Annotated in this window: 46 protein-coding genes and 1 pseudogene (1 of these 47 cut by a window edge); 30 read left to right on the top strand and 17 right to left on the bottom strand. The window is 70.0% G+C overall.

The genetic code is table 11. The features are described from left to right. The 7 genes and pseudogenes from ASG59_RS21160 to ASG59_RS03465 all read left to right on the top strand — a co-directional run. Positions 1-144, top strand: a pseudogene (locus tag ASG59_RS21160) (sugar transporter); the annotation flags it as partial. A 148-nt stretch (positions 145-292) separates the two neighbouring features. After that, the gene (locus tag ASG59_RS03490) at positions 293-1,387 is read left to right on the top strand and encodes a branched-chain amino acid ABC transporter substrate-binding protein (RefSeq protein ID WP_244475619.1); all 1,095 of its coding nucleotides are present in this window, start codon (positions 293-295) and stop codon (positions 1,385-1,387) included. 153 nt (positions 1,388-1,540) lie between these two features. After that, positions 1,541-2,647 (top strand): ABC transporter substrate-binding protein, encoded by a 1,107-nt coding sequence (locus tag ASG59_RS03485; RefSeq protein ID WP_056407018.1) that lies wholly within the window; start codon positions 1,541-1,543, stop codon positions 2,645-2,647. 526 nt (positions 2,648-3,173) lie between these two features. Beyond that, positions 3,174-4,562, top strand: a complete 1,389-nt coding sequence (locus ASG59_RS03480; protein ID WP_056407016.1) for a deoxyribodipyrimidine photo-lyase — start codon at positions 3,174-3,176, stop codon at positions 4,560-4,562. Between the two features lie 87 nt (positions 4,563-4,649). Next, positions 4,650-4,829, top strand: coding sequence for a DUF1328 family protein (locus tag ASG59_RS03475; RefSeq protein WP_055882123.1), 180 nt, complete (start codon positions 4,650-4,652; stop codon positions 4,827-4,829). Positions 4,830-4,845: 16 nt separating this feature from the next. Further along, positions 4,846-5,688: an SDR family NAD(P)-dependent oxidoreductase gene (locus ASG59_RS03470; protein WP_056407013.1), complete on the top strand. Its 843-nt coding sequence runs from the start codon at positions 4,846-4,848 to the stop codon at positions 5,686-5,688. A 281-nt stretch (positions 5,689-5,969) separates the two neighbouring features. Continuing rightward, complete coding sequence (locus ASG59_RS03465) at positions 5,970-7,064, top strand: GGDEF domain-containing protein (protein WP_156399095.1); 1,095 nt, start codon at positions 5,970-5,972, stop codon at positions 7,062-7,064. A gap of 10 nt (positions 7,065-7,074) precedes the next feature. On the opposite strand, the gene ASG59_RS03460 is transcribed toward ASG59_RS03465, so the two are convergent. Beyond that, entirely contained in the window at positions 7,075-8,748 is a 1,674-nt protein-coding gene (locus ASG59_RS03460; RefSeq protein WP_056407008.1) for a lysine--tRNA ligase, read from the bottom strand. A 154-nt stretch (positions 8,749-8,902) separates the two neighbouring features. Between ASG59_RS03460 and ASG59_RS03455 the strand changes: the two genes are divergently transcribed. Beyond that, entirely contained in the window at positions 8,903-10,264 is a 1,362-nt protein-coding gene (locus tag ASG59_RS03455; protein WP_056407007.1) for a phosphopantothenoylcysteine decarboxylase, read from the top strand. A gap of 204 nt (positions 10,265-10,468) precedes the next feature. Beyond that, on the top strand, positions 10,469-10,690 hold the full coding sequence (locus ASG59_RS03450) for a hypothetical protein (RefSeq protein ID WP_056407005.1): 222 nt from the start codon (positions 10,469-10,471) through the stop codon (positions 10,688-10,690). Positions 10,691-10,696: 6 nt separating this feature from the next. Here ASG59_RS03450 and ASG59_RS03445 read toward each other — a convergent pair whose 3' ends face one another. Next, positions 10,697-11,110, bottom strand: a complete 414-nt coding sequence (locus ASG59_RS03445; protein ID WP_055882151.1) for a VOC family protein — start codon at positions 11,108-11,110, stop codon at positions 10,697-10,699. A 233-nt stretch (positions 11,111-11,343) separates the two neighbouring features. Between ASG59_RS03445 and ASG59_RS21155 the strand changes: the two genes are divergently transcribed. The 9 genes from ASG59_RS21155 to ASG59_RS03400 all read left to right on the top strand — a co-directional run bounded on the left by ASG59_RS21155 (position 11,344) and on the right by ASG59_RS03400 (position 20,671). Further along, positions 11,344-11,883 (top strand): hypothetical protein, encoded by a 540-nt coding sequence (locus ASG59_RS21155; RefSeq protein ID WP_244475615.1) that lies wholly within the window; start codon positions 11,344-11,346, stop codon positions 11,881-11,883. Next, the gene (locus ASG59_RS21150; protein ID WP_056407003.1) at positions 11,880-12,740 is read left to right on the top strand and encodes a TIGR04222 domain-containing membrane protein; all 861 of its coding nucleotides are present in this window, start codon (positions 11,880-11,882) and stop codon (positions 12,738-12,740) included. The genes ASG59_RS21155 and ASG59_RS21150 overlap by 4 nt, the downstream gene beginning before the upstream one ends. Before the next feature lie 195 nt (positions 12,741-12,935). Beyond that, positions 12,936-13,202 carry a 30S ribosomal protein S20 gene (rpsT, locus tag ASG59_RS03430; RefSeq protein WP_055882157.1) on the top strand — a complete coding sequence of 89 codons (267 nt, stop codon included), beginning with the start codon at positions 12,936-12,938 and terminating at the stop codon, positions 13,200-13,202. A 486-nt stretch (positions 13,203-13,688) separates the two neighbouring features. Continuing rightward, positions 13,689-15,206 carry a chromosomal replication initiator protein DnaA gene (gene dnaA / locus ASG59_RS03425; protein WP_055882409.1) on the top strand — a complete coding sequence of 506 codons (1,518 nt, stop codon included), beginning with the start codon at positions 13,689-13,691 and terminating at the stop codon, positions 15,204-15,206. 105 nt (positions 15,207-15,311) lie between these two features. After that, positions 15,312-15,980: an HAD family hydrolase gene (locus ASG59_RS03420; protein WP_055882160.1), complete on the top strand. Its 669-nt coding sequence runs from the start codon at positions 15,312-15,314 to the stop codon at positions 15,978-15,980. Between the two features lie 94 nt (positions 15,981-16,074). Beyond that, the gene (gene glpD / locus ASG59_RS03415) at positions 16,075-17,583 is read left to right on the top strand and encodes a glycerol-3-phosphate dehydrogenase (RefSeq protein WP_277996094.1); all 1,509 of its coding nucleotides are present in this window, start codon (positions 16,075-16,077) and stop codon (positions 17,581-17,583) included. 80 nt (positions 17,584-17,663) lie between these two features. Then, entirely contained in the window at positions 17,664-19,169 is a 1,506-nt protein-coding gene (gene glpK / locus ASG59_RS03410) for a glycerol kinase GlpK (protein WP_056407001.1), read from the top strand. Between the two features lie 123 nt (positions 19,170-19,292). Then, positions 19,293-20,342 carry a low specificity L-threonine aldolase gene (locus ASG59_RS03405; protein ID WP_056407000.1) on the top strand — a complete coding sequence of 350 codons (1,050 nt, stop codon included), beginning with the start codon at positions 19,293-19,295 and terminating at the stop codon, positions 20,340-20,342. A 56-nt stretch (positions 20,343-20,398) separates the two neighbouring features. Continuing rightward, on the top strand, positions 20,399-20,671 hold the full coding sequence (locus ASG59_RS03400) for a DUF2312 domain-containing protein (RefSeq protein ID WP_055882168.1): 273 nt from the start codon (positions 20,399-20,401) through the stop codon (positions 20,669-20,671). Positions 20,672-20,817: 146 nt separating this feature from the next. Here the strand turns inward: ASG59_RS03400 and ASG59_RS03395 are convergent, their stop codons facing one another. Next, positions 20,818-21,510 carry a GntR family transcriptional regulator gene (locus ASG59_RS03395; protein ID WP_056406997.1) on the bottom strand — a complete coding sequence of 231 codons (693 nt, stop codon included), beginning with the start codon at positions 21,508-21,510 and terminating at the stop codon, positions 20,818-20,820. A 578-nt stretch (positions 21,511-22,088) separates the two neighbouring features. Here ASG59_RS03395 and oxc point away from each other — a divergent pair. From oxc to ASG59_RS03380, 3 genes are all read left to right on the top strand, one after another. Continuing rightward, a complete protein-coding gene (gene oxc / locus ASG59_RS03390) occupies positions 22,089-23,792 on the top strand; it encodes an oxalyl-CoA decarboxylase (protein WP_056407031.1) in 1,704 nt (567 codons plus the stop codon). 231 nt (positions 23,793-24,023) lie between these two features. Further along, complete coding sequence (frc, locus tag ASG59_RS03385) at positions 24,024-25,301, top strand: formyl-CoA transferase (protein ID WP_055882175.1); 1,278 nt, start codon at positions 24,024-24,026, stop codon at positions 25,299-25,301. A 259-nt stretch (positions 25,302-25,560) separates the two neighbouring features. Next, on the top strand, positions 25,561-25,785 hold the full coding sequence (locus tag ASG59_RS03380) for a DUF2892 domain-containing protein (RefSeq protein WP_055882178.1): 225 nt from the start codon (positions 25,561-25,563) through the stop codon (positions 25,783-25,785). 123 nt (positions 25,786-25,908) lie between these two features. Here the strand turns inward: ASG59_RS03380 and ASG59_RS03375 are convergent, their stop codons facing one another. Beyond that, positions 25,909-26,175: a GlsB/YeaQ/YmgE family stress response membrane protein gene (locus ASG59_RS03375; protein WP_055882181.1), complete on the bottom strand. Its 267-nt coding sequence runs from the start codon at positions 26,173-26,175 to the stop codon at positions 25,909-25,911. A 245-nt stretch (positions 26,176-26,420) separates the two neighbouring features. Between ASG59_RS03375 and ASG59_RS03370 the strand changes: the two genes are divergently transcribed. Further along, entirely contained in the window at positions 26,421-26,783 is a 363-nt protein-coding gene (locus ASG59_RS03370; RefSeq protein WP_055882184.1) for a RidA family protein, read from the top strand. An 11-nt stretch (positions 26,784-26,794) separates the two neighbouring features. After that, complete coding sequence (locus ASG59_RS03365; RefSeq protein ID WP_244472294.1) at positions 26,795-27,880, top strand: polyamine ABC transporter substrate-binding protein; 1,086 nt, start codon at positions 26,795-26,797, stop codon at positions 27,878-27,880. 42 nt (positions 27,881-27,922) lie between these two features. Here the strand turns inward: ASG59_RS03365 and puhE are convergent, their stop codons facing one another. The 13 genes from puhE to bchF are packed head-to-tail and all read right to left on the bottom strand — an operon-like array spanning position 27,923 to position 42,282. Beyond that, positions 27,923-28,738, bottom strand: coding sequence for a putative photosynthetic complex assembly protein PuhE (gene puhE / locus ASG59_RS03360; protein WP_056406996.1), 816 nt, complete (start codon positions 28,736-28,738; stop codon positions 27,923-27,925). A gap of 1 nt (position 28,739) precedes the next feature. Further along, on the bottom strand, positions 28,740-29,819 hold the full coding sequence (acsF, locus tag ASG59_RS03355; RefSeq protein WP_200945920.1) for a magnesium-protoporphyrin IX monomethyl ester (oxidative) cyclase: 1,080 nt from the start codon (positions 29,817-29,819) through the stop codon (positions 28,740-28,742). Between the two features lie 8 nt (positions 29,820-29,827). Continuing rightward, positions 29,828-30,133 (bottom strand): hypothetical protein, encoded by a 306-nt coding sequence (locus tag ASG59_RS03350; RefSeq protein ID WP_056406992.1) that lies wholly within the window; start codon positions 30,131-30,133, stop codon positions 29,828-29,830. Beyond that, positions 30,133-30,621, bottom strand: coding sequence for a photosynthetic complex assembly protein PuhC (puhC, locus tag ASG59_RS03345; protein WP_055882206.1), 489 nt, complete (start codon positions 30,619-30,621; stop codon positions 30,133-30,135). Before puhC ends, ASG59_RS03350 begins: the two co-directional genes overlap by 1 nt. A gap of 11 nt (positions 30,622-30,632) precedes the next feature. Further along, positions 30,633-31,313 (bottom strand): photosynthetic complex putative assembly protein PuhB, encoded by a 681-nt coding sequence (gene puhB, locus ASG59_RS03340; RefSeq protein WP_056406990.1) that lies wholly within the window; start codon positions 31,311-31,313, stop codon positions 30,633-30,635. Continuing rightward, on the bottom strand, positions 31,310-32,083 hold the full coding sequence (puhA, locus tag ASG59_RS03335) for a photosynthetic reaction center subunit H (protein WP_056281910.1): 774 nt from the start codon (positions 32,081-32,083) through the stop codon (positions 31,310-31,312). The genes puhB and puhA overlap by 4 nt, the downstream gene beginning before the upstream one ends. Positions 32,084-32,102: 19 nt before the next feature. Next, positions 32,103-33,548 (bottom strand): BCD family MFS transporter, encoded by a 1,446-nt coding sequence (locus ASG59_RS03330; protein ID WP_082494393.1) that lies wholly within the window; start codon positions 33,546-33,548, stop codon positions 32,103-32,105. Continuing rightward, positions 33,545-34,243, bottom strand: coding sequence for a magnesium protoporphyrin IX methyltransferase (bchM, locus tag ASG59_RS03325; protein ID WP_055882211.1), 699 nt, complete (start codon positions 34,241-34,243; stop codon positions 33,545-33,547). The genes ASG59_RS03330 and bchM overlap by 4 nt, the downstream gene beginning before the upstream one ends. A gap of 14 nt (positions 34,244-34,257) precedes the next feature. Next, positions 34,258-35,151 carry a ferredoxin:protochlorophyllide reductase (ATP-dependent) iron-sulfur ATP-binding protein gene (bchL, locus tag ASG59_RS03320; RefSeq protein WP_055882215.1) on the bottom strand — a complete coding sequence of 298 codons (894 nt, stop codon included), beginning with the start codon at positions 35,149-35,151 and terminating at the stop codon, positions 34,258-34,260. Next, entirely contained in the window at positions 35,148-38,906 is a 3,759-nt protein-coding gene (locus tag ASG59_RS03315) for a magnesium chelatase subunit H (RefSeq protein ID WP_056406988.1), read from the bottom strand. The genes bchL and ASG59_RS03315 overlap by 4 nt, the downstream gene beginning before the upstream one ends. Beyond that, positions 38,881-40,482, bottom strand: coding sequence for a ferredoxin:protochlorophyllide reductase (ATP-dependent) subunit B (gene bchB / locus ASG59_RS03310; protein WP_056406986.1), 1,602 nt, complete (start codon positions 40,480-40,482; stop codon positions 38,881-38,883). Before bchB ends, ASG59_RS03315 begins: the two co-directional genes overlap by 26 nt. A 4-nt stretch (positions 40,483-40,486) precedes the next feature. Further along, entirely contained in the window at positions 40,487-41,779 is a 1,293-nt protein-coding gene (locus ASG59_RS03305; protein WP_056406983.1) for a ferredoxin:protochlorophyllide reductase (ATP-dependent) subunit N, read from the bottom strand. Beyond that, on the bottom strand, positions 41,776-42,282 hold the full coding sequence (bchF, locus tag ASG59_RS03300; protein WP_200938167.1) for a 2-vinyl bacteriochlorophyllide hydratase: 507 nt from the start codon (positions 42,280-42,282) through the stop codon (positions 41,776-41,778). Before bchF ends, ASG59_RS03305 begins: the two co-directional genes overlap by 4 nt. 483 nt (positions 42,283-42,765) lie before the next feature. On the opposite strand from bchF, the gene ASG59_RS03295 reads away from it, so the two are divergent. The 7 genes from ASG59_RS03295 to ASG59_RS03265 form a co-directional block, all read left to right on the top strand. Beyond that, complete coding sequence (locus tag ASG59_RS03295; RefSeq protein WP_244475614.1) at positions 42,766-43,506, top strand: cobalamin B12-binding domain-containing protein; 741 nt, start codon at positions 42,766-42,768, stop codon at positions 43,504-43,506. 35 nt (positions 43,507-43,541) lie between these two features. Continuing rightward, positions 43,542-44,999, top strand: a complete 1,458-nt coding sequence (ppsR, locus tag ASG59_RS03290) for a transcriptional regulator PpsR (protein WP_082528601.1) — start codon at positions 43,542-43,544, stop codon at positions 44,997-44,999. A gap of 347 nt (positions 45,000-45,346) precedes the next feature. After that, complete coding sequence (locus ASG59_RS03285) at positions 45,347-46,696, top strand: BCD family MFS transporter (RefSeq protein WP_056406981.1); 1,350 nt, start codon at positions 45,347-45,349, stop codon at positions 46,694-46,696. 4 nt (positions 46,697-46,700) lie between these two features. Further along, positions 46,701-47,888: a geranylgeranyl diphosphate reductase gene (locus tag ASG59_RS03280; RefSeq protein ID WP_056406979.1), complete on the top strand. Its 1,188-nt coding sequence runs from the start codon at positions 46,701-46,703 to the stop codon at positions 47,886-47,888. Beyond that, on the top strand, positions 47,889-48,383 hold the full coding sequence (locus tag ASG59_RS03275; protein ID WP_056406977.1) for a TspO/MBR family protein: 495 nt from the start codon (positions 47,889-47,891) through the stop codon (positions 48,381-48,383). It abuts the gene before it with no gap. A gap of 43 nt (positions 48,384-48,426) precedes the next feature. Further along, a complete protein-coding gene (locus tag ASG59_RS03270) occupies positions 48,427-48,783 on the top strand; it encodes a hypothetical protein (RefSeq protein ID WP_056406976.1) in 357 nt (118 codons plus the stop codon). 43 nt (positions 48,784-48,826) lie between these two features. Continuing rightward, positions 48,827-49,286, top strand: partial view of a c-type cytochrome gene (locus ASG59_RS03265; protein WP_056406973.1) — the start only. 1,115 nt of this gene lie beyond the right edge of the window; only the first 460 of its 1,575 coding nucleotides appear in the window; it begins with the start codon at positions 48,827-48,829; its stop codon lies beyond the right edge, outside the window.

Genomic DNA, 49,286 nt, shown 5'->3' with positions numbered 1-49,286 from the left:
ACCCAGGCCTTCCGCATGAGAAACCGCGACCTCATCTACGTCTCCAACGCACCCTTCTCCGAGGTCCAGAAGGTCCTCTCCGTGTTCTCCACCGTCGCGAGCCCCGTGGCGTCTGCCGCGTCGGTCTACTCCGTCTCGCGCTGATCTCGCCTCTTGCGTTCGGGCGTGCGATCCCGCAGGGGTCGCACGGTCCATCGGCAAGCGGCGCGGCCGGCCCGTTTGCCTTGCGTTCTTCGAGAGGTCGGGAGAGGCGGTGAGACGGGGCGTCGTGCTCGGACTGGTGGGACCGCTGCTGGCACTGGCAGGCGTGTCCGTCGCCTCCATCGCCGTCTGCGCGGCCCCGACGACCGACGTCGTGATCGGCGTCGCGGTGCCGCGCTCGGGTGCCTATGTGGCTGTGGGCGAGCAGGTCCTGCGTGGGGTCGAGGCGGCGGCCCGGGATCTCAACGCCAAGGGCGGCGTCGATGGCCGCACCATCCGCCTCGACGTCCAGGACGACGCCTGCGATTCCAACAAGGCCGTGGCGGTGGCCAACCACTACGCCACCAGCGACGTGCGCCTCGTGGTCGGCCACGTCTGCTCCAACGCCTCGATCGCCGCCTCCGACGTCTATGCCGGCAACGGCACCGTGATGATCACGGCCGCCTCCGTGGCCGCCAAGCTCACCGACCGCGGCCTTCCCAATGTGTTCCGGGTCTGCGGGCGGGACGACGATCAGGCCAAGCTCTCGGCCACCGTGCTCGCCGAGCGGTTCCGCGACCGCAAGATCGCAATCCTCAGCGACCAGACGCCCGCGTCCCGCAACCTCGCCGCGGCGACCAAGGAGAACCTCAACCGGATCGGCATCAACGAGGCGGTGAGTACCCAGTTCACCCCCAGCGATGCCGACGCCATGGCGCTGGCCGACCGCCTCCGGGAGGCGGGGATCGCCGTGGTCTACTACGGCGGCGACGCCCGCGAGATGGGCCGCCTCGTGCGGATCTCGGCCGAGCGCGGGTTCAAGCCGCAATGGTTCGGCACCTCCGCCATCGCCACCCAGGAATTCGCCGCCATCGCCGGCCCCGCCAGCAACGGGGTCCTGATGACGTTCTATCTCGACCCCCGCCGCAAGCCCGAGGCGGCCCAGGCGGTGCAGGCCTTCAAGGCCGAGGGCACGGAACCGGAGGGGTCGACCCTCTACGGCTACGCCGCGCTCCAGGCGCTCGCCGCGGCCGGCAACTTCGCCCGGTCGACCGATCCCCGCCGCATCGCCGCGACCCTGCACGCGGAACGCTTCGACCTCGTGCTCGGCGCGGTGGGCTTCGACGCCAAGGGTGACGTCACCGCCCAGGGCTACGTCCTCTACGTCTGGAAGGACGGGGCCTTCACCTACGCCAACGCCAACTGATCCTCGGGCGCGCCCGGATCCCTGCACCATCCGATGGCCGCCGGATGCCCGTCCGGGTTCGGAACCCTGCCGCCGGGATCGTTTCCGGTCCTGTCCCGTTCGTACCGGGCGGCCTGCCCGTGTCCCCGGTCATCTGAGGAAGCGACGAAACCCATGGCCCCCTCCGTTCCGCGCCGTACCGTGATCGGCTTTGCCGGTGCCGGCCTGACCGCCGCCGGTCTCGCCGGCGGTCTGGCCGCGCCCGCTCTCGCCCAGCCCGCGCCGGACGTGCGCTGGCGCCTGGCCTGCACCTATCCCAAGGGGCTCGACATCCTGTTCGGTGCGGCCGAGGCCCTGTCCCGCCGTGTCGCGGAGGCCACCGACGGGCATTTCCAGATCCAGGTCCAGGCCCCGGGCGAGCCGGTGGCCGCGGACGGGATGATCGAGGCGGTCTCGGCGGGCACCGTGGAGATGGGCTACGGCCCGGCCACCCTCGCCAAGGACCCGGTCTTCGCCCTGGCCACCGCTTTGCCGTTCGGCCTCAACGCCCGCGGCCAGAGCGCCTGGTGGCTCCAGGGCGGAGCGGCCGACCTGTTCGGCGAGGTATTCGGCAAGCAGGGGCTCGTCGCCCTGCCGGCGGGCAACACCGGCGCGCAGATGGGAGGCTGGTTCCGGCGCGAGATCAAGGCCGTCTCCGACCTGCAGGGCCTCAAGCTGAGGGTCGGCGGCCTCGGGGCGCAGGTGCTGTCGCGGCTGGGCGTGGTGGCGCAGACCACCCCCGGACCGGAGATCTACGGGGCGCTCGAGGCCAAGACCATCGATGCCGCCGAGTGGATCGGCCCTTACGACGACGAGAAGCTCGGTCTCCAGAAGGTCGCACCGATCTATCACTATCCCGGCTTCTGGGAGGGCGGTTCGCTGCTGTTCGCCTGGATCAACGCCGAGCAGTGGAAGGCCCTGTCGAAGCCCTACAAGGCGGTGCTCCAGGCCGCTGCCGCCCAGGTCCATGCCGAGGTCCAGGCCAAGTACGATGCGCGCAATCCCGGCGCCCTGCGTCGCCTCGTGGCCGGCGGCGCGCAGCTGCGTCCGTTTCCGCAAGAGGTGATGGAAGCCGCGTTGAAGAACGCCAACGAGGTCTACGCCGATCTCTCCGCCAAGAACCCGGACTTCAAGCGGCTCCACGATGCACTCAAGACGTTCCGCAACGAAGAGTATCTCTGGTTCCAGGTAGCGGAATACACCTTCGACAACTTCATGATCCGCGCCCGCGCCCGAGGATGATCGGCGCGCGATTGCGGACAGAAAAAAGGCCGCCCCGAAAGGCGGCCCGAAGTCTAGGGAGGAAACGCCCAAGGAGGGCAGCAGGACCGCGACGCCATCGCAGTCCCGCAATGCACAATCTGATGCAGCCGTAAAAAATTGCAAGGGAGTTAAGGCAGCACCACTGACGCTTTTCCCGCAGGGCTGCCCGTTGCCGCCGGCATGTCTCCAAAATGTCGCAGCCGAAAATCCGCGACGGTTCCAGCGCCGGTCGCCGGTTCGATTGGGCGCGAACGAGATAAACATCTGATCGGAAACGCGTTTCGACGACGCGCCGGGGCGCACCTCTCGATCTGCGCTCGTGCGTCGCAGCGGGTGTCCGACCGCTTGCACTCTGGGGCGCTTCGAGACCTGAGATGCGCGGCGCCTGGGACGTGACGGCGAATCACCCCGCGCTTCGGCCGCCTGCCTCGGGTGCCGAACGATGGAAGACGCCGGGCCTGAACGATTCCGTCCGGCGGCAGGCAATGGAAGGCAGCACGACCCGATGACGATTCCGGCCGCCCGCCTGCGGGTCCTCAACGACGTCCCTCCCCGCGAGACGGGGCGCTACGTCCTCTATCTCATGCAGCAATCGCAGCGGGTGGCCTTCAATCCGGCCCTCGAATTCGCGGTGGAGGAAGCCAACCGCATCGGCTGCCCCGTGGTGGTCTGCTTCGGGCTGCTCGACGGCGCCAGCGGCTTTCCCGAGGCCAACGCGCGCCATTACGCCTTCATGCTGCAGGGGCTGGCCGACGTGAAGGCGGGGCTCGAGGCGCGCGGGATCGCCTTCGTGATGCGCAAGGCCTCGCCCGCCGTCCTCGCGAGCGACCTGGCGGGCAAGGCCGCGCTCCTCGTCCTCGACCGCGGCTACCTGTCGATCCAGAAGCACTGGTACGCCGAGATCGGGGAGGCCGGCGGCACCCGGGTGATCCAGGTGGAGGGCGACGTGGTGGTGCCGGTGGAGACCGCCTCGACCAAGCACGAATTCGCCGCCCGCACCCTGCGCCCGAAGGTCCAGCGCCTGATGGACGATTTCATCGCTCCCCTTGCCGAGCGCGAGGTCGCGCACCGGGCCGAGGGCTTGCGGCTGAAGGGGGAGGTCGATCCGGCCGACCCGGACGGCGTGCTCGCCGGGCTCACCCTCGACCGGTCGGTGGCCCCGGTGAAGCGGTTCAAGGGCGGGCACACGGAAGCCCGGCGCCGGCTCAAGGCCTATCTGGCCGGGCCGTTCGCCCGCTACGGCGCCGAGCGTGGCCGGCCCGAGGCGGGGGCCGCCTCCCACATGAGCCCCTACCTGCACTTCGGACAGATCTCGCCGGTGGAGATCGCCGTGGCGGTCAGGGCCGCCAAGACCGGCGCCCCCGACGACAAGTCCTCGTACCTCGAGGAGCTGATCGTGCGCCGCGAACTCGCGATGAACCACGTTCACTTCACGAAGGACTACGACACCTACGACGGCGCCCTGCCCGACTGGGCGCGCAAGACCCTGGCCGAGCATGCCGACGACCCGCGCCCCTACGCCTATTCGGACGAGGACCTCGCCGAGGGCCGGACGCACGACGTCCACTGGAACGCGGCGCAGGCCGAGATGCGGGTGACGGGCTACATGCACAACCACCTGCGCATGTACTGGGGCAAGAAGATCCTCGAATGGTCGCCCACGCCCCAGGAGGGCTTCGCCCGCACCCTGCGGCTCAACAACCGCTACTTCCTCGACGGGCGCGACGCGAATTCCTTCACCAACGTCGCCTGGGTCTACGGCCTGCACGATCGCCCCTGGGCCCGTCGCAAGGTGTTCGGTACCATCCGCTACCAGAGCGAGAATTCGCTCAGGAAGATCGACGCCAAGGCCTATCTCGCCGACGTGGCGCGGCTGTGCCGCGCGGAAGCATGACGTTCGGGCCGCCACCACGATCAAGCTTGGCGGAACGCTTTCCCGGCCGGGTTGTTGTCGCTCGATCGTCGTACCGGGACCGCAACCATGACCTTGCTGAAATGGGCTCTCATCTGCTTCGTGGTGTCGCTGATCGCCGGCGGCCTCGGGTTCACGGGAATCGCCTCGGGGGCCGGCTCGCTCGCCCGCATCCTGTTCGGGCTGTTCCTGCTGCTGGCCCTCGTGATCGTGGTCGTCGCTTTCGCCATCGGCCAGGCGGTGTTCTAGGCCGATGACGGCCGACATGACCGGCACGGTCTGTCTCGTCACCGGTGCCACGTCCGGCATCGGTTACGAGACGGCGCTGGGGCTCGCCCGAGCCGAAGCCAGGGTCGGCATCGTCGGGCGCGACCGCGCCCGCACCGATCGCTCGGCGCAGGCCATCCGCGCAGACGTGCCGGGGGCGGTGGTGGACGTGTTCGTCGCCGACCTGTCCTCGCAGGCGCAGGTAAGGCATCTCGCGGCGGAGGTCCGCTCCGCCTACGACCGCCTCGACGTGCTCGTGAACAACGCCGGTGCGATCTTCGACAGCCATGCCGTCACCGAGGACGGGATCGAGCGGACCTGGGCCCTCGATCACCTCGCCTATATGCTCCTGACCCTCGAACTGCTCGATCTCCTGAAAGCCAGTGCCCCGGCAAGGATCGTCAGCGTCGCCTCCATGGCGCACAAGCGCGGCCGGATCGGCACCGATTCGGCCACGGGCTACTCGGCGATCAAGGCCTACAGCCAGGCCAAGCTCGGCAACGTGCTGTTCACCGCTGCCCTCGCCCGACGGCTGGCCGGCAGCGGCGTCACCGCCAACAGCCTGCATCCGGGAGTGGTCGCCACCGGCTTTGCCGGCGGCACCGGTGGCTGGTTCGGTCTCGCCTGGAAAGTGATCCGCCCGTTTCTCATCGCCCCGTCCGACGGGGCGGCGACCTCGCTCCATCTGGCGACCTCGCCCGACGTCGAGGGCGTCAGCGGGTTGTATTTCGCGCGCTGCCGGCCGGTGCCGGTTTCGGCCGCGGCCCGCGACGAGGCGCTGCAGGAGCGGGTCTGGGCGTCGAGCCTGCGCCAGATCGGCGAGCCCGGGTCGCTGCCATAGCCCCGGGTCGATCTGCTTTCGGGCATGAAAGACCCGGCCGGGTTACGACTACGACGCGGTCGCAGAGATCGTGCCGATATCCTATCAAACGTCGGTGTTGGCGATCGATGCCTTAACCGACATCATGCCATCGTCGTCCTCGTTGTTTGAGGATCGTCACGGTGTCGGAGCGGGCAGCTCTCCTTCTCGATGAGTCGAGGGGTCACGAAGGACTCGATCGGTGGCTCCGCTTCGAACCGAAGCTGGAGGAGCGATACGAGGCCGAGCATGGGGCGGAGCGCGTGGCGAGCCTGCGCCACGCCATCTACGTCGGCCTCATCCTCTACAACGCCTACAACCTGACCAGCATCGTCCTCCTGCCCGACATCCTGTGGCTCTCCGTGACCGCGCGGGTGTTCCTCGTGACGCCGGTCTCCCTCGGACTCGCCTGGCTCCTCGGCCGCGTGTCCCCGGCGCAGCGCGAATGGCTGGTGCTCAACGGCATCGTCAACGCCTTCGTGCTCCCGGTCTTCCTGTTCTGGCTCACCGCCGCGCCGCTGGGGAACTATACCTTCGGGGAGTTCTCCCTCACCCTGGTCTTCGGGAACATGCTCCTGGCCCTGCGGTTTCGGCATGCGGCGATGTTCACCGTCGCGGCCTTCGCCGTCGTCGTGGTCGCCCTCGCGGCGAAAGCCGATCTCGATCCGGCCCTGCGGGCGGCCTTCGTCGTCCAGATCGCCACGGCGTGCATCTTCAGCCTCTACGCCAATTACCGGATCGAGCGCCGTCGGTGCCTGGACTACCTCAGGACCGTGCGTGCCGTCCTCAAGGCGGAACAGGCGGACGCCAACCGGCAGAAGTTCCAGGACCTGTCGCGCACCGATGCCCTTACCGGGCTCCCCAACCGTCGTTTCCTGGACGAGCGGCTGGGCGAATGGTTCGCCGACCATCGCCCCGCCGCCCTGATGATGATCGACATCGACCACTTCAAGCTCTTCAACGACGCCCTCGGCCATCCGCGGGGCGACGAGTGCCTGTTGAGCGTCGGCACGGTCATTGCCTCGGCGGCGGACGGCCCGGACCGGGTGTGCGCGCGCTACGGCGGGGAGGAGTTCACCCTGGTGGTGCGGGACGTGACGGAGATCGAGGCGCTTCGGATCGCCGACGGCCTCGTGCAGGCGATCGCCGCCCTCGGCATCGCCCATCCCGGCCGTCGCGACGGCGCGAGGTTCGTCACCGCCAGCATCGGGGTCGCGGTCAAGCCGGCCGGCGGGAGCGCCTCGCAGGGCGATGTCATCGCCCAGGCCGACCGGGCGCTCTACGACGCCAAGCGCCAGGGCCGGAACCGCTGCACCCTCGGCGGACGCCGCGGCGACGCGATGCTGCAATCGGCGTGACGCGAGCGCCTCAGGCCGCCGCCGGCTTCGGCAGGAAGTCGCCCGCCAGCGCTGCGGCGATCAGGGCGCGGGTCTCGGCGACGCCGTAGAGGGCGACGAACGACCCGAAGCGCGGCCCCCGCGCCTCCCCGAACAGCACGTTGTAGATGGTGGTGAACCAGGCCTGCGACACGCCCGGCCGCCCGTCCGGGCTCTTGGCCTTGCCCGACAGGTCGGGGAAATGCCGCCGCCCGACCTCGTAGACGATGGCCTGCAGCCCCTCCGGATCCGTGGAGCCTTCGTGCGCGGCCAGCGTCCGCGACAGGTCCTCCAACGCCGCCCGCTCCTCCTGGGTGGCCGCCCGGTAGGTCTTGGCCGGCCGCACCAGGTCGCGGAAATAGGCGAGCGCATGGCCGACCAGCCGGTCGAGGACCGGATGGGTCTGCGGCCCGATCTCCGGATCGTAGCGGCGGATGAAGCCCCACAGCACCGCCGGGTCCTCGGTGTTGGCGACGGTGGCGAGGTTGAGGAGCATGGCGAAGGTGAGCGCGCCGCCCTTGCCCACGGCTTCCGCCGCCGGCGGATGGCCCGCGTGCAGGTGCCAGACCGGGTTGCCGAGACGCTGGGCCGGCTCCTGGCCGGGGAACTTCTCCAGGAAGGTCAGGTAGTCGTCGACCTGCCGCGGGATCATCTCCACGAACAGGCGCTTGGCCTCGCGCGGCTTGTTGTACATGAACAGCGCGAGACTGTCGGCGGTGCCGTAGACCAGCCAGTCGTCGATCGAGAGGCCGTTGCCCTTCGACTTCGAGATCTTCTTGCCGTCCTTGTCGAGGAAGAGCTCGTAGTTGAACCCCTCCGGCGGCTCGCCGCCGAGCGCCCGGGCGATCTCGCCCGACAGCTTCACGGAATCGATCAGGTCCTTGCCGGCCATCTCGTAGTCGATGCCGAGCGCCACCCAGCGCATCGCCCAGTCGGGCTTCCACTGCAGCTTGGCGTGCCCGCCCGTCACCGGGGTCTCGTAGGCCTCGTTCGTCTTGGGGTCGCGCCAGACCAGGGTGCCGGCGCCGACCCGGACCTCGTCGATGGCCACCTGCATCACCTCTCCCGTCACCGGGTGGATCGGCAGGAACGGCGAATAGCTCGCCGACCGCTCCGCCCTGAGCGAGGGCAGCATGATCGCCATCACCGCCTCGTAGCGGTCGAGCACGGTGAGCAGGGCCTCGTCGAACAGCCCGGCCTGGTAGCAGGCGGTGGCCGAGCGGAACTCGTAGTCGAAGCCGAAGGCGTCGAGGAAACGGCGCAGTTCGGCGTTGTTGTGCGCCCCGAAGCTGTCGTGGGTGCCGAACGGGTCGGGCACGCGGGTCAGCGGCTGGTTGAGGGCGCCGATCAGCATGTCCTTGTTGGGCACGTTGTCGGGCACCTTGCGCAGGCCGTCCATGTCGTCCGAGAAGGCGATCAGCCGGGTCGGCACGCTGTCGTTGGTCAGCACCCGGAAGGCGTGGCGCACCATCGAGGTCCGCGCCACTTCGCCGAAGGTGCCGATGTGCGGCAGCCCCGAGGGGCCGTAGCCGGTCTCGAACAGGACCTCGGCCTTCGGCTTGCGCTCGATTCGGGCCACCAGCTTCCTCGCCTCCTCGAAGGGCCAGGCGGTGGCCGTGGCGGCGGCCTCGATGAGGGCGGGGTCGAGGGAAAGCGGCGACGGCATGATGGGAAACGCGCGGTTCGACGGGGGGGGGGAAGCGCGGCACCCTAGGGAGGGGCCAGGCGTGGGTCAACGCGTCGCGAACCCGCGATCCGGGCCGTCCCCGGCCGCCGATGGCGCTCTTGACCGCACCGACGGGACGGTGATTGGTCGGGGAATGTCGACCGGTCGCGCCACGTCACTCCCCCTCCGGAACCGCCGCATCGTCCTCGTCGTCGGGGGCGGCATCGCGGCCTACAAGGCCCTCGACCTGATCCGGCGGCTGCGCGAGCGCGGCGCGATGGTGCGCCCGCTGCTCACTGCCGGGGCCCAGGAGTTCGTGACGCCGCTCGCCGCCGCGGCGCTGGCGGGGGAGCGCGCCCATACCGACCTGTTCGACCGGGCCGACGAGGCCGAGATCGGCCACATCCGACTCGCCCGCGACGCCGACGCCGTCGTCGTGGCCCCGGCCACCGCCAACCTGATGGCGCGCATGGCGAACGGCCACGCCTCGGACCTCGCCACCACGGTCCTGCTCGCCACCACCCTGCCGATCCTGATCGCGCCGGCCATGAACGTGCGGATGTGGCAGCACCCGGCGACCCGGCGCAACCTCGCCACCCTGATCGCCGACGGCGTCCATGTGGTCGGGCCCAACGACGGCGCCATGGCCGAGGCCGAGTTCGGCCCGGGCCGGCTGGCGGAGCCGCACGAGATCGCCGACGCGGTGGAAGCCCTGCTGGCGCCGGCCCGGCCAGAGGGCGGGTTCGGCTTCCTCGCCGGCAGGAACACCGACAGGAACACGGACGAGAACGCCGGCATGACCGGCGGCGGGCCGCTCGCCGGCAGGCATGTCCTCGTCACCTCCGGCCCCACCCACGAGCCGATCGATCCGGTCCGCTATCTCGCCAACCGCTCCTCGGGCCGGCAGGGCCACGCCATCGCCGCCGCCGCCGCCGCCGCCGGTGCCCGGGTCACCCTGGTGTCCGGACCGGTGGGTATCCCCGATCCCGCCGGGGTCGCGGTGGTGCGCGTCGAGACCGCCCGACAGATGCTGGCGGCCGTCGAGGCGGCCCTGCCCGCCGACGTGGCGGTCTTCGCCGCCGCCGTCGGCGACTGGCGTCCGGCCGAATGGCGTCCGGGCAAGATCAAGAAGGACGGCGGCGCGGTCGCTCCCCTCGGCCTCGTCGAGAACCCCGACATCCTCGCCACGATCGCGCGGCGCACCGAGGGGCGCCCGGCCCTCGTGGTCGGCTTCGCCGCCGAGACCGACACGGTCCTCGACCACGCCCGGGCCAAGCTCAACCGCAAGGGCTGCGACCTCCTCGTGGCCAACGACGTCTCGGCCGAAGGCGGCGTGATGGGTGGCTCGCACAACACCGTCCACCTCCTCTCGCCCGACGGCGCGCTGGAGACCTGGCCCACCCTCGACAAGGACGAGGTCGCGCGGCGCCTGGTGGCGCGCTTCCCCGCCCGCCTCGAAGGGCCGACGACGCCGGAAACGAACTCGGCGAGACCCGGCGCGTTAAGCCTTGACTAACCCCTCGCACCGCATCATTCGAGGGCCGCCGTCGGCCTCGATACGATCCGGTCCGGTGGCCCCATAGGAACGACTGAACCCAATGCCCAGCGACAGTAGTCGATGGACCGCGCCGCCTTCGGCCGACCGCGTGCTGCCCGCCTGATCGCTTGATCGGGCTCGCCCGCGACCGGCCTCCGGCGGCCGGTCGAACGAGGTGAGCCCATGACCCTGTTCCCTGCATTCTCCCGTGCCTCGCGCGCGGGTTCTTCCGCCAAGTCGCGCACCAGGTCGCGCGACGCCAACGTGGCCGTCATCATGCTCGTGATGATGTCGCTGGTGTTCGCACCCATCATCGCGATTCATCTCGTGGCGACCTTCGCCCCGGCGAGCCTCGCCTCGACGCTGCTGTCGCGCTCGGCCGATACCACCGTGCCGCCGGGCTGAGGGCCGTCAGGCGTCGGGGACGGCGTCGTCGTTCGGCCGAGCCATGTGCATCAGCTCCCAGACATGGCCGTCGAGGTCCTGGAAGCTGCAGCCGTACATGAAGCCGTAGTCCATGTTGGGCTTCCACGGCTTCGCGCCGGCCGCGAGGGCCTTGGCCAGCATGTCGTCCACCGCCTCGCGCGAGTCCGCCGAGAGGCAGGTGAGCACCTCGTTGGCCTTGGTGGCGTCGCAGATCTCGCCGGTGATGAAGTCCCGGAAGCGGGCTTCGGTGAGCAGCATCACGAATATGGTGTCGGACACCACCATGCAGGCGGCGGTGTCGTCGGTGAAGTCGGGGTTGAAGGCGAAGCCGAGGGCCGAGAAAAAGGTCTTGGAGGCTGGAAGGTCCTTCACCGGCAGGTTTACGAAGATCATCCGCATGCGCTGGTCTCCTGTCTCGCACTTCGAGACTCTGTCGAAGGTCGCACGTGCGTCAAGGTAGCGGTCTGATTGATCGCGCCGGAGCGATCTGGTCGGGACCATCGTCGCGTGCCAGACCATTTCTGGCGCGACGGGCCCGCTGCCGGGCCGGCCGATGGCTTTCGCGGCGCCGTTTCGTTCTGAAGGGGGACGTGATGTCGGATCGGACAGGCACGGGCTGGGATCCCTCGGACGTGGATCTCTGGATCCGCATCGCGGCGCACGACTTCGAGCGGCCCGAGCACCGCCTGACCTTCACCGGGCGCCTCGCCCGGGACCGGGGCTGGCCCCTCGCGACCGCGCGCGTCGCCATCGGCGAATACCGGCGCTTCTGCTTTCTGGCCGTCACCGGCGCCCTGCCCGTCACCCCGAGCGAGGAGGTGGACGAGGTTTGGCACCTGCACCTGACCTATTCGCGGGACTATTGGGACGCCTGGTGTGGCGAGGTCCTGCAACGCCCGCTCCACCACGATCCCACCGAGGGCGGCCCGGCCGAACAGGCCCGCTACCGCGAGCAATACGCCCAGACCCTCGTGCGCTACGAGGCGCGCTTCGGCCCACCCGACCCGCTGTTCTGGCCCGGCACGGCCCAACGGTTCGGGCCCGCCCCGCGCTACCGCTGCGTCGACATGCGCCGGCACCTCGTCCTGCCGCGCCCGCGCCTGCCGCTTTGGGGCCGGCCGTCGTTCCTGCGCCCGGGCGGAGAGCCGGTGGGCGGAGGGCTGCCCCTATGAACGTGGCCGGGCTCGGCTCCTTCGACCCGACCGGCGGACCGTTCCTCGTTCTCTACCTCGGCGCCACCCTGTGCGTGGTCGCAGCCCACCGGGTACTGCATGCGGTCCTGAAGGGTGCGGGCGTCCCCGGCCCCGTCCGCGACCTCGACGCGATGGCGATCGCCTATCTCGCCGGCGGCGCCCCCCGCGTCGCCGATGCCTTCGCCGTGGCGATCCTCGCGGCGGGCGGCGTCCTCACCGAGACCCGGCCCAAGCGGATCGCGACGGCGGGCGTGGCCCACGCCCTTCCCACTGCCTTCGCTCCCTTGGCCGCGATCGCGTCCGCCGGCGGGGGGCGGCAGGCCTACACGCGACAGGAGTTGATCGCCGCGGTGAAGGAGCGCCTGGGTCCGCTCCGGTTCCGGCTCGCCGGGCGCGGCTTCGTGGTCGACGATGCCGCTGCGGGGCGCCTGCGCTGGGCGACCCTCGTCCTGTTCGGCGGGCTCCTCGCCTTCGGCCTCACCACGGTCGCCATCGGCCTGTCGCGTGGCAAGCCGGTGGCGTTCCTCGTCGTCCTGGTCGTGGCCACGGCCGCGCTCGGCGTATTTCACTTCCTGCGTCCGCCCCGGCGAACGCGGGCAGGCGACGCGGCCTTGGCGGACCTCGGCCGGTGCCATGCCCGCGCGGCCCGGGCGCCGATCGCCGCCGAACTGAGCCTCGCCGTCGCCCTGGCCGGCACTGCGGTCCTCGCCGGCACCGCCCACGCCGGTTACCGCGACCTCGTCCGGACCACGTCCGCCGGGAACGGCACCGGCGGCGGATGCGGCAGCGGTGGCAACGGCGGCGGTGGTTGCGGAGGCTGCGGCGGGGGCGACTGACACGGCCGGCGGTGCGACGGGGCCGATCCTCGCGTTGACGGCGCGCCGGCTCCTGTCTATAGAGCGCGCTTCGCCGACATGCCGCGCAACGCGTGGCCCGTCGGCTTCGCCATTGCCCGAACAACCTTCGCGACGACCGACACTTCAGGCCCACGGGCTCGTCGGCATCGCCTCATTCTGAACGAGGATGCCACCATGGCCAACACCGTGTCGGCCAAGAAGATGACCCGCAAGATCGCGAAGCGGACCGCCGTGAACCGCTCGCGCCGCAGCCGCATGCGCACCTTCGTCCGCAAGGTCGAGGAAGCCATCGCCGCTGGCGACCCGTCCATCGCCCTCACCGCGCTGCGCGAGGCCGAGCCCGAGATCATGCGCGCTGCCCAGCACGGCATCGTTCACAAGAACAACGCCTCCCGGAAGGTGTCGCGGCTCGCCGCGCGGGTCAAGGCGCTCGCCGCCTGACACCACCCTCCTCGGAGCGGTCCTGAAAGAAGCCCGGCCATCTGGCCGGGCTTCTTTCGTTTCGGCACCCCCGACCGGCGGCGAGGGACATGCGAACGGACCGGCGGGCGTTAACCCTGGAGTCGAATCCTTGGCGTTGCGGAGTCTTGGGGGGCTGTGTAGATTAATGATCTCTCGCCTGGAGCGATAAAATTCACGCTTTGTTGAGACCTTGTCGAATCGACCGCAAGATCTTCTCTTCCGCTCGACTCCGGCGAGCCGCGCAACTCCCCTTCGATGACTCGCGATGCGGTGCGGCCGGCTCGGTTTGTTAGGAGAACCGTAGCTAATTGTTGATAGCCATCTCATATCGACAAAAGCTCGCGATCCGGGGTTGACTCGCGGGCGACGATCTGAGTTCCGCGAATTGCTGCGGGACCCGTGTGACGGTCTAGTGTGCGTACGCGTCGGCGGCGGTCCTCCGTCCCCTGCGCGAGGAGAGCGATGATGCAGGTCGAGGGCAGCGCGGCGGATGACGGCGAGATCGGCAGGAACGCGACCAGTGCCGCCGATGCCACGGCCGCCTGGGCGCGCGTCAAGCGCCGCCTGAGGGCGGAACTCGGCGAGGACGTGTTCGCGAGCTGGTTCGCCCGCCTCGAACTCGATGCGGTGGTCGCCGGCACGGCCCGTCTCACCGTCCCGACCCGCTTCCTCAAGAGCTGGATCGAATCGCATTACCTCGACCGCGTGCTCAACACCTTCCGCAGCGAAGTCGAGGCGGTCACCCGCATCGAGGTCGGGGTGCGCGGCGCCGCCGCCCCCGTCCGCGTCGCGCCCGCCGCCCAGAAGGTGAACGCCCCGGCGAGCCCGCTGGCCCGGCTCCAGGCCTCACCGGCGTCCGTGGCCTTCCTCCACCAGGGCGAGGCCGCCTCGCCGGTGCCCGAGACCGAGGCGCCCGCCTCCGCCCGGCCCGAGGCCGGCGACCTCAGCGGTGCCCCGCTCGACAACCGCCTCACCTTCACGAGCTTCGTCGTCGGCCGCTCCAACGCCCTGGCCCATGCGGCCGCCGAGCGCGTCGCCCGCCACGACGGCGGCCCTGCCCTCTACAACCCGCTCTACCTCCACGCCGGGGTCGGGCTGGGCAAGACCCACCTCCTGCACGCCATCGGCCACGCCACCCGCGAATCCGGCAAGCGCGTGATCTACCTCACCGCCGACCGCTTCATGTACGGCTTCGTCAACGCCCTGAAGACCCAGAACGCGCTGGCCTTCAAGGAGCGCCTGCGCGCCATCGACCTGCTCATCCTCGACGACGTCCAGTTCATCCAGGGCAAGTCGATCCAGGCCGAGTTCGGCCACACCATCAACGCCCTGATCGACGCCGGCCGCCAGATCGTGGTGGCGTCAGACCGGCCTCCGACCGAGCTCGAAGCCCTCGACGAGCGCGTGCGTTCGCGCCTGGGCGGCGGTCTCGTGGTCGAGATCGGCACCCTCGACGAGACGCTGCGCACCTCGATCCTGTCCGCCCGCCTGGCGGCGGTGCGGGTCACCCATCCCGGCTTCGAGGTCTCGCCGACGGTGGCGAGCTACGTCGCCCGGGCGATCACCGCCAACGGCCGCGACCTCGAGGGCGCCGTCAACCGCCTCCTGGCGCACGCGACCCTCACCGGCACCGCCGTGACCATGGAGACGGCCGAGACCGCGATCCGCGACCTCGTCAAGAACCGCGAGCCCAAGCGCATCAAGATCGAGGACATCCAGAAGCTGGTGGCCTCGCGCTACAACGTCTCGCGCTCCGACATCCTGTCCGAGAGGCGCACCGCCGCCGTGGTCAAGCCGCGCCAGATCGCGATGTATCTCTCGAAGGTGCTGACCCTGCGCTCCCTGCCCGAGATCGGGCGCCGCTTCGGGGGACGCGACCACACCACCGTGCTGCATGCTGTGCGCAAGATCGACAAGCTGATCGGCGAGGACACGGTCCTGTCCGAGGAGGTCGAACTCCTGAAGCGCATGCTGCAGGATTGATCGGCACCGGTCCGCGCGCGCCCGTCGCGGAACAGGGGCCCGCGCCCGATGCTTTCTCCGATGGGGCCGCCCGGTGATGGGCGGCCCCTTCAGGAGCCGTCCCCCATGCCCGAGACCGTGATCTTCGACGTCGACGGCACGCTCATCGATTCGAACGACCAGCACGCCCGCGCCTGGCAGGACGCCTTCGCCGACTTCGGCCACGACATCCCGCTCGCCGACCTGCGCGCCCAGATCGGCAAGGGTGGCGACCAGCTCCTGCCGGTGTTCCTCTCGGACAGCGAGATCGCGGAACGCGGCGAGGCCCTCCAGGCGCATCGCGGCGGCATCCTGCATGGACGCTACCTGGCGACGATCCGTCCCTTCCCGCAGGTCCGCGCGCTGATGCAGCGGCTGATCGTCGACGGCACCCGGATCGCGCTGGCCTCCTCGGCCAAGGGCGACGAGCTCGCAGGCTACAAGAGACTGGCGGACATCGCCGACCTCGTCGACGAGGAGACCTCCTCGGACGATGCCGAGCGGAGCAAGCCCCATCCCGACATCTTCGTCGCCGCCCTCGACCGCCTCGGCGATCTCTCTCCGGAGAAGGCGCTGGTGGTCGGCGACACGCCCTACGATGCCGAGGCGGCCGGCAAGGCGGGCCTGCGCGTCGTCGGCCTGACCTGCGGCGGATGGGCAGAGGCCGACCTGATCGCGGCCGGATGCATCGCGGTCTACCGCGACGCGGCCGATCTCCTGGCCCGCTACGACGACTCGCCGTTGGCGCGCGCCTGAGGCCCTTTGCGCAGAGGACGCGTTTCGCCTCGCGCCGGACGACCACCTGTGAAAGTCTGACGGGGCGACGCCGAGCGCCACGGGAGGGGAACGGGTGCAGCCGAAGACCTACGACATGCTCGTCATCGGCGGCGGCATCAATGGCACCGGGATCGCGCGGGACGCGGCCGGGCGCGGCCTCACGGTGCTCCTGTGCGAGCGCGGTGACCTCGCCGAATTCACCTCGTCGTCCTCGACCAAGCTGATCCACGGCGGCCTTCGCTATCTCGAGTACTACGAGTTCCGCCTGGTGCGCGAGGCCCTGGCCGAGCGTGAGCGCCTGCTCGCCCAGGCTCCGCACGTCATCTGGCCCTTGCGCTTCGTCCTGCCCCACAACGAGGGCCTGCGCCCGGCCTGGATGCTGCGGCTGGGGTTGTTTCTCTACGACCACCTCGCCCGGCTGCGCACCCTCCCCGGCTCGGCCTCGGTGCGGCTGCGCGCCGGCGCCCACGGGGCGCCGCTGCAGCCGCGCCTGACCCGGGGGTTCGCCTATTCCGACTGCTGGGTCGAGGACAGCCGCCTCGTGGTGCTCAACGCCATGGATGCGCGCGAGCGCGGCGCCGACATCCGCACGCGCACGGCGGTGGATGCGGCCAGGCGCGACGACGGGACTTGGATCGCGCACCTGCGCGACATCGCCACCGGCCGCATCGAGACCGTACACGTGAGGATCGTCGTCAATGCCGCCGGCCCCTGGGTCGGCCAGACGCTGGGGAGCACCCTCGGCATCGCCAGCCGCGCGGCGGTGCGGCTCGTCAAGGGCAGCCACATCGTGGTGCCGAAGATGTACGAGGGCGAGCACGCCTACATCCTGCAGCAGCCCGACCGGCGCATCGTGTTCGCGATCCCCTACGAGCGCGACTTCACGCTCGTCGGCACCACCGACGTGCCCCATGCCGGCGAGCCCGGCCCGGTGGCGATCTCGCCCGACGAGACCCGTTACCTGTGCGACTGCATCAACCGTTCGTTCGCGCGGCGCATCGGCCCCGACGACGTGGTCTGGAGCTTTTCCGGCGTGCGCCCGCTGTTCGACGATGCCGCAAAGAACGCCTCCGCGGTGACCCGCGACTACGTCCTCGACCTGTCGGACCGCGACGGGCGGCTGCCGGTGCTCTCGGTGTTCGGCGGCAAGATCACCACCTATCGGCGTCTGGCCGAACACGCCATGGAGAAGCTGGCGCCCTACGCCCCCCATCTCACCCCGGCCTGGACGGCGAGGAGCACCCTGCCCGGCGGCGACATGCCCCACGGCGATTTCGAGCGCTTCCTCGCCGATCTGCGGCTGGGAAAGCCGTTCCTGCCGCCGGCCCTGGCGCGGCGCCTCGCCCGCGCCTACGGCACTCGGGTGGACCGCCTGCTCGGCGCGGCCCACTCTCTCGCCGACCTCGGCGAGCGGTTCGGCGACGATCTCACGGCGGCTGAGGTCGACTACCTGACCACCCACGAATGGGCCCGCTCGGCCGACGACATCCTGTGGCGCCGCTCGAAGCTCGGCCTGCGGATCCCGCCCGAGGGACAGGCCCGGCTCGCCGCCTACCTGAAGGGGCGCGCGGCGGCGGCGTGACGTCCGATCGCAGTACCGGCCAGGACCGGGCCCTCGAAGACGCGTCGGGGCGGGAGAGACGGCCATGAGGAGGGACGATCATGGGCAGTTACGTCGGCGCCATCGACCAGGGCACCACCAGTACGCGCTTCATCGTGTTCGACCGGCGCGGTGACATCGTCGGCTCGGCCCAGCGCGAGCACGAGCAGATCTACCCTAAGCCCGGCCACGTCGAGCACGACCCCCTGGAGATCTGGCGCAACACCCGGATCGTCATGCGCGAGGCCCTGGAGGCGGCCGGGATCGCGCCCACCGACCTCCTTTCCCTCGGCATCACCAACCAGCGCGAGACCACGCTGGTCTGGGACCGCCGCACCGGCCGGCTGCTCCACAACGCCCTGGTCTGGCAGGACACCCGCGTCGACGGCCTCGTCGCCCGCTTCGCGCAAGCCGGCGGGAAAGACCGCTTCCGCGCCGTCACCGGCCTGCCCCTGGCGAGCTACTTTTCGGGCCTGAAGCTCGCCTGGCTGCTGGATGCGGTGCCGGGCACGCGGGAGCGGGCGCAGGCGGGGGACGTCCTGTTCGGCACCATCGACACCTGGCTGGTCTGGAACCTCACCGGCGGAGCCGAGGGCGGCCTTCACCTCACCGACGTCACCAACGCCAGCCGCACGCAACTGATGGCGCTGGACACCCTCGACTGGGACCCCGGCATGCTCGCCGCATTCGACGTTCCGCGCGCGATGCTGCCGGCCATCGTCTCCTCCAGCGCGGTCTACGGCGAGACCCGCACGCCCTTTACCGGCGTCCCCATCGCCGGCATCCTCGGCGACCAGCAGGCGGCCTTGTTCGGGCAGACCTGCTTTGCCGCGGGCGACGCCAAGAACACCTACGGCACCGGCTGCTTCGTGCTCATGAACACCGGGGCCCAGCCGGTGGCTTCCACCTGCGGCCTCGTCACCACGGTGGGGTACAGGCTCGGCGACCGGCCCGCGGTCTATGCCCTGGAGGGCTCCATCGCCATCGCCGGCGCCCTGGTGCAATGGCTGCGCGACAACCTCGGGATCATCGGCCACAGCGACGAGATCGAGCCCCTGGCCCGCACCGTCGCCGACAACGGCGACGTCTACATCGTACCCGCCTTCTCCGGCCTCTACGCGCCGCATTGGCGCGAGAGCGCGCGCGGCGTCATCGCCGGGCTCACGCGCTACGCCAACAAGGGCCACATCGCCCGCGCCGCGCTGGAGGCGACCGCCTACCAGACCCGCGAGGTGCTGGAGGCGATGGCGCAGGATTCCGGGATCGGCATCAGCGAGTTGCGCACCGACGGCGGCATGGTGAGGAACGACCTCCTCATGCAGTTCCAGGCCGACATCCTGAACCTGCCGGTGGTGCGCCCCAAGGTCGTGGAGACCACGGCATTGGGCGCGGCCTACGCCGCCGGCCTCGCCACCGGCTACTGGAACGGCACCGACGACCTCGTCGCCAACTGGGGCGTCGACCGCCGCTGGCACCCGTCCATGGACGAGAGCCTGCGCACGACGCTCGTCAGCGGCTGGACCAAGGCGGTGGAGCGCTCCTTCGACTGGACGACGCCGGGCGCGTGAGCGAAGCCAAAATCCGCATTGCGAAGCAATCGAACGGATTTTGTATGAGGTCCGGCCCGCGCTGTGCGAGACGCGGCCGTTGCACTACCTCGCCGGCACCACCCTCGCTTGACGGACCCCGCGATGACCGACGCCCCGCAGCAATTCGCCAGCGACAATTATTCCGGCGTCTGCCCCGAGGCCTGGGCCGCGATGGCCGAGGCCAATGCCGGCTACGCCCCGGCCTACGGCGACGACGATTGGACGGCGCGGGCCGCCAGCGCCTTCCGGGCGCTGTTCGAGACGGAATGCGAGATGTTCCTCGCCTTCAACGGCACCGCCGCGAACTCGCTGGCCCTGGCGTCGCTCTGCCAGTCCTATCACAGCGTGATCTGTGCCGATTCCGCCCATGTCGAGACCGACGAGTGCGGTGCGCCGGAGTTCTTCTCCAACGGCTCGAAGCTGCTCACCGCCCCGTGCGTCGACGGCAAGCTGACGCCGGCCGCGATCCGGACGCTGGCGACGCGGCGCCAGGACATCCACTTCCCCAAACCCCGCGTCGTCACCATCACCCAGCCCACCGAGACGGGGCAGGTCTATACGCCCGCAGAAATCGCGGCGATCGCCGCCGTGTGCCGGGAGCTGTCCTTGAGCCTGCACATGGACGGGGCGCGCTTCTCCAACGCCTGCGCCAGCCTGGGGTGCGCACCGGCCGACATCACCTGGAAGGCCGGCGTCGACGTCCTGTGCTTCGGGGGCACCAAGAACGGCCTGCCCGCCGGCGAGGCGATCCTGTTCTTCGATCCCGCGCAGGCGGAGGATTTCGGCTATCGCTGCAAGCAGGCCGGCCAACTCGCCTCGAAGATGCGGTACCTCTCCGCCCCCTGGGTCGGGCTCCTGCAGGGCGGCACCTGGCTGCGCAACGCCGCCCACGCCAACGCCTGCGCCCGCCGTTTCGCGCAGGGATTGGCGGGCCTGCCCGGCCTCGCACCCTTGTTTCCCGTCGAGGCCAACGCCGTCTTCCTCGCCTTGCCCGATGCCGTCGCCGAGGCCCTGCGCGACAAGGGCTGGCGCTTCTACACCTTCATCGGCGGGGCGGCCCGGTTCATGTTCTCCTGGGACGCCGACCCGGCCCGGATCGACCACCTCGTCGCCGACCTGCGCGCCCTCGTGACGGCGGCCGGCCATCCTTAACCTCCCGCTTACCCGATTGATCGAGGTTGCCGCTCCTCAGGCATCAGGGAGTCACCATGTCCGACACGGTAGGGATCGCGGGCGATCGCATTCGGTCGATCATCGAGCGCATCGAGCAACTCGACGAGGAGATCAAGGGGCTGATGGAGGGCAAGAAGGAGGTGTTCGCCGAGGCCAAGGGCGAAGGCCTCGACGTCAAGATCCTCAAGGAGATCCTCAAGCTGCGCAAGCTCGACCAGGACGAGCGCGACGAGCACGAGACCCTGCTCGACGTCTACCTGCGTGCGATGGACGCCCCCTCCCCCGCCCCGATCGCGCAGGCCGCGTGAGGGACGGACGACAGACGACGAGGGGCTGACCGCGACGGTCCGGTGCGGCGCCCGCACGATGGCGCGTCGTCCCGGCCTCCCGGGGGCAGGGACGACGCGCCTCCCGGGATCGTGAGGCTCCCAAGGACCGTCGGAGAGGGCGCCGATCAGGCGAGATAGTCGCCGTATTGTTCGACGTGACGCGCCAGGCCGAGGCCGTGTTCGCGCACCAGGCGCTCGGCGAGGTCGGCGTCCCGGGCCTCGAGGGCGTCGATGATCTTGACGTGCTCCTTGATGGAGTCGGCCGCCCGGTCGCCCTGGCGCAGGGCGGTGTTGCGGATGCCGCGGACGTGCATCAGCAGGTTGCTGGTGATGTCCTCGATCACCTCGCATTGGCCGAGCGCGATGATCGTCTGGTGGAAGCGCATGTTGGCCTCCGAGTACTCGTAGAGGTGGTCCGACGGCTGGCCCTCGAAGAACTCGGGAAACTGGTGGCGCAGGCTGCGCAGCTTCTCGTCGGAAGCCCGCTCGCAGGCCAGTCGCGCCGCCATGCTCTCCAGGGCCGACCAGGCCTGGATCATGCTCACGATCTCCCGCTTGGTCTTCTTGATGACGAACACGCCGCGGCGCGCCTCGAACCGCACGAACCCTTCCTGTTCGAGCACCGTGAGCGCCTCGCGCACCGGCGTGCGGCTCACGCCGAGGTCCAGGGACAGCTTTCGCTCGTCGAGGCGGACCTCCTCGCGCTGTCCGTAAATATTCATGTTCGTGATCGCTTCCTTCAGGGAAGCATAGGCGAGGGCGCGCAGGCTCGAAGTCGCAGCGATGGACTTGACTCGAAAGGTGTCCGACGTCGTCATTTTTTCACCAGATACGAAGCTACACGACGCTCGGCACGGAACGCGTTTGGTGCCACGCATGCCAAATTCGGTCTTAAAACACAAGAAAACCGACCGGTGATCGCCCGGCCGATACCCAGCTCATCGCTCGATGTCCTCGCATGGCGAACACAGCGGCACCGCCATCGTCGCCCGGATCTGCATCGCCGGTCCCGCCAGGCCGTCATCGGGCCGCCTCCCCCGTTTTCCCGAAACCCGCCGCTTGAGGCCAACCGACGCAGGTTTGACACCTGGTATTTGGTATGCCACCATTCTGAAACTGGCAAATCGAAAAGCGCACACGAGTCGGGCCACCCGTCCTCGTTGCAGGATCGAAGCGGTCCCGCGCCTTCAGCGCAGGCCCCACCAGTGCCCGACCGATGCGGGACGTCACGCCGTCGGACACGATCAAGAAACGGCGCCGCACTCAAACGATGCGCCACGACCCGGAGGGAACGATCATGGATAGAAGCACGGTCACCGACAACGGTCTTTCCGCGTCCGACGTCACCACGAGCACGTCGCCCGACAACCCGACGACCCCCGCCAACGGCCCCGTCATGACGCCGGAGCCCGAGCTGACCGATGGCTTCCACCTCGTCATCGACGCGCTCAAGCTCAACGACATCACCACCATCTACGGCGTGCCCGGCATCCCGATCACCGACCTCGGCCGCCTCGCGCAGGCCGCCGGCATGCGCGTCATCTCCTTTCGCCACGAGCAGCACGCCGGCAATGCCGCGGCCATCGCCGGCTACCTCACCAAGAAGCCGGGCATCTGCCTGACCGTCTCGGCGCCGGGCTTCCTCAACGGCCTCACCGCTCTGGCGAACGCCACCACCAACTGCTTCCCGATGATCCTGATCTCGGGCTCCTCCGAGCGCGAGATCGTCGACCTGCAGCAGGGCGACTACGAGGAGATGGACCAGCTCGCCATCGCCAAACCCCTGTGCAAGGCCGCCTTCCGCGTGCTGCATGCCGCCGACATCGGCATCGCCGTGGCGCGGGCCATCCGCGCCGCCGTCTCGGGCCGTCCGGGCGGCGTCTACCTCGACCTGCCGGCCAAGCTGTTCAGCCAGGTGATGGAGGCCGAGGCCGGCGCGAAGTCGCTGGTCAAGGTGATCGACGCGGCGCCGGCGCAGCTGCCCGCCCCCTCCGCCATCGCCCGCGCCCTCGACGTGCTCAAGGGCGCCAAGCGGCCGCTGATCGTGCTCGGCAAGGGCGCCGCCTACGCCCAGGCCGACGAGGCGATCCGCACGCTGGTCGAGACCAGCGGCATCCCCTACGTGCCCATGAGCATGGCCAAGGGCCTGTTGCCCGACACCCATGCCCAGTCGGCCGGCGCCGCCCGCTCCCTCGTCCTCAAGGACGCCGACGTGGTCCTGCTGATCGGCGCCCGCCTCAACTGGCTTCTGTCGCACGGCAAGGGCAAGACCTGGGGTGCGCCCGGCTCGAAGAAGTTCATTCAGATCGACATCGAGCCCAAGGAGATGGACTCGAACGTCGAGATCGTCGCCCCGGTCGTCGGCGACATCGAGTCCTGCGTCGAGGCCCTCCTCAAGGGCATGGGCAAGGACTGGGCGGCACCGCCCGCGGCCTGGACCGATGCGATCACCGCCAAGAAGGAGGAGAACCTCTCCAAGATGGCGGGCAAGCTGCGCAAGAACGCGGCGCCCATGGACTTCCACGGCGCGCTCGGGGCCCTGCGCACCGTCATCAAGGAGCGGCCGGACGCGATCCTCGTGAACGAGGGCGCCAACACCCTCGATCTCGCCCGCGGCATCATCGACATGTACCAGCCGCGCAAGCGCCTCGACGTCGGCACCTGGGGCATCATGGGCATCGGCATGGGCTTTGCCGTCGCCGCGGCCGTGGAGACCGGCAAGCCGGTGCTGGCGGTGGAGGGCGACTCGGCCTTCGGCTTCTCCGGCATGGAGGTGGAGACCATCTGCCGCTACGACCTGCCGGTCTGCATCGTGGTGTTCAACAACAACGGCATCTACCGCGGCACCGACACCGACCCGACCGGTCGCGATCCGGCCACGACGGTGTTCGTCAAGGACTCCCGCTACGACAAGATGATGGAAGCCTTCGGCGGCGTCGGCGTCAACGTCACCACGCCCGACGAGCTGCTCCGGGCCGTGAACACGGCGATGGATTCCGGCAAGCCGACCCTCATCAACGCGGTAATCGACCCCCAGGCCGGCACCGAGAGCGGCAACATCGGCAGCCTCAACCCGCAGAGCGTGGTGAAGAAGAAGTAGGGGCACGAAGGGGTCGGATGTCCCGTGGCATCCGACCCCCCCGCGTCCTCATCCTGAGGTGTCCGCCCCGGCGGGCCTCGAGGGAGACCTCCGGACATCACCGCGCGAACGGGCGGGCTCCTTCGAGGCCTCCGCTTCGCTCCGGCGCCTCAGGATGAGGAAACCGGCTGGGGTCGGCCTTCGGGGCCGTTCCCCGTCCTGCGCCGATCGCTATCCATCTGGGAGCGTCCCATGAGCAAGGCTCTCGACGGCGTGAAGATCCTCGACTTCACGCATGTGCAATCCGGCCCGACCTGCACCCAGCTTCTGGCCTGGTTCGGCGCGGACGTCATCAAGGTCGAGCGGCCGGGCATCGGCGATGCGACCCGAGAGCAGCTGCAGGACATCCCCGATGTGGACAGCCTGTATTTCACGATGCTCAACCACAACAAGCGCTCGATCACCCTCGACACCAAGACGCCCACCGGCATCGAGGTGATGTGGCGCCTCGTGAAGGAATGCGACGTCCTCGTCGAGAATTTCGCGCCCGGCGCCCTCGACCGCATGGGGCTGACCTGGGAGGCGATCCAGGCGGCCAACCCGCGCATGATCCTCGCCTCGGTGAAGGGGTTCGGGCCGGGGGCCTACGAGGACTGCAAGGTCTACGAGAACGTCGCCCAATGCGTCGGCGGCGCCGCCTCGACCACCGGTTTCCGCACCGGCCTGCCGATGGTGAGCGGCGCGCAGATCGGCGATTCCGGCACCGGGCTGCATCTGGCGCTGGGCATCGTCACCGCCCTGTTCCACCGCACCCATTCGGGCCTCGGCCAGCGGGTCGATTGCGCGATGCAGGACAGCGTCCTCAACCTCTGCCGGGTCAAGCTGCGCGACCAGCAGCGCCTCGAGCGTGGTCCCTTGCGCGAATACAGCCAGTTCGGCGAGGGCATCCCGTTCGGGGATTCGGTGCCGCGGGCCGGCAACGACTCCGGCGGCGGCCAGCCCGGGCGCATCCTCAAGTGCAAGGGCTGGGAGACCGACCCGAACGCCTACCTCTATTTCATCACGCAGGGGCCGGTCTGGGCCAAGATCTGCGACGTCATCGGCGAGCCGACCTGGAAGACCCATCCGGACTACGCCACGCCCAAGGCACGGCTGCCGCACCTCAACGAGATCTTCACCCGCATCGAGGCCTGGACGATGTCCAAGACCAAGTTCGAGGCGATGGAGGTCCTCAACGAGCTCCATATCCCGTGCGGACCCATCCTTTCGATGAAGGAGATCGCCGAGGACGAGGCGCTTCGGGCCTCGGGCACCCTGGTGGAGGTGGATCACCCCACCCGCGGGCCGTATCTGACGGTGGGCAACCCCATCAAGCTGTCGGCGAGCCCGTGCGAGGTGACTCGCTCGCCGCTCCTGGGCGAGCACACGGCCGAGATCCTGCGCGACGTCCTCGGCTATTCCGACGGCGAATGCGCGGCCATCGCCCGATCCGGTGCCACCGGGGCGGTTCCCGGCCTCGCCGCGGAGTAGCCCGCCCCCTTCACTGTCTTTCCCTTTCCCGGTCGCGGTCATGGCGATCCGGGTTCCTCCCCTCCCACCTTGCGCGGCTTCGACCAACGTCGGGGCCGCGCACTTTTTTTGGCCGAGACCGGTACGCCGTCCGGACGGCACGCTCGGGAGTTGCGATCGACCCGGACGGCGCCCGTAGGGTCGCAGAGTATCGCTTCGTTCGGAACGCGGCCGCGCTTGCGGCGTTCGCCCCGCGATCCCTCGAAAACGGAGATACCCCATGGCCAACGACATGATCCCCGACATCTTCAACGGCGAGCGCAACCTCACCACCACCGAGCGGGCCGTGTCCGTCGTGCTCGGCCTGGGCATCGCCGCCGCCGCGGCGCAGCCCCGCCCGAACAAGTGGTTGAGCCTGGCGGCCCTGATCGTCGGCGCGGGCCTCGCCATGCGCGGCGCCACCGGTCACTGCGCCATCAAGTCGGTGACCCGGCAGGCCGCCTGACCCCACCACCATGGAGCGGGCCGGACCACGACGTCCGGCCCGGACACGAAAAAGGGGTGCCGCGAGGCACCCCTTTTTCGTCGGGCGGCGCGCTGGGTGCGCGCCGCGATGGTTCAGCCGTTATCAGTACGTGGTGGTGGTGCGGCGGCTGGCGATGAAGCCGTAGATGGCCAGCACCACGATGGCGCCGACGATGGCGCCGATGAAGCCAGCACCCTGGTTGGGGCCGTACCAGCCCACGGCCTGGCCGATGAAGGTGGCCACGAAGGCGCCGACGATGCCGAGGATGGTGGTCATGATGAAGCCCGACGGCTCGTTGGGGCCGGGCATGATGAACTTGGCGATGATACCGGCGATGAAGCCGATGATGATGGTGCCGATGATACCCATGGTGCGATCCTCGTAGCCGCGGTCGAAGCGACTTGGCCATTCCGTGCAGAGCAAACGCCGCACCCCTGGAACGGTTGCGCGGTCGCCCTCGACTTTGTCGCACCGCCATACGATCGCCGCCTGCGATCTGCCAGTGCGATTCGCCCATGACGAACCGCCCCTTTACGCCGGCGCCCTTCGCGCGGCACAAACGCTGCCGTGGAGCGGCGCGCGACGGGCGGGCCGCGATGAACGGGACCCGACGGATGACGGCGATCACGCGTTTCGAATCAGGCCCCCGGATGTCCCAGGCGGTCACCCACGGCGACCTCGTCTTCCTCGCCGGCCAGACCGCGGCCGAGCCGGAGGGGACCGGCGTCACCGAACAGACCGCCCAGATCCTGGGCCAGATCGACCGCCTGCTGGCGCTGGCCGGCAGCGACAAGGGTCGCATCCTCTCGGCGACGGTCTACCTTTCCGACATCGCCACCTTCGCGCAGATGAACGAGGCCTGGGAGGCCTGGGTCGACCGCGGCAACCCGCCGGCCCGGGCCACCGTCGAGGCCAGGCTGTGCGAGGCGCATTACCTCGTCGAGATCGTCGTCGTCGCCGCGCGGGCCGCCCGGTGAAGCGCCGGGCCCTGCTCGCGGCGTTCGCCCTCGCCCTGTGCGGGGCCGGCCCGGCCGCCGCGCAGGCGCCCGAGCGCGTCGTCACGATTTACAACTGGTCGGACTACATCGACCCCGTGATGCTGGAGGCCTTCACCAAGGAGACCGGCATCAAGGTCGTCTACGACACCTACGACAACAACGAGATCCTGGAGACCAAGCTGCTCGCCGGCAAATCCGGCTACGACGTGGTGGTGCCCTCCGGGCCGTTCCTGCAGCGGCTGATCAGGGCGGGGGTGTTCCAGCCCCTCGACAAGGGCAAGCTCCCCAACCTCAAGAACGCCTGGCCGGAGATCGCCCAGCGCCTGTCCGTCTACGATCCGGGCAACCTCCATGCCGTCGACTACATGTGGGGCACCACCGGCATCGGCGTGAACGTGACGGCGGTGCGCGAGCGCCTCGGGGCGAGCCAGCCGCTCAACACCTGGAGCCTCGTGCTCAACCCCGCCCTGCTCGCCAAGCTGAAGGACTGCGGGGTGATGATGCTCGATTCCCCCGAGGACCTGATCCCGAGCATGCTGCCGGCCTATGGCCTCAAGCCCGACAGCAAGCGCTGGGACGACATCACCCAGGTCACCGACGCCCTCTACAAGGTGCGCGGCTCGGTGCGGAAATTCCACTCCTCGGAATACATCAACGGGCTGGCCAACGGCGATATCTGCCTCGCGGTCGGCTACTCCGGCGACGTCATGCAGGCCAGGAAGCGCGCCGAGGAAGCCAAGAACGGCGTCGAGATCGCCTATCTTGTCCCCAAGGAAGGCGCCCTGATGTGGTTCGACGCCTTCGCCATTCCCAAGGACGCGCCGCACCCGGCGGAGGCCTATGCCTTCCTCGACTACATGCTGCGACCCGAGGTGGCCGCCGCCAACGCGAACTTCGTCTCCTACGCCAGCGGCAACCTCGCGGCGAAATCCTTCGTGAAGCCCGAGATCCTGGCCAATCCCGGCATCTACCCGGACGAGGCGACCATGGCCCGGCTGTTCACCAACACGGCCTGGGACGACCGCACGCAACGTTTCGTGACGCGGGCCTGGACGCGGGTGCGCACGGGGCGGTGACCGGGCGGGCGGCGCCGCTGCCGCCCTCCGGGTTGCGCGATCCTAATGGATATCGCCCGAGGCCGCGGGCCCGGCCTCGGCGCCGTCGAGCGCCGATCCCTTGGCCCCCGACAGGCTCCAGTTCCACAGGGCCGCCGCAGGCAGAGGCAGCATCAGGAACCAATGCTCCAGGGTGGCGAGCGCCATCATGGTGGTGAGGATCGTGAGGCCGACCACCTCGTGAGGGAGAGCCGCACCGTCGAAGGCCGCCATGCCGAGCATCACCGTGAGCGCCGTCCCGAGGCTCACGGAGACGGGAAACAGCAGGTTCATCGGCTTGTTGGTGAGGAAGCACGACAGGTAGCTCAGGTGGGCGGGCAGGAACTCCGCGTTGAGGTTGCGCACGCCCAGGAACATGTTGAGGCGGGCCGAGAGGTTCATCCCCCACAGGATCAGGTAGGTCCACAGGGCGAACCGGTTGAGCTCGTTCCAGGTCATGGCGAGGATGGCGAGCGCGCCGGCCACGATCGCCGCCTCGTGCCACAGGCTGGTGGCGGCCGCGGCCCGGAAGCGGGCGAAGCCCCGCGTGCCGGGCGCGCAGCCGGTGGTGCGCGGGCCGGAGATGAAGCCCATGTAGTAGCTCATCTCCTGCCAGCCCCAGACCAGCAGCGCGCCGGTGAAGGCGGTGTAGACCCCCGCCTCGCTGGCGTCGCCGGCGCTGGTGCCGATCGCGAAGAGCGCGCCGGCGAGCACCAGGGTGCCCGCCGCCATGCTCCAGCCATGGGTATGCCGCGGCCGCAGGTCGAGGAACAGGATCACGCCGGTGGAGAACCACCACACCACGATCGCGTAGAGGGCGGGGACGGCATAGGCGGCCATGCTACCAGACCGGCTCGAGCCGGATCTCGGCCGGCATCGGGTTGTCGATGGTCGGCAGGGCGTAGAGTCGGGCGAAGTTGACCGCCGAGGCCACGATCCAGGCCCCGTGCTTGAGCTTGCCGATCAGGCCGCCCTGAGCCTTCGCGTCCGCGATCCCGTTCGAACAGGTCAGGAGCCGATCCAGCGCCTGCTTGAACTTCGGATTGTCGAGGTCGAGGGTGAGCGGGAAGGTCTGCTTGGAGATCTCCGAGGTGATGCGGAACACCTGGAAGTCGTACTCGGTCGGATCGACCCCGAGCGCCTTGTGGAAATGCGGGCGGCAATGGTCGCGCACGTACATCGTGGCGAAGACCGCGAGCAGGAAGAACTTGATCCAGTAGCGGTTGAGCCCGGTCGTCAGCTTCGGGTTGGCGCGCATGAGCAGGGCGAAGGCCTCGCCGTGCCGGAACTCGTCGTTGCACCACTTCTCGAACCACTTGAAGATCGGGTGGAAGCGCTTCTCAGGGTTCTTCTCGAGTTCGCGGAAGATAGTGATGTAGCGGGCGTAGCCGATCTTCTCGGAGAGGTAAGTGGCATAGAAGATGAACTTCGGCCGGAAGAAGGTGTACTTCTTCGACTTGGTCAGGAACCCGAGGTCGACGCCGATCCCGAAGTCCTTGAGCACGTCGTTGATGAAGCCGGCATGGCGCGCCTCGTCGCGGCTCATGAGGCCGAACAATTCGCGGATGTCGGGATTCTTGGCGCGCTTGCGCATCTCGGCGTAGAGCACGCAGCCCGAGAACTCGGCGGTGATCGACGAGACTAGGAAGTCCATGAACTCCTTGCGCAGGTCCGGATCGAGGCCCGACATGTCGATGTCGAACTCCTCGTTGCGGACGAAGTGGCGCTTGTTCGGGTCGGCCTTCAGCTCCGCGATGAGGATGTCCCACTGCCGGCGCACCGGCTCCACGTCGGTGCGGTCGAGCTCGACGAAGTCCGTGGTGTAGAAGCGCGGGCTGAGGAAGGTCGTCTCCTGCGCCGCCTTGGTGCCCTCGTTGAGGGGGTACTTCGGCTGATGGCCCTTGGGAGCCTGATGCTGGATCGACACGTTCACAGGCGCCTCCTCTCGGAAAAGCTGACTTCGTAGAGTTCGGTGAGTTCGAAATTGCCGGCGAGCTTGGTCCAGAGCCGTTCGACCGGGCCGGCCCGCGTCACGGTGGCCGTGCGGTGGACGACGATGCGTTCGCCGTAGGGCACCGAGGTCGGCGAACCGTGGACCTGGACCTCGTCGCCCGGCTCGATCTCGAAGGCGGCGTCGAGGACGACGTGGGCGTGGAGGCTCTCGGGCGTCTGCTCGATCTCGACGGTGCAGGGCACCTCGACGACCCGGCGTCCCCAGGTCTTTGCCCAGCCCATCATCGCACCACCCCGGCGCCGGCCTCGAGGGCCGGCATCAGCCGGGCGAAGGCCTGGGCGTTGGCGGGGCCGAAGGCACCGAGGTTGACCTTGCGGCCTGTCTGCTCGTCCTCGAGCTGGAGGCTGCCGTCGTCGAAGCGCGTGAGCCGGAACGGCTGGTCGCGGGTGAGCCCGCTGCGCAGGCGGGACTGCCCGAAGCCGCGCAGCGTCGCGCGGATGAAGTTGTCCTGGCCCGGTTCCACCGTGAAGATCAGATCGCCGGTGCGGTCGTCGCGGATGGTGATCGATCCGTCCGTCTGGTCGTCGGCCCGGATCTCCACCGTCTTGAGCATCTGCGCCGGGGGCATCTCGGTGATGCCGATCCGCTCCTCGCGGCCGATCATCACCGCGAGCATGGCAAAGCCCAGGAGGCCCGCCGCCCCCGTCAGGATCAGGCCCGGAACCGGCCCTCCCCCCTTCGTCCCTGACTTTGCCGTCGTGTCGGACATCGTCCTGCTCCCTAGCTCGCGGCGGCGAGGCGCGGGGGACGCGGGGCACTGCGGGGCCGCGCGACGATCACCGGGCTTGCCGATTCTTCTCGTTGTGGTTCCAGCGTGGCGGCGATGGCGCGGGCCAGGATGCCGGCCACCTCCCCCGCGTCGGGGACGGACCGCATCATCGGCTCGGGCCGGCTGACATGCCAGGGCCGTGCGTGCGGCCAGAGATGAAGGTAAGCGACACGGTTGCCGGAACGCAACAGGATCGGCAGGTCCCCGGTGCCGTCGCGGAAGCGGCGCAAGCCCGCATCCTCGATCAGCGCGAAGGGCAGGTTCAGGGTCATCGGCAGGGCGACACCGTAGCGCATGACGAGGCGCCGGTTGGTGATCGTGTAGGTGGTGCTGCGCGCGGTCAGCCAGCCGATCAGGGCGAGCAGGCCGACGGCGCCGGCTCCCAGGGCCAGGGTCGGTCCGACGGCCATGGCCGCCTCGACGAACCGGCCCTCGGCCAGCAGCGGCACGCCGGCCCAGAGGGTCAATCCCGAAAACCAGGCCGCCACGAGGCCGACGTGGAGCGTCCGGAAGGCGATTCCGGCGGCGCGGGGGCGGCCCTGCCAGAGAACGTGTTCTCCGGCAGGCAGGGGGGCGGGCAGGCCCGGAGGGGCGTCGAAGGCGTTGGGGGGAAGGCTGACGGAGTCGCTCACAGGATGGCCTCCTGGCGCTGGGGGGTGGCGTAGAGGGTGCCCGCGCCGAAGAAGGCCATGATCCGCTCCTCCTCGTAGAGGGTGACCGAATCGGCGTCCTTGGTGCCGGGGATGTCGACGAACTGCGACGCGAGGAGCGCCTCGGTCTGGACGACGCCGGAGAACAGGCCGAGCTTGCAGAAGGCGCTGGGCATCAGCACCCGGCGTCCGCCCCCGGCGAGTTCGACCTCGTAGTAGCGGATCATCGACTCGCCGCGGTCGACCCAGAGGTCGCTGACGGTGCCGGCGACCTTGCGGTCGGCGCCGACAACGTCGCGGCCGATCGGGTTGGGGCCGGCCTCGTGCACCACGAAGTGATCGGCCACCCGCAGCGGGACGATGCGCTTCTCGCCGTCCCAGGTGCGGTCGTGATGATCGTCGCGGTCGACGTAGGAGCCGGGGCCGATGGCGTCGTGGAGGCCGTCGGTGTCGGGCTCCAGGGGCGCGCCGGGCCAGATCTCGTGCTTGTGGCCGCGGTAGTTCCAGGCGTTGGGGCCGCCCGTCTGCGGCGCGCTCTTGGTCTCGCCGTTCGACAGGTGGAAGAACTTGGGCGTGGGGATCAGGATCGGGTCGGGGCTGGGCCGGCCGGCCATCGCCTCGGACTCGAGGGGGTAGCCCTCGCGGCGGTCTTCCCGGCGCAGGTAGAAGACCAGCCCCGCGAAGAAGATCCAGAATGCGTACAATACGACCTGCGCCACGTCGACGTAGCCGGTGATCTCACCTCTTGGCATCGGACTTCCTCCCCGGTCTTCAGTGTGTTGGATGGGTGTGGATGGTGGCCGGCAGGGCGAGCCCGCCGGACCGGCGCGAGGTCGTGTCCCGCACCAGCGGGCCGATCGCGACGAGGGTCGCGAACAGGAGCGCGATCTCGAGGTGGTAGACGACGAGATAGCCGGTGGCGGGATCGTTCAGGGTCTCGCCCAGGGCCCCCGACTCGGCGAGATGCGAGGCGACGTCGCGCAGGATGCCGCTCGCCGCGATGGCCACGCCGGCGGCGCTCGCCTGGACCGCTCCCCAGGCGCCGAGCGCCAGGCCGGTGTCCTCCGGGCCGGCCTTGGCCATGGAGGCCGTCAGCGTGCCGTGGGCGAACAGCCCGCCGCCCAACCCGATCAGCAGGACGCCGGTGGCGAAGAGCTGGGCCGACCCCAATGGCGCGGCGAACACCACCGCCGAGAAGGCGAGGATCCCCACCACCGTGCCCGAGGCGGCGACCCGGAAGGCGTCGCCGCCCCGGTTGAGCCAGCGCGCGGCGAGGAAGAGGCCGATGCCGCCGCCCGCCGCCAGCATCGCCGTCAGAGCGGTGGTGGTGGCCACCGGCAGGCGCAGGATCTGGCCGCCGTAGGGTTCGAGCAGGATGTCCTGCATCGAGAAGGCGGCGGTGCCCAGGCCGGTGGCCACGAGGCGCCGGCGGGCGAGCCCGCTGCCGGCATAGGTCGCCCAGGAGTCCGAGAACGACGGGCGCGGGGCCGAGCGGTCGGTGCGGCCGGGCTGGCGGGCCTCCTGCTTCCACAGGGCGATGCCGTTGAGCACGATGGTGACCACGGCGGTGCCCTGGATCACCTGGATCAGCCTCAGGGGCGAGAAGTTGGCGAGCGCCAGGCCGAAGACGACCGCACTCACCACCATGCCGACCAGCAGCATGGCGCAGAGCAGCGCCACCACCCGCGGCCGGGCGTGGGCCGGGGCGAGGTCGGTGGCCAGCGCCAGGCCCACGGTCTGGGTGGTGTGGAGGCCCGCACCCACCATGACGAAGGCGAGGGCTGCCGCCACATGGCCGGGCCAGGCCGGGCCGGTGGTGTCGCCCGACAGGATCAGGAGGGCGAAGGGCATGATGGCGAGGCCGCCGAACTGCAGCAGCGTGCCGAACCAGATGTAGGGGACGCGGCGCCAGCCGAGCACCGAGCGGTGGGTGTCGGAGCGGAACCCCACCAGGGCCCGCAGCGGGGCGAAGACCAGCGGCAGCGACAGCATCACGGCCACGATCCAGGCCGGCACCGCGAGTTCGACGATCATCACCCGGTTGAGGGTGCCGATGAGCAGCACGGCGGCCATGCCGACGGTGACCTGGAACAGCGACAGCCGCAGGAGCCGACCCAGCGGCAGCTCCGGCGTCGCCGCGTCGGCGAAGGGCATGAACGGCATGATGCCGGGCCCCAGCCGCATCAGCGCCCGCGTGGTGAGGCCGCCGATCTTCATCGCGCCAGCTCGATGGCGTTCGACAGGTAGAAGCCGCTGTTGACCCGCTTGGTCCGCTTCACGGCAAAGCCCTGGAGCACCGCCTCCTTGGCGATCCGCCTGCGCAGGGCGCCCTCGGTGATCGGCACGATGGCGGGCGCCCGGTCGCCGCGCGGGAACAGCCGCCCGGCCGTCCACATCAGGGTGAGCAGCGCCGTGCGCGGGGCCACCGTGAACACCACCGACCCGTCGGTGCGAAGCCCGAGTTCGGCCAGCGCCCGGGTGATGTCGGCGGCGTTGTAATGGATCAGGCTGTCCATCGCGACGACGTGGTCGAAGCGCCCGAGCCAGGGGTCGAGCATGTCGCCGACCCGGAAGTCGATGCGCTCGCCGCCCAGGATCTCGGCGCTGCGCTCGCGGGCGAGGCCCACGAGGGTCGGCGAGACGTCGATGGCCACCACCTCGGCCCCGCGCCGGGCCGCCTCGACGCTGAGCGCGCCGGTGCCGCAGCCCGCGTCCAGCACGCGCTTGCCGGTGAGGTCCTCGGGCAGCCACGACAGCAGGTTGGCCCGCATGGCGTCGCGCCCGGCCCGCACCGTGGCGCGGATCTTCGAGACCGGGGCGTCGGTGGTGAGCCGGGCCCAGGCGTCGACCGCGGTGCGGTCGAAGTAGGTGGTCAGCTGCGAGCGGCGCTCGGCGTAGGATGCGCTGGTCATCGGCCCGTCTCCCCCTAGTCGAAGCCAAGGAATTCGAAGAGGTCGCGGTCCTTCATCGGCATCGCCGAGAGGGGCTTGCCGCCGGCCCAGAGGTGGGCGGCCAGGCGCATGTACTCGTCGGTGACCGCGATGAGCTCGGGCGTCGGCTCCATCTCGAACAGGGTCGACTTCTTGAGGCGCGAGCGCCGGACCACGTCGAGGTCGGGGAAGTGGGCGATGCGCTCGAGGCCCACCGCGGCGTTGAAGCGGTCGATCTCGTCGGTCTTGGCCGAGCGGTTGGCGATGACGCCGCCCAGGCGCACGGGGTAGTTCTTCGACTTCGAATGGATGGCGGCCACGATCCGGTTCATGGCGAAGATCGAGTCGAAGTCGTTGGCGGTGACGATCAGCGCCTGGTCGGCGTGCTGGAGCGGCGAGGCGAAGCCGCCGCAGACCACGTCGCCGAGCACGTCGAAGATGACGACGTCGGTGTCCTCGAGGAGGTGATGCTCCTTGAGGAGCTTGACGGTCTGGCCGACGACGTAGCCGCCGCAGCCGGTGCCGGCCGGAGGCCCGCCGGCTTCCACGCACATGACGCCGTTGTAGCCCTCGGCCACGAAGTCCTCGATCCGCAACTCCTCGGAGTGGAAGCCGACCGCCTCGAGGGCGTCGATCACCGTCGGGGCGAGGCGCTTGGTGAGCGTGAAGGTCGAATCGTGCTTGGGGTCGCAACCGATCTGAAGGACGCGCTTGCCGAGCTTGGAGAAGGCCACCGACAGGTTCGACGAGGTCGTCGACTTGCCGATGCCGCCCTTGCCGTACACCGCGAAGACCTTGGCGGTGCCGATCTTCAGGGTCGGGTCGAGTTCGACCTGGACGCTGCCCTCGGGCTGACGCGAGACGACGGGGTTCCTGATGGCGATGTTCATGCTGCGACCCCAGTGGTGATGCCTTCGAGACGGTCTTCCAGTTCCTCCTCGGCGCGGTCGAGCGCGTCGCGCGTCTCCGCGTCGGGGGTCCAGAAGCCGCGCCGGTGCGCTTCGATCAGGCGTTGGGCCACCTTGGCCGACGCCGTCGGGTTCAGAGCGGCCATGCGTTCGCGCATGGCCGGGTCGAGGACGAAGACCGAGGTGATCTCCTTGTAGACCCAGGGTTCGACCTGGGAGGTCGTGGCCGACCAGCCAACGGTGTTGGTGAGGTGGGTCTCGATCTGGCGCACGCCCTCGTAGCCGTGGGCGAGCATGCCCTCGTACCACTTCGGGTTGAGGATGCGGGTGCGGGTCTCGATGGCGACCTGCTCGGAGAGGGAGCGGACGCAACCCTCGCCGCGGGTCTGGTCGCCGATGTAGACCGGGGCCTCGATGCCGCCCTTGGCCTGCTTGACCGCCCGGCTGATGCCGCCGAGCGTATCGAAGTAATGGTCGACGGTGGTGACGCCGAGCTCCACCGAGTCGAGGTTCTGGTAGGCGAGGTCGACGTCGGCGAGCACGCTCTTGAGGAGGGCGGCGTGCTGCACGGCGCGGCCGTCGCGGCCGTAGGCGAAGCCCTTGCGCCGGGCATAGGTGTCGGCGAGTTCGTCCTCGTCCTCCCAGCGGCCGTTCTCCACGAGGTGGTTGACGTTGGAGCCGTAGGCACCCTCGGCGTTGCCGAAGACCCGGAGGGACGCCGTCTCCATGTCGCCGCCGTGGACGCGCTGGTATGCGAGGGCGTGCAGGCGGACGAAGTTCTGCTCCACCGGCTCGTCGGCGGTGGCCGCCAGGAGGCAGGCCTCGGCCAGGAGCTTGATCTGGAGGGGGAGCAGGTCGCGAAAGATGCCCGACAGGGTGACGACCACGTCGATGCGCGGACGGCCGAGCTCGGCCAGCGGGATCAGCTCGGCCCCCGTGAGCCGGCCGTAGCCGTCGAAGCGCGGCCGCGTGCCCAGCAGCGCCAGCACCTGCCCGATCGGGCCGCCCTCGTTCTTGAGGTTGTCGGTGCCCCACAGGACGATGGCGACGGTCTTGGGGAGCGGCAGCCCGTCCGCCTTGTGCCGGTCGAGGATGCGCTGGGCCTGGATGGCCCCGTCCTTGACCGCGAAGGCGCTCGGGATGCGGAAGGGATCGAAGCCGTGGAGGTTGCGCCCCGTCGGCAGGATCGAGGGCGTGCGCAGGAGGTCGCCGCCGGGGGCCGGGCGGATGAAGCGGGCGTCGAGCGCCCGCAGGATGGCGGGGACCTCGCTGTCGCCGGTGAGCAGGCGGTTCGTGGCCGCGAGTTCCCGCAGGATCGGCAGGTCGGTGGCCACCGGCACCGTGCCGGAGGCCGAGAGCGCCGCCTCCGGCGTGGCGCCGCCGACGAGGGCCGAGACCGACGCCCGGTCGAGCCTGGTCCCATGGGCCGAATCGGCCATGGCCAGCAGCATGTCGATGCGCTCGTCGACGGAGAGGGCCTCGCCGACCACGTGCAGGCCGTGCGGGATCAGGGTGTATTCCAGGTCGAGGATCTCGGCGCCGATGCGGGCGATCTCGGCCCCGGCGCGGGTTCCCCAGGCCGGCTCCGCCTGGGCCAGGTCGACCAGTGCCGCCTGGGCCTGGATCAGCACCGCGATGTCCTCGCGCTCCGCCTGTGCCTCCGGCTCGGTGCCGCGCCAGCGTTCGATGGCGCCCTTCACGTCGAGGAGGCCGCGATAGAGCCCGGCATGGGCGATCGGGGGGGTGAGGTAGCTGATCAGGGTGGCCGAGGACCGGCGCTTGGCGATGGTGCCCTCGGACGGGTTGTTGGCCGCGTAGAGGTAGAGGTTGGGCATGTCGCCGATCAGGCGGTCCGGCCAGTCGGTGGCCGAGAGGCCGCTCTGGCGGCCGGGCATGAATTCGAGCGCCCCGTGCGTCCCGAAGTGCAGCAGGGCGTGGGCTTTGAAGTCGTCGCGCAGCCAGCGGTAGAAGGCCGAGAAGGCGTGGGTGGGGGCGAACCCCTTCTCGAACAGGAGCCGCATCGGGTCGCCCTCGTAGCCGAAGGCGGGCTGGATGCCGACGAAGATGTTCCCGAACTCGGCCCCGAGCACGAAGATCGACGATCCGTCCGACTGCTGCTTGCCCGGCGCGGGCCCCCATTGCGCCTCGATCTCGGCCAGGTGCCGCTCGCGCCGCACGTGGGTGTCCACCGAGATGCGGGTGTGGACGTTGGCCATGGCGCCGAAGCGCGCCGCATTGCCGATCACCACCCGCTCGCGCAGGTCGTCGACGCTCTCGGGCACCTCCACCGCGTAGCCGGCCGCCTTCATGGCGGCCAGCGTGCGAAACAGCGATTCGAACACCGAGAGGTAGGCGGCCGTGCCGGTGTTGCCGGCGTTGGGCGGGAAGTTGAAGATCACGATGCCGACCTTGCGCTCGGCCCGCTCGCTGCGGCGCAGGCGCACCAGCCGGTCGACGCGGGCGGCGAGCATGCCGGCGCGCTCGACGCAGGAATGCATGTCGCGGTCGCCCTCGCCCGAGGGGAAGACGCAGGCGACGTGACAGCCCTTGCAGGCCGCGCCCGACTTGTCGGAGCGGCCGCCGAACAGCATCGAGCCGGTGGCGCCGTCGAGTTCGGGGATCGCGACCATGATGGTCGTCTCCACCGGCAGGAGGCCACGCTCCGAGGCGCCCCATTGCTCCAGGGTCTGCAGCTCGGCCGGGTAGGCGGCGACGTAGGGCACGTCGACCGCGGCCAGGATCTCCTCCGCCGCGCGGGCGTCGTTGTAGGCCGGGCCGCCCACCAGCGAGAAGCCGGTGAGCGAGACCATCGCGTCGATGGTGGCGACGCCGTCCTTGAGGAAGTACCGCTCGATGGCCGGTCGCGAATCGAGGCCGCTGGCGAAGGCGGTGATGACGCGAAGGCCACGCGCCTCCAGGGCGGCGATGACGCCGTCGTAATGGGCGGCGTTGCCCGCCAGCATGTAGGAGCGCAGGCCGAGCACGCCGACGGTGCCGCGGCTGCCGGCGGACGGCAGGTCGTCGAGGGATTCCGACATCCGGCCGGGGAGGCGCGGATGGTAGACGCCGACCTCCGGGTAGGTGACGGGGGCCGCGGCCCTCAACCGGCCGCGCAGGACCTTGCGCTCGCCGCTCGCATAGCGGTCCACCAGGGCGCGGATCATGTTGAGGACGTTCTCGTCCGAGCCGGCCAGCCAGTACTGCAGGGTGAGGAAGTAGGCGCGCACGTCCTGGGCGGTGCCGGGGATGAAGCGCAGGATCTTGGGCAGGCGCTTGAGCATCTTCATCTGCTCGGCGCCGGCGCTGGCGCTGCGCTCCTTGGGCGCGCCGCGCAGGCGCTTGAGCAGGCCCATGGCGCCGCCGCTCTTGGAGCCGTCCATCGAGAAGGCGCCGACCCGGGTGAGCTTGGTCACCTCGCTGGCGCTCATCATGCACAGCATCGCGTCGCAGTGGTCGCGGCGGGCGCGCAGGTCGGCGATGATCGGCTGGAAGTGATCCTCCATAAACAGCATCGCGCAGATCACGATGTCGCCCGCGGCGATGTCGGCGCGGCAGCGTGCCAGCTTCTCGGGATGGTCCCCGAACTCGGTGGCCGCGTGCAGGACCAGGGTGAGGCCGGGGATGTCGCGCTGCAGGTCGCGGCGCGCCCGGTCGACGGCGCTCGCGAGGTGGGTGTCCATCGTCACGATGACGATGCGCACCGGAGTGGGCTCAGCGACCGAAATGCGCTTTTGCATCGTACAACGTCTCGACGGTGATGAGGGGGAGCGCCTGCTCGCGGGCGAAACGCTCGGTGTTCGCGCGGGCCTTGCCCCGCACGAAGAACGGGATCTTCTTCAGTTCCTTCTCGGCGGCGGCGTCCCACAGGGAGACGACGACGGTGTCCTTGGCGGTCGGTTGGGATGGTGGCGGCGCGGGTTGGGCGAGGGCGGCCTGGGCCGCCTCGGGGACCGGTGCGGGGCTCGGCCCGCCGTGGCGGGTGTGGTGCGAGGGGGCCGCGCCGTCGTGGAACTCGGGATCCTCGCGGAACATCCCGAGCAGGTGCTCTTCCAGTCCCATCATCAGGGGGTGGACGAGGGTGTCGAACAGGACGTTGGCGCCCTCGAAGCCCATCTGCGGCGAATGCCGGGCGGGGAAATCCTGCACGTGGATCGGGGCCGAGATCACGGCGCAGGGCAGGCCCAGGCGCTTGGCGATATGGCGCTCCATCTGGGTGCCGAGCACCATCTCGGGCTGGGCCGCCTGGATGGCGGCCTCCACGTCGAGGTAGTCGTCGGTGATCGTCGCCTCGATGCCGTGGACCTCGGCCTCGGCCCGGACCTCGCGGGCGAACTCGCGGGCATAGGTGCCGAGCCCCACGACCCTGAAGCCGAGCTCCGTGGCCGCCACCCGCGCCATCGCCACCGCATGGGTGGCGTCGCCGAAGATGAAGACGCGCTTGCCGGTGAGGTAGGTCGAATCGACCGAGCGCGAGTACCAGGGCAGGCGCGAGGGCGCGCCGGCCAGCACCGGCGAGGGATCGATCCCCGTGAGCGCGGCGATCTCCTCGACGAAGCGGATGGTGGCCGCGACGCCGATCGGCACCGTCTCGACCATCGGCTGGCCGAAGGTCTTCTGGAGGTATTGCGCGGCGACCCTGGCCACCTCGGGGTAGAGCACGACGTTGAAGTCGGCCGCCCCGAGGCGCCCGAGGTCGGACGGGGTGGCGCCCATCGGGGCCACCACGTTGACGTCGATGCCGAGCCGGTCGAGCAGGCTCCTGATCTCGATGAGGTCGTCGCGGTGGCGGAAGCCCAGGGCGGTGGGGCCGAGGATGTTACAAAGGGGGCGCCGACCGTCTGCGCTCGCGCGTGCGGTCCCGGCGGCGGGCGGCGGTCCAGACAGCGCCCGCACCAGACGGTAGAAGGTCTCCGAGGCGCCCCAGTTCTCTTTCTTCTGATAGGCCGGCAGGTCCAGCGGGATCACCGGGATCGGCAGGGCCAGGGCCTTGGCCAACCCGCCCGGATCGTCCTGGATGAGCTCGGCGGTGCAGGAGGCGCCGACGATCATCGCCTCGGGCTTGAAGCGCTCGTAGGCGGCGGCCACCGCGTCCTTGAAGATCGCGGCGGTGTCCGAGCCGAGGTCGCGGGCCTGGAAGGTGGTGTAGGTGACCGGCGGGCGGGCATCGCGCCGCTCGATCATCGTGAAGAGCAGGTCGGCATAGGTGTCGCCCTGGGGGGCGTGCAGCACGTAGTGCAGGCCGCGCATGGCGGTGGCCACGCGCATGGCGCCGATGTGGGGCGGTCCCTCGTAGGTCCAGACGGTGAGCTGCATGGTCTCAGACCTCCAGCCGCGTGCGGCGGACCAGGGGGCGCGCGAACAGCTCGGCGAGGTCGCCGGCCTGGTCGTAGCCCTGGATCGGGGTGAACAGGAGTTCGATCGACCACTTGGTCGCCAGCCCCTCGGCCTCGAGGGGGTTGGCCAGACCGAGGCCGCACACCGTGAGGTCGGGGCATGCCGCCCGGCAGCGGTCCATCTGGTCGTCGAGGCTCTGGCCCTCCACCACCTGCGTGCCGGCGGGCAGCATCGCGATCTCGTCGGCGAGGTGGCCACGGTGGAGGTAGGGGGTGCCGACCTCCACGAGCTGCGTGCCCATCTCCCGCGACAGGAAGCGGGCGAGCGGGATCTCGAGCTGCGAATCGGGGAAGAAGAACACCCGCTTGCCCGCCAGCTGCTGGCGATAGGGGGCGAGCGCCGTGGCCGCCCTGGCGCGGCCGGGTGCCGTGGCCGCCTCGAACCGCTCGGGCGCGACGCCGAAGGCATCCGCGGCGGCCCGCAGCCAGGCGGTGGTACCCTCCGACCCCAGGGGGAACGGCGCGGCGATCCTGCCGGCGCCGCGCTCTTCGAGGGCGCGGGCGGTATCGGTGAGGAAGGGCTGGGCCAGGAGGTAGCGGGTCGACGGCCCGACGGCGGGAAGCTCGTCGGCCTTGCGGGCGGGCAGGAACGCCACCGGCGCGATGCCGAGTTCGGAAAACAGGCGCGAGAACTGGTCCTCGACCACGTCGGCCAGCGCCCCGACCACCAGGAGGGCGGGGGCCGCGTCGGCCTCGGCCCGCGGCATCTCGGGGACGAGGGCGGCCAGGCACGCGTCCTCGCCCTGCGTGAAGGTGGTCTCGATGCCGCTGCCCGAGTAGCTGAGCACCCGCACGTCCGGCGAGACCCGCCGCGACAGGCGCTGGGCGGCGCGGGTGAGGTCGAGCTTGATCACCTCGGACGGGCAGGAGCCCACGAGGAACAGGAGGCGGATGTCGGGGCGCCGCTCGATCAGGCGGCGCACCACCCGGTCGAGCTCGTCGTTCATGTCGGTGATGCCGGCCAGGTCGCGCTCGTCCATGATCGCGGTGGCAAAGCGCGGCTCGGCGAAGATCATCACGCCGGCGGCGGACTGGATCAGGTGGGCGCAGGTGCGCGAGCCGACCACGAGGAAGAACGCGTCCTGGATCTTGCGATGCAGCCACACGATGCCGGTGAGGCCGCAGAAGACGGCGCGCTGGCCGCGCTCCTGGCGGATCGTGACGCCGGTGTCGGTGCAGGCGGCGTCGAGGCTGGGGACGGGAGCGTGGGCGTTCATCGGGCGGCCTCCGCGAAGGAGGAGAGGTCCGACGGCGCCTGCAGCCGCGCGGCGCGCAGCTTGAGCAGGAACTGCGTCGCGTTGATCGCGTAGGTGGCGTAGGCCGCGAGCGCCAGGAGCATCAGCCCGGTGGTGTCGAGCCGGCCGGTCAGCAGGGCGGCGAGATAGGCGGTGTGCAGGGCCAGGACCGCCATGCTCACCATGTCCTCCCAGTAGAAGGCCGGGGCGAACAGGTAGCGGCCGAAGACGACCTTCTCCCAGATCGCGCCGGTGACCATGATCGCGTAGAGCACGACGGTCTTGATCACGACCGAGGCGTTGGCCGCCGCCTCGCCCTCGCCGGTGGCCAGGGTGCGCAGCACCAGCGCCAGGCTCACGAGAAACACGAAGAACTGCAGCGGCGCCAGGATGCCCTGGACCAGGGTCCAGACCGTGGCGTCGCGCCGGACCCGTTCGGCCGGCGTGTAGAGGGGTCGTCCCGTCTGGCCCTTGATGGGACCCATCGCGTCCGCCCCTGTCCTGCTGGCCGCCTCGGGAGGGCGTGCCGTTGAGGGAGAGGTTAGGAAGGCCCCGCCAGAGTGTCAAGCTGGCTTTACGTCAATCTCACTGGACATCCGCGTGCGAGCCGGGTTACAACTGGTGCGTTGCCAAAACCTCGGGGAGGCGTATCGTCGCTCGTCGGGAACCTGAACGCCACGGGTTTTCCGGGGCGCTCGTGCCCGGACACCATCATCCGATACGACGGTCGATGATATTTCAAGGGCGTCACAAGACGTCGCGCTCGACACGCAAGATCGAGGTCAACAAGAAGCCGTCATCAACATTGGGAGGGACCAATGGACGACTTGAGGCAGCATCGGGACCAGTATTCCTTTCACGACGGCGCGAACGGCTGCGATCTTCCGGGATCGGGCGAGGCGGACGCCCTGTCCGAACTCCTGCGTGTCGCGACCCCCACCCTTTGGCACGGCGACCTCGCCAGGATCGTGGAGGCCGAGATCATTCCACGTATGATGCTGGCCCTGCGCGACGACCCCTTCCCGGAGCCGGCCCGCCGCGCGACGCCGACGCCGGAGGAGATCGCGTCCTTCGCCGACCTGATGCTGGCGCCAGGCCGCGACGACGCCGAGCCGCGGGTCGCCGGCATGATGGCGGAGGGCCTCTCCCTGGAGAGTCTGCTGCTCGACCTGCTGGCTCCGACGGCGCGGCATCTCGGGGTTCTCTGGGAGGAGGACCTGTGCGATTTCACCGAGCTCACCATCGCGATGGGCCGGCTGCAGCGGATCACCCACGACCTGCGCCTCCGGTTCGACGAGCCGGTCCGGGTGTCGCGCGGACGCAGCGTCCTGCTGGCGACCTGCCCCGGCGAAACCCATTGCTTCGGCCTCAGCCTGCTCGAACGCTTCTTCCACGATGCCGGCTGGGACGTGACCTGCCTGACGCAGGCCGACGGCCCCGACGCGCTGCGGCGGGTGCGCCGGGAGTGGTTCGACATCGTCGGCCTCTCGCTCGGCAGCGAGACGCTGCTACCGGTCCTGGCCGAGACGGTGAGCGAGCTTCGGCAAACCTCACGCAACCCCGACCTACACATCATGGTCGGCGGTCCGATCTTCGTGGATAACCCCGGCCATCTCGTCCGAGTCGGAGCCGATGCGACCGCGAGCGATGCGCGTGACGCCATTGCCATCGCCGAGCGTTTGCTTGATCTGCATGCCCGAGCCTGCTGAAAGACCCGTCTGACGGCATCACACCTTGGTGATCTTTGACCAGTCTGGCGCTTCCTGCCGCAACCTCGTCGTTCGCGGCCCTTCATCAAACCCTCGGCCCCCTGGATGCGCAGGCGGCCGGGCTGCTCGTCGCGGCCGCGACGGACCTCTCCCTGGTGATCGACCGGGAGGGCGTGATCCGCGATGCGGCCTTCGGCAGTTCCGATCTCGCCGGCGAGGGCTGTGAGTCGTGGCTCGGCCGGCTGTGGGTCGACACCGTGACGGTGGAGAGCCGCCCCAAGATCGCGGCCCTGCTCAAGGATGCCGCCCCCGGTGCCGTGACGCGCTGGCGCCAGGTGAACCACCCCTCGGCCACCGGGATCGACCTCCCGATCCGCTATTCGGCCATGCGCCTGGAGGCGGACGGTCCGGTGATCGTGATCGGCCGCAACCTGCGGGCCATGGCCGCCCTCCAGCGCAAGCTCGCCGAGACGCAGCAGGCCCTCGAGCGCGACTACCTGCGCATGCGCGGGGCCGAGACCCGCTACCGCCTCCTGTTCCAGCTCGCCGGCGAGCCTGTGCTCGTGGTGGATGCCGCCACCCGGCGCGTCACCGAGGTCAACCCCGCCGCCGCGCGCCTGCTCGGCAAGCCCGAGAAGCGGGTGCTGGGCCAGGACGTGATCGAGTTGTTCGACTCCGCCAGCGCCCGCGAGCTCGAATCGCTGTTCGCGGGCCTGCGGGTGTCCGGCCAGGCCGACGACCTCCTCGTGCGCCTCGGGAACGGCCGCGGCGAGACGCGCCTCTCCGCCTCGCTGTTCCGGCAGGAGAACGCCGTCAGCGCGCTGCTGCGCCTCTCCGTCGACGGGCCAGTAGCCGGGGAAGCGGCGCCCGGCCGCGCCGGTACCGGCACCCTCGACGTGATCCAGAACCTGCCCGAGGGCTTCGTCGTCACCGATCCGGGCCGGCGCATCCTGGCCGCCAACGCCGCCTTCCTCGACCTCGTGCAACTCGCCACCGAGGAGCAGGTGCGCGGCGAGCTGTTCGACCGCTGGCTCGGGCGCGAGGAGACCGAGGCCGCGACCCTGTTCGCCACCCTGGGCCTGCACGGGTCGGTTCGTCATTTCGCCACCAGCATCCGCGGCACCTACGGCTCGGTGGAGGACGTGGAGATTGCGGCGGTGTCGGTGGCCGGCGGCGGCCATCCCTGTCTCGGCTTCACGATCCGGGGGACGCCGCGCCGGGCGGCCGCCCCCGCCCTGACCGGGCGCGACCTGCCGCGCTCGGTCGAGCAGATGACCGAGCTCGTCGGCCGCGTGACCATGAAGAACCTGGTGCGCGAATCGACCGACCTGATCGAGCGCCTGTGCATCGAGGCGGCCCTGCGCATCACCCGCGACAACCGCGCCTCGGCCGCCGAGATGCTGGGCCTGAGCCGCCAGGGGCTCTACGCCAAGCTGCGCCGCTACGGCATCGGCGACCTCGACGGCCCCGAACCCGCCGACGACCCCGACTGACCACCCTCCGGCCGGATCGAGCGAGGGGTGCAATCCAGGGTGGCGCAGGGCGGCGTTCGCCGCCTGCCGCCTCGCCAGCCCGATCGCGAAACGGGCCTGTCCAAACACGGGACCCTGCCGGACGAGGCCGGGAACGCATCGCGTCGAAGCCCGAGTGACAACTTCACTTGACGCTCAACGTGTAAATCAAACTTGACACAGGTCGCCCTAGGCTCCTAGCCTCCGGGCATGGCCAGTTCAGCACCCACCGCGTCCGGCTCGATCGGTGTCCCCAACGCAGCGCGCGCGTCGCGCGGACGCTCGGGCCTCGCGCGGCAGGATTCCCGGATCGCCGCCGGAGGCCGCCCATGACGGCTCCCCTCTCCTTCTCCTGGGCGGCTATCGCCCGCCTCGGCCTCGTGCAGACGGCGCTGGGGTCGGTGGTGGTCCTGATGACCTCGACCCTCAACCGCGTCATGGTGGTGGAGCTCGCCTTGCCGGCCATGGTGCCCGGCGGGCTCGTCGCCCTGCACTACGCGGTCCAGGTCCTGCGCCCGCGCTGGGGCTACGGCTCCGACGTTGGCGGCCGGCGCACCCCCTGGATCGTCGGCGGCATGGCCGCGCTCACCCTGGGCGGGTTCCTGGCGGCGGTCGCCACCGCCGTCATGGAGACCCACCCCGCCGCCGGCCTCGCCCTGGCGGTCTTCGCCTTCCTCGGCGTCGGCATGGGGGCGGGTGCCGCCGGCACCTCGTTGCTGGTGCTCCTGGCCACGGGCGTCGACGCCCGCCGACGCGGTGCGGCCGCGACCCTGGTCTGGATCATGATGATCGCGGGCTTTGCCATCACCGCGCCCCTGGCCGGCCATTTCCTCGATCCGTTCTCGGGGCTGCGCCTCGTGGCCGTCTCGGGCACGGTCTCGCTGATCGCCTTCTGCCTCGCGACCCTGGCGCTGCGCGGCATCGAACCGGCGCGGGCCGCCCCCTCCCCCGAGGAGCGGGCCGAGCGCAAGCCGTTCCTGCAGGTCCTGGCCCGGGTCTGGGCCGAGCCGGCCTCGCGGCGGTTCACCGTGTTCCTGTTCGTGGCGATGCTGGCCTACAGCGCCCAGGAGCTCATCCTCGAGCCCTTCGCCGGCCTCGTCTTCGCGATGACGCCGGGGGCCACCACCAAGCTTTCGGGCCTGCAGCACGGCGGCGTCCTCGCCGGGATGCTGCTGGTGGCGGGGACCACCATGGGCATCGGCGGGCCGGTCCTCGGCTCGCTCAAGGCCTGGACCGTCCTCGGCTGCCTCGGCTCGGCCCTCGCCCTCGTCGCGATCGCCGCCGGCGGCCTCGTCGGGCCGGAGTTTCCGCTGCGCGCCGCCGTGTTTGCCCTGGGTCTCTTCAACGGCATCTTCGCCGTCGCCGCCATCGGCTCGATGATGGGGCTGGCGGGCGCGGGCGGCGAGGCCGAGCGCGGCACCCGCATGGGCGTCTGGGGGGCGGCGCAGGGCGTCGCCTTCGGCGCCGGCGGTTTCCTCGGCACCGTGGCGGTCGATGTCGCCCGCCTGATCACGCCGCAGGTGGTCCACGCCTATGCCGCGGTCTTCACGGCCGAAGCCCTCCTGTTCGTGGTCGGCGCCGGCCTCGCCCTGCGTGTCGCCTATGCGCCGCCCAGCCGCATCCGCGCGCCGTCCAGGCGCCGATCGTTCCTGCCCGAGCCCCGTCTCTCCGCGAGGTAGCCCGATGTCCGAGACCGAAACCTTCGACGTGGTGGTAGTGGGCGGCGGCCCTGCCGGCGCCACGGCCGCCGCCGATCTCGCCCGCCTCGGCCGGCGCGTGCTCCTCCTCGACAAGCCGGGCAAGATCAAGCCCTGCGGCGGTGCGATCCCGCCCCGTTTGATCAAGGACTTCGCGATCCCCGACCATCTCATCGTGGCGCGCATCCGCTCGGCGCGGATGATCTCGCCCAAGGACGTGCGCGTCGACATGCCCGTCGGCGAAGGCTACGTCGGCATGGTCGACCGCGAGCATTTCGATCCCTGGCTGCGCAACCGCGCCGCCCTCGCCGGTGCCGATCACCGCCCCGGCCGGTTCGAGCGGATCGTCCACGATGCCGACGGGCTCGCCACCGTGCATTACACCCCCACGGGGGGCGAGCCGGCCACGGTCCGCACCCGGCTGGTGATCGGTGCCGACGGGGCCACCTCCGCCGTGGGCCGGGCCGAGATCCCCGGCCATGCCGCGATGAAGCAGGTGTTCGCCTACCACGAGATCGTCCGGCGCCCGGTCGACGGCAGCGGCGACGTCGAGGCCACCCGCTGCGACGTCTACTACCAGGGCAAGCTCTCGCCCGACTTCTACGCCTGGATCTTCCCGCACGGCGATACGATCAGCATCGGCACCGGCAGCGCCCGCAAGGGTTTCTCCCTGCGCAGCGCCATCCGCGACCTGCGCGCGTCGAGCGGGCTGGCCGCCGGCGAGACCGTGCGGCGCGAGGGCGCGCCGCTCCCGCTCAAGCCCCTCAAGAAATGGGACAACGGCCGTGACGTCCTCCTCACCGGGGACGCCGCCGGCATCGTCGCGCCGGCCTCCGGCGAGGGGATCTATTATGCCATGCTGGGCGGCCGCCTGGCGGCGGAGGCGGCGCAGGCCTTCCTCGTCACCGGCAAGGCCAGCGCCCTCGCCCTGGCCCGCCGCCGCTTCATGAAACTGCACGGGCGGGTGTTCCTGATCCTGCGGATCATGCAATGGTTCTGGTACCGCAACGATGCGCTGCGCGAGCGCTTCGTCTCCATCTGCAAGGACAAGGATGTCCAGCAACTCACCTGGGACGCCTACATGAACAAGGAACTGGTGAAGGCCAAGCCGGTGGCGCACGTGAGGATCTTCTTCAAGGATCTCGCCCATCTGTTCCGCTGGGTCTCCCCGTAGGTGAATCTCTCGGACTGGAATTGGGCGCCGATCGGGATCGCTGCCGCGGTCGCGGTCCTGTGCGCCCTCGCTGGCGGCCTGCTGACCACGATCGGCCCGTGGTACAAGGCCTTGCGCAAGCCGTCCTGGCAGCCGCCGGAATGGGTGTTCGGGCCCGTATGGACCACGATCTTCACCCTCGCGGCGATCTCCGGCGTCATGGCCTGGGAAGCCGACCCGCGTCCGGGTCCGCGCACGGCGCTGGTGGTCGCCTACGCCATCAACGTGGTCCTCAATATCGCCTGGAGCGGACTCTTCTTTCGCATGCGTCGGCCGGACTGGGCCTTCGTCGAGGTGCTGGTCCTCTGGGCCTCCGTCGTCTCCCTGATCGTGGTCACGGCGTCGATCGCCACCGTTCCTGCGCTGCTGCTGCTGCCCTATCTCGCCTGGGTCAGCGTCGCCTCCTACCTCAACCTGACGATCGTGCGCCTCAACGGGCCGTTCGGCCGGGCCTGAGCCGGGGCGTCACCCCATCGCCTCCACCGCGCCGCGGGATGTCATGACCGACCTGTTCGCGAGCGGCCGCATCATCGACGTCGTCCTCGGTCTGGTCGCCCTGGAGGCGGTGGTGCTGCTGCTCTGGTGCCGGCGGAAGGGGCCGGCGCCTTTCCCGCTGCTGTGCAACCTCGCGTCCGGTGCATCGCTGATGCTGGGCGTGCGGATGGCCCTCACCGATGCGCCGTGGCCGTTCGTCGCGGCCTGCCTCCTCGGCGCGCTGCTCGCCCACGCCTGCGAACTCGCCGTCAGGCTGCGGCAGCGCCAGACGGTGCCGATGCAACCTCTCGGCGATGAACCCGGCCGGACGCGTGGAACTGACGCGGAAACCGTCGCGTTTGCGCAGCGGCGCCGGGTGTGACGCGGGTTCCGCTTCGGGCGATTGAGCGAAGGAAATCGGCACGATGGTTCGTATCGACGCTGCGGCTGTGGGTGCCGTTGTCCTGACCCTCGGCATCACCGCCGCCGCCGCCCAGGGCGCCGATGCGGATCTGGTCAAACGGGGCCAATATCTCGTCACCGCCGGCGATTGCGTGGCCTGTCACACCGCACCGGGGGGCAAGCCCTTCGCCGGCAACTATGTGCTCAACACCCCCATCGGCAAGATCCGCACGCCCAACCTGACCCCCGACAAGGAAACCGGTCTCGGCAACTGGACGGAGGAGGACTTCGCCCGCGCCATGCACGAGGGCATCACCAAGGACGGGTCGTATCTCTACCCGGCCTTTCCGTTCGCCTGGTACACCAAGGTCACCCGCGAGGACGTGAAGGCGATCTTCGCCTATCTCCAGTCCCTCGATCCGGTGCGCGAGGTCCGTCAGGCGTCCGAGATCCCCTTCCCCTTCAACATCCGCACGGCGCTGA

Origin of the sequence: Methylobacterium sp. Leaf466, assembly GCF_001425565.1 — a bacterium.
Lineage (GTDB): Bacteria > Pseudomonadota > Alphaproteobacteria > Rhizobiales > Beijerinckiaceae > Methylobacterium.
This window is presented reverse-complemented; position numbering and strand designations above follow the sequence as displayed.

What these genes read in the sequence shown, in the direction of transcription:
- ASG59_RS21150 (WP_056407003.1), top strand. Translation starts at nt 11,880, where the DNA reads ATGAACGTGGCCGGGCTCGGCTCCTTCGACCCGACCGGCGGACCGTTC.
- bchB (WP_056406986.1), bottom strand. Translation starts at nt 40,482, where the DNA reads ATGCAGCTCACCGTCTGGACCTACGAGGGACCGCCCCACATCGGCGCC.
- ASG59_RS03270 (WP_056406976.1), top strand. Translation starts at nt 48,427, where the DNA reads ATGACCGACCTGTTCGCGAGCGGCCGCATCATCGACGTCGTCCTCGGT.
- bchL (WP_055882215.1), bottom strand. Translation starts at nt 35,151, where the DNA reads ATGAACATCGCCATCAGGAACCCCGTCGTCTCGCGTCAGCCCGAGGGC.
- ASG59_RS03280 (WP_056406979.1), top strand. Translation starts at nt 46,701, where the DNA reads ATGTCCGAGACCGAAACCTTCGACGTGGTGGTAGTGGGCGGCGGCCCT.
- ASG59_RS03395 (WP_056406997.1), bottom strand. Translation starts at nt 21,510, where the DNA reads ATGACGACGTCGGACACCTTTCGAGTCAAGTCCATCGCTGCGACTTCG.
- dnaA (WP_055882409.1), top strand. Translation starts at nt 13,689, where the DNA reads ATGCAGGTCGAGGGCAGCGCGGCGGATGACGGCGAGATCGGCAGGAAC.
- ASG59_RS03485 (WP_056407018.1), top strand. Translation starts at nt 1,541, where the DNA reads ATGGCCCCCTCCGTTCCGCGCCGTACCGTGATCGGCTTTGCCGGTGCC.
- glpK (WP_056407001.1), top strand. Translation starts at nt 17,664, where the DNA reads ATGGGCAGTTACGTCGGCGCCATCGACCAGGGCACCACCAGTACGCGC.
- ASG59_RS03450 (WP_056407005.1), top strand. Translation starts at nt 10,469, where the DNA reads ATGACCCTGTTCCCTGCATTCTCCCGTGCCTCGCGCGCGGGTTCTTCC.
- ASG59_RS03480 (WP_056407016.1), top strand. Translation starts at nt 3,174, where the DNA reads ATGACGATTCCGGCCGCCCGCCTGCGGGTCCTCAACGACGTCCCTCCC.
- bchM (WP_055882211.1), bottom strand. Translation starts at nt 34,243, where the DNA reads ATGACCAGCGCATCCTACGCCGAGCGCCGCTCGCAGCTGACCACCTAC.
- ASG59_RS03420 (WP_055882160.1), top strand. Translation starts at nt 15,312, where the DNA reads ATGCCCGAGACCGTGATCTTCGACGTCGACGGCACGCTCATCGATTCG.
- puhC (WP_055882206.1), bottom strand. Translation starts at nt 30,621, where the DNA reads ATGTCCGACACGACGGCAAAGTCAGGGACGAAGGGGGGAGGGCCGGTT.
- ASG59_RS03375 (WP_055882181.1), bottom strand. Translation starts at nt 26,175, where the DNA reads ATGGGTATCATCGGCACCATCATCATCGGCTTCATCGCCGGTATCATC.
- oxc (WP_056407031.1), top strand. Translation starts at nt 22,089, where the DNA reads ATGACGCCGGAGCCCGAGCTGACCGATGGCTTCCACCTCGTCATCGAC.
- puhA (WP_056281910.1), bottom strand. Translation starts at nt 32,083, where the DNA reads ATGCCAAGAGGTGAGATCACCGGCTACGTCGACGTGGCGCAGGTCGTA.
- frc (WP_055882175.1), top strand. Translation starts at nt 24,024, where the DNA reads ATGAGCAAGGCTCTCGACGGCGTGAAGATCCTCGACTTCACGCATGTG.
- bchF (WP_200938167.1), bottom strand. Translation starts at nt 42,282, where the DNA reads ATGGGTCCCATCAAGGGCCAGACGGGACGACCCCTCTACACGCCGGCC.
- ASG59_RS03380 (WP_055882178.1), top strand. Translation starts at nt 25,561, where the DNA reads ATGGCCAACGACATGATCCCCGACATCTTCAACGGCGAGCGCAACCTC.
- ASG59_RS03455 (WP_056407007.1), top strand. Translation starts at nt 8,903, where the DNA reads ATGTCGACCGGTCGCGCCACGTCACTCCCCCTCCGGAACCGCCGCATC.
- ASG59_RS03400 (WP_055882168.1), top strand. Translation starts at nt 20,399, where the DNA reads ATGTCCGACACGGTAGGGATCGCGGGCGATCGCATTCGGTCGATCATC.
- ASG59_RS03285 (WP_056406981.1), top strand. Translation starts at nt 45,347, where the DNA reads ATGACGGCTCCCCTCTCCTTCTCCTGGGCGGCTATCGCCCGCCTCGGC.
- ASG59_RS03475 (WP_055882123.1), top strand. Translation starts at nt 4,650, where the DNA reads ATGACCTTGCTGAAATGGGCTCTCATCTGCTTCGTGGTGTCGCTGATC.
- rpsT (WP_055882157.1), top strand. Translation starts at nt 12,936, where the DNA reads ATGGCCAACACCGTGTCGGCCAAGAAGATGACCCGCAAGATCGCGAAG.
- ASG59_RS03370 (WP_055882184.1), top strand. Translation starts at nt 26,421, where the DNA reads ATGACGGCGATCACGCGTTTCGAATCAGGCCCCCGGATGTCCCAGGCG.
- ASG59_RS03470 (WP_056407013.1), top strand. Translation starts at nt 4,846, where the DNA reads ATGACCGGCACGGTCTGTCTCGTCACCGGTGCCACGTCCGGCATCGGT.
- ASG59_RS03405 (WP_056407000.1), top strand. Translation starts at nt 19,293, where the DNA reads ATGACCGACGCCCCGCAGCAATTCGCCAGCGACAATTATTCCGGCGTC.
- ASG59_RS03305 (WP_056406983.1), bottom strand. Translation starts at nt 41,779, where the DNA reads ATGAACGCCCACGCTCCCGTCCCCAGCCTCGACGCCGCCTGCACCGAC.
- ASG59_RS03445 (WP_055882151.1), bottom strand. Translation starts at nt 11,110, where the DNA reads ATGCGGATGATCTTCGTAAACCTGCCGGTGAAGGACCTTCCAGCCTCC.
- puhE (WP_056406996.1), bottom strand. Translation starts at nt 28,738, where the DNA reads ATGGCCGCCTATGCCGTCCCCGCCCTCTACGCGATCGTGGTGTGGTGG.
- ASG59_RS03330 (WP_082494393.1), bottom strand. Translation starts at nt 33,548, where the DNA reads ATGAAGATCGGCGGCCTCACCACGCGGGCGCTGATGCGGCTGGGGCCC.
- ASG59_RS03315 (WP_056406988.1), bottom strand. Translation starts at nt 38,906, where the DNA reads ATGCAAAAGCGCATTTCGGTCGCTGAGCCCACTCCGGTGCGCATCGTC.
- ASG59_RS03350 (WP_056406992.1), bottom strand. Translation starts at nt 30,133, where the DNA reads ATGGGCTGGGCAAAGACCTGGGGACGCCGGGTCGTCGAGGTGCCCTGC.
- ASG59_RS03460 (WP_056407008.1), bottom strand. Translation starts at nt 8,748, where the DNA reads ATGCCGTCGCCGCTTTCCCTCGACCCCGCCCTCATCGAGGCCGCCGCC.